The organism is Desulfovibrio sp., assembly GCF_009712225.1.
Lineage (GTDB): Bacteria > Desulfobacterota > Desulfovibrionia > Desulfovibrionales > Desulfovibrionaceae > Desulfovibrio.
Window position 1 is genome coordinate 290,580 of the sequence record NZ_WASP01000003.1, and the last position, 40,462, is coordinate 331,041.

The 40,462-nt window shown below is 59.7% G+C and carries 43 protein-coding genes and 1 pseudogene (1 of these 44 running past the window's edge); 29 read left to right on the top strand and 15 right to left on the bottom strand.

Annotation, left to right across the window (positions count from 1 at the left end; all coding sequences use genetic code 11):
- On the top strand, positions 1–882 hold the 3' portion of the coding sequence (secA, locus tag F8N36_RS02420; RefSeq protein ID WP_291331144.1) for a preprotein translocase subunit SecA. Its footprint begins 1,701 nt before the window's first position; 882 of the gene's 2,583 nt are visible here — the last part of the coding sequence; its start codon lies off the left edge, out of view; it ends in the stop codon at positions 880–882.
- Positions 883–1,089: 207 nt separating this feature from the next.
- On the opposite strand, the gene F8N36_RS02425 is transcribed toward secA, so the two are convergent.
- The 3 genes from F8N36_RS02425 to F8N36_RS02435 form a co-directional block, all read right to left on the bottom strand.
- A complete protein-coding gene (locus tag F8N36_RS02425; RefSeq protein ID WP_291331145.1) occupies positions 1,090–1,413 on the bottom strand; it encodes a multidrug efflux SMR transporter in 324 nt (107 codons plus the stop codon).
- 141 nt (positions 1,414–1,554) lie between these two features.
- Complete coding sequence (locus F8N36_RS02430) at positions 1,555–2,967, bottom strand: GNAT family N-acetyltransferase (protein WP_291331146.1); 1,413 nt, start codon at positions 2,965–2,967, stop codon at positions 1,555–1,557.
- A 102-nt stretch (positions 2,968–3,069) separates the two neighbouring features.
- The gene (locus F8N36_RS02435; RefSeq protein ID WP_291331147.1) at positions 3,070–3,930 is read right to left on the bottom strand and encodes a PHP domain-containing protein; all 861 of its coding nucleotides are present in this window, start codon (positions 3,928–3,930) and stop codon (positions 3,070–3,072) included.
- 113 nt (positions 3,931–4,043) lie between these two features.
- Between F8N36_RS02435 and F8N36_RS02440 the strand changes: the two genes are divergently transcribed.
- The 5 genes from F8N36_RS02440 (at position 4,044) to acs (ending at position 8,224) form a co-directional block, all read left to right on the top strand.
- On the top strand, positions 4,044–4,265 hold the full coding sequence (locus tag F8N36_RS02440; RefSeq protein ID WP_291331148.1) for a Trm112 family protein: 222 nt from the start codon (positions 4,044–4,046) through the stop codon (positions 4,263–4,265).
- Positions 4,265–4,825 carry a phosphodiesterase gene (gene yfcE, locus F8N36_RS02445; protein ID WP_291331149.1) on the top strand — a complete coding sequence of 187 codons (561 nt, stop codon included), beginning with the start codon at positions 4,265–4,267 and terminating at the stop codon, positions 4,823–4,825. The genes F8N36_RS02440 and yfcE overlap by 1 nt, the downstream gene beginning before the upstream one ends.
- A gap of 107 nt (positions 4,826–4,932) precedes the next feature.
- Complete coding sequence (locus F8N36_RS02450; protein ID WP_291331150.1) at positions 4,933–5,628, top strand: Maf family nucleotide pyrophosphatase; 696 nt, start codon at positions 4,933–4,935, stop codon at positions 5,626–5,628.
- Positions 5,629–5,738: 110 nt separating this feature from the next.
- A complete protein-coding gene (locus tag F8N36_RS02455; protein WP_291331151.1) occupies positions 5,739–6,065 on the top strand; it encodes a hypothetical protein in 327 nt (108 codons plus the stop codon).
- 113 nt (positions 6,066–6,178) lie between these two features.
- Entirely contained in the window at positions 6,179–8,224 is a 2,046-nt protein-coding gene (gene acs, locus F8N36_RS02460; protein WP_291331152.1) for an acetate--CoA ligase, read from the top strand.
- Positions 8,225–8,379: 155 nt separating this feature from the next.
- On the opposite strand, the gene F8N36_RS02465 is transcribed toward acs, so the two are convergent.
- Positions 8,380–8,736 (bottom strand): hypothetical protein, encoded by a 357-nt coding sequence (locus tag F8N36_RS02465; protein WP_291331153.1) that lies wholly within the window; start codon positions 8,734–8,736, stop codon positions 8,380–8,382.
- Positions 8,733–9,263, bottom strand: coding sequence for a hypothetical protein (locus F8N36_RS02470; protein WP_291331154.1), 531 nt, complete (start codon positions 9,261–9,263; stop codon positions 8,733–8,735). The genes F8N36_RS02465 and F8N36_RS02470 overlap by 4 nt, the downstream gene beginning before the upstream one ends.
- A gap of 200 nt (positions 9,264–9,463) precedes the next feature.
- Here F8N36_RS02470 and F8N36_RS02475 point away from each other — a divergent pair, with 200 nt between their 5' ends.
- The 4 genes from F8N36_RS02475 to F8N36_RS02490 all read left to right on the top strand — a co-directional run bounded on the left by F8N36_RS02475 (position 9,464) and on the right by F8N36_RS02490 (position 12,672).
- Positions 9,464–9,712, top strand: coding sequence for a FeoA family protein (locus F8N36_RS02475; RefSeq protein WP_022658134.1), 249 nt, complete (start codon positions 9,464–9,466; stop codon positions 9,710–9,712).
- 155 nt (positions 9,713–9,867) lie between these two features.
- On the top strand, positions 9,868–10,122 hold the full coding sequence (locus F8N36_RS02480; RefSeq protein WP_291331155.1) for a hypothetical protein: 255 nt from the start codon (positions 9,868–9,870) through the stop codon (positions 10,120–10,122).
- 149 nt (positions 10,123–10,271) lie between these two features.
- Positions 10,272–12,407, top strand: a complete 2,136-nt coding sequence (locus F8N36_RS02485; RefSeq protein WP_291331156.1) for a heavy metal translocating P-type ATPase — start codon at positions 10,272–10,274, stop codon at positions 12,405–12,407.
- Positions 12,385–12,672, top strand: a complete 288-nt coding sequence (locus F8N36_RS02490) for an HMA2 domain-containing protein (RefSeq protein ID WP_291331157.1) — start codon at positions 12,385–12,387, stop codon at positions 12,670–12,672. Before F8N36_RS02485 ends, F8N36_RS02490 begins: the two co-directional genes overlap by 23 nt.
- An 82-nt stretch (positions 12,673–12,754) precedes the next feature.
- Here F8N36_RS02490 and F8N36_RS02495 read toward each other — a convergent pair whose 3' ends face one another.
- The 9 genes from F8N36_RS02495 to F8N36_RS02535 all read right to left on the bottom strand — a co-directional run bounded on the left by F8N36_RS02495 (position 12,755) and on the right by F8N36_RS02535 (position 26,615).
- The gene (locus F8N36_RS02495; RefSeq protein WP_291331158.1) at positions 12,755–13,900 is read right to left on the bottom strand and encodes an aminotransferase class I/II-fold pyridoxal phosphate-dependent enzyme; all 1,146 of its coding nucleotides are present in this window, start codon (positions 13,898–13,900) and stop codon (positions 12,755–12,757) included.
- A 53-nt stretch (positions 13,901–13,953) separates the two neighbouring features.
- A complete protein-coding gene (locus F8N36_RS02500) occupies positions 13,954–15,606 on the bottom strand; it encodes a diguanylate cyclase (RefSeq protein WP_291331159.1) in 1,653 nt (550 codons plus the stop codon).
- 41 nt (positions 15,607–15,647) lie between these two features.
- On the bottom strand, positions 15,648–18,986 hold the full coding sequence (locus tag F8N36_RS02505; protein ID WP_291331160.1) for an efflux RND transporter permease subunit: 3,339 nt from the start codon (positions 18,984–18,986) through the stop codon (positions 15,648–15,650).
- On the bottom strand, positions 18,983–22,138 hold the full coding sequence (locus F8N36_RS02510) for an MdtB/MuxB family multidrug efflux RND transporter permease subunit (protein WP_291331161.1): 3,156 nt from the start codon (positions 22,136–22,138) through the stop codon (positions 18,983–18,985). The genes F8N36_RS02505 and F8N36_RS02510 overlap by 4 nt, the downstream gene beginning before the upstream one ends.
- 63 nt (positions 22,139–22,201) lie before the next feature.
- Positions 22,202–23,428: an MdtA/MuxA family multidrug efflux RND transporter periplasmic adaptor subunit gene (locus F8N36_RS02515; protein WP_291331162.1), complete on the bottom strand. Its 1,227-nt coding sequence runs from the start codon at positions 23,426–23,428 to the stop codon at positions 22,202–22,204.
- Positions 23,428–24,897, bottom strand: a complete 1,470-nt coding sequence (locus F8N36_RS02520) for a HAMP domain-containing sensor histidine kinase (RefSeq protein ID WP_291331163.1) — start codon at positions 24,895–24,897, stop codon at positions 23,428–23,430. The genes F8N36_RS02515 and F8N36_RS02520 overlap by 1 nt, the downstream gene beginning before the upstream one ends.
- Positions 24,897–25,601: a response regulator transcription factor gene (locus F8N36_RS02525; protein WP_366247027.1), complete on the bottom strand. Its 705-nt coding sequence runs from the start codon at positions 25,599–25,601 to the stop codon at positions 24,897–24,899. The genes F8N36_RS02520 and F8N36_RS02525 overlap by 1 nt, the downstream gene beginning before the upstream one ends.
- Before the next feature lie 9 nt (positions 25,602–25,610).
- Positions 25,611–26,060: a NirD/YgiW/YdeI family stress tolerance protein gene (locus tag F8N36_RS02530; RefSeq protein ID WP_291331165.1), complete on the bottom strand. Its 450-nt coding sequence runs from the start codon at positions 26,058–26,060 to the stop codon at positions 25,611–25,613.
- Positions 26,061–26,222: 162 nt separating this feature from the next.
- On the bottom strand, positions 26,223–26,615 hold the full coding sequence (locus tag F8N36_RS02535) for a NirD/YgiW/YdeI family stress tolerance protein (RefSeq protein ID WP_291331166.1): 393 nt from the start codon (positions 26,613–26,615) through the stop codon (positions 26,223–26,225).
- A 200-nt stretch (positions 26,616–26,815) separates the two neighbouring features.
- Here F8N36_RS02535 and F8N36_RS02540 point away from each other — a divergent pair, with 200 nt between their 5' ends.
- Positions 26,816–27,061, top strand: coding sequence for a hypothetical protein (locus F8N36_RS02540; protein WP_291331167.1), 246 nt, complete (start codon positions 26,816–26,818; stop codon positions 27,059–27,061).
- A 102-nt stretch (positions 27,062–27,163) separates the two neighbouring features.
- Here F8N36_RS02540 and F8N36_RS02545 read toward each other — a convergent pair whose 3' ends face one another.
- Positions 27,164–27,838, bottom strand: coding sequence for a S24 family peptidase (locus F8N36_RS02545; protein ID WP_291331168.1), 675 nt, complete (start codon positions 27,836–27,838; stop codon positions 27,164–27,166).
- A gap of 330 nt (positions 27,839–28,168) precedes the next feature.
- Between F8N36_RS02545 and F8N36_RS02550 the strand changes: the two genes are divergently transcribed.
- From F8N36_RS02550 to F8N36_RS02635, 18 genes and pseudogenes are all read left to right on the top strand, one after another.
- Positions 28,169–28,423 carry a hypothetical protein gene (locus F8N36_RS02550; protein WP_291331169.1) on the top strand — a complete coding sequence of 85 codons (255 nt, stop codon included), beginning with the start codon at positions 28,169–28,171 and terminating at the stop codon, positions 28,421–28,423.
- The gene (locus F8N36_RS02555; protein WP_291331170.1) at positions 28,413–29,045 is read left to right on the top strand and encodes a Mor transcription activator family protein; all 633 of its coding nucleotides are present in this window, start codon (positions 28,413–28,415) and stop codon (positions 29,043–29,045) included. The genes F8N36_RS02550 and F8N36_RS02555 overlap by 11 nt, the downstream gene beginning before the upstream one ends.
- Positions 29,046–29,263: 218 nt before the next feature.
- Positions 29,264–29,947: a glycosyl hydrolase 108 family protein gene (locus F8N36_RS02560; protein ID WP_291331171.1), complete on the top strand. Its 684-nt coding sequence runs from the start codon at positions 29,264–29,266 to the stop codon at positions 29,945–29,947.
- A 1-nt stretch (position 29,948) separates the two neighbouring features.
- Positions 29,949–30,260 carry a hypothetical protein gene (locus F8N36_RS02565; RefSeq protein ID WP_291331172.1) on the top strand — a complete coding sequence of 104 codons (312 nt, stop codon included), beginning with the start codon at positions 29,949–29,951 and terminating at the stop codon, positions 30,258–30,260.
- Positions 30,261–30,302: 42 nt separating this feature from the next.
- On the top strand, positions 30,303–30,713 hold the full coding sequence (locus F8N36_RS02570) for a DUF2730 family protein (protein WP_291331173.1): 411 nt from the start codon (positions 30,303–30,305) through the stop codon (positions 30,711–30,713).
- On the top strand, positions 30,713–31,021 hold the full coding sequence (locus F8N36_RS02575; RefSeq protein WP_291331174.1) for a hypothetical protein: 309 nt from the start codon (positions 30,713–30,715) through the stop codon (positions 31,019–31,021). Before F8N36_RS02570 ends, F8N36_RS02575 begins: the two co-directional genes overlap by 1 nt.
- 43 nt (positions 31,022–31,064) lie before the next feature.
- Positions 31,065–32,426, top strand: coding sequence for a terminase family protein (locus F8N36_RS02580; RefSeq protein ID WP_291331175.1), 1,362 nt, complete (start codon positions 31,065–31,067; stop codon positions 32,424–32,426).
- 17 nt (positions 32,427–32,443) lie between these two features.
- Positions 32,444–32,962: a GNAT family protein gene (locus tag F8N36_RS02585; protein WP_291331176.1), complete on the top strand. Its 519-nt coding sequence runs from the start codon at positions 32,444–32,446 to the stop codon at positions 32,960–32,962.
- A gap of 33 nt (positions 32,963–32,995) precedes the next feature.
- Positions 32,996–33,205, top strand: coding sequence for a hypothetical protein (locus F8N36_RS02590; protein ID WP_291331177.1), 210 nt, complete (start codon positions 32,996–32,998; stop codon positions 33,203–33,205).
- A gap of 1 nt (position 33,206) precedes the next feature.
- Entirely contained in the window at positions 33,207–35,039 is a 1,833-nt protein-coding gene (locus F8N36_RS02595) for a portal protein (RefSeq protein WP_291331178.1), read from the top strand.
- Positions 35,039–35,383: a hypothetical protein gene (locus F8N36_RS02600; protein WP_291331179.1), complete on the top strand. Its 345-nt coding sequence runs from the start codon at positions 35,039–35,041 to the stop codon at positions 35,381–35,383. The genes F8N36_RS02595 and F8N36_RS02600 overlap by 1 nt, the downstream gene beginning before the upstream one ends.
- Complete coding sequence (locus F8N36_RS02605; protein WP_291331180.1) at positions 35,364–35,900, top strand: hypothetical protein; 537 nt, start codon at positions 35,364–35,366, stop codon at positions 35,898–35,900. Before F8N36_RS02600 ends, F8N36_RS02605 begins: the two co-directional genes overlap by 20 nt.
- Before the next feature lie 67 nt (positions 35,901–35,967).
- Complete coding sequence (locus F8N36_RS02610; RefSeq protein WP_291331181.1) at positions 35,968–36,957, top strand: major capsid protein; 990 nt, start codon at positions 35,968–35,970, stop codon at positions 36,955–36,957.
- 103 nt (positions 36,958–37,060) lie between these two features.
- On the top strand, positions 37,061–37,504 hold the full coding sequence (locus tag F8N36_RS02615; protein WP_291331182.1) for a hypothetical protein: 444 nt from the start codon (positions 37,061–37,063) through the stop codon (positions 37,502–37,504).
- A 105-nt stretch (positions 37,505–37,609) separates the two neighbouring features.
- Positions 37,610–38,200 carry a hypothetical protein gene (locus F8N36_RS02620; protein WP_291331183.1) on the top strand — a complete coding sequence of 197 codons (591 nt, stop codon included), beginning with the start codon at positions 37,610–37,612 and terminating at the stop codon, positions 38,198–38,200.
- Between the two features lie 39 nt (positions 38,201–38,239).
- Complete coding sequence (locus F8N36_RS02625; RefSeq protein WP_291331184.1) at positions 38,240–39,505, top strand: hypothetical protein; 1,266 nt, start codon at positions 38,240–38,242, stop codon at positions 39,503–39,505.
- Complete coding sequence (locus F8N36_RS02630) at positions 39,493–39,900, top strand: tail fiber assembly protein (protein ID WP_291331185.1); 408 nt, start codon at positions 39,493–39,495, stop codon at positions 39,898–39,900. The genes F8N36_RS02625 and F8N36_RS02630 overlap by 13 nt, the downstream gene beginning before the upstream one ends.
- Positions 39,891–40,462 (top strand): annotated as a pseudogene (locus tag F8N36_RS02635) (hypothetical protein); the annotation flags it as partial. The gene F8N36_RS02630 and the pseudogene F8N36_RS02635, both read left to right, overlap by 10 nt.

Here is a 40,462-nt window from a genome sequence, read left to right on the forward strand (position 1 = left end):
GGCGAAGCCATTGAAAACGCAATGGTTACCCGCGCGGTCGAAGGCGCCCAAAAGCGCGTTGAAGCCCACCACTTTGAAATACGCAAAACCCTGCTCGACTACGACAACGTCATGAACCAGCAGCGCGAGGTCATCTACACCCTGCGCCGCGAGCTCATGGTGGAAGAGGACCTTGAGCCCGTTTTGCAGGAATTCATGAGTGACGTGCTGGACGATGTGTACGGCCCGCTCGACAATGTTTCAGCCGATGATCTTGAAGCCGCCCAGGCAGCCGCCATGGCCCGCCTGCGCGACGTGTTCAATCTTGACCGCGTGCTTGACGAAGATGCGGCGCTGCCTGAACGTGAAAAAACGCAAAGCATTGTCCGTGACATTCTCGACCAACTCAGGACCGAAACCGGCCCCACCTATGCCGACATTCTGCGCTACTTTTTGCTGGAAGAACTGGACCGCTGCTGGAAGGAACACCTGCGCAACATGGACTCGCTGCGTGACGGCATAGGCCTGCGTGGCTATGGCCAGCGCGATCCCAAGCTGGAATACAAGCGTGAAGGCTTTGAAATGTTCCAGGCCATGCTGTTCCAGATTCGCGAAAGCGTATTTCGCGCGCTCACGCGCGTACGCGTCCGCATTGAGCCCATCGCCGAAGAAGAACAGCAGCCCGTTGAACAGGCCGCCCCGGTTGAAGAACCCAAGGGCACGCCCCTTGCCCGCGAATACCGCCACAAGGAAAGCAACTCCCCCCTGTCATACTCCAGCGGCGGCAGTATCAGTGAAGATGCCCAAAAGCCCGCCAAGGCTGGCCCGCGCATTGGCCGCAACGACCTTTGCCCCTGCGGCAGCGGCAAGAAATACAAAAAATGCTGCGGGCGCGAAAGCTAGCGGCCAACAACAGAGTATAAATGCAGGAGCACCTTTGACGGGCGCTCCTGCTGCATCTGGCGCATGCCGCATGTTCCGCCTTTACAGGATGAATACGGACTCTTCAAACGCAAAAAGGCGGGGGTTAACCCCGCCTTTTTGCGTTTGAAACAGGTGCGGCTTGCCGCACATTGGCCCGCCATTTTTACTGGCGTAGTCTGCGCTGCATTATGCCTGCGATGAAAAAAACTTTGTTCCAACGCTGCCGATAATGATCAGCGCGATAAAAAACAGCTGGGGCAGCGAAACCTTGTCGCCGAAAAACAGCGCCCCTCCCAGAACCACGCCCACAGTGCCAGCGCCCGTCCAGAGGGCATAGGTCATACCCGCCGGAAGCCCGCGCATGGCAAGTGCCAGCAGTCCCATATTGACGAAACTCAGCACGATGGGCACCGCCGCAGCCTGCCAGTTGCCCAGCGAAGAAGCCCACTTGAGGCTGAGCGCCCACAGGATTTCGGTAACTACGGCGAAACACAATGCAAACCATGCCATATCCAATACTCCTTTGTGTGGGCTCGGATAAAAAGGCACGGCCTGCGGAAACCCAAAAGAACAGAACAATGCATCAACGGAAGGGCGTAGAACTGCCATCTGTCCGCAAATGTGTCAACTGGCGAACACCGCCTCCCAAAATCAGAAGTAATCCGAAAAATACGGCTTGTCTGGCGGGATAAGCGTTTCCAGTGTTTTCAGCAGGTGATAGTCCATATCAATGCGATCGTTGTTGTAAAGGTAGGTAGGCCGCTTGTAGCCCATCAGCATGGTGGTGAGCGTCTTGATATCCAGCGAGAGACGGTGACCCGTGCTCCAGATGTTGACCTTTTCGCAGAACGTGCGGCCATCACGCCAGCTTACATGGAAGATGCCGTTGTTCCACGGGGCCATCACGTCGCTTACTTCAATCTCGAGGGTGAGCTTGGGGTCTTCAAACTGAAAGCTGTACTGCTCTATGAAGCGCTGCACGTCTACAATGCGGGCCATGGCATAGGGCTGGATGCTCTCGTCAATTTCGCTATCCTCAAACTGGAAGGCAATGGGCTCGCCTGTGTAGTTGGCGCCTTCCACCTTGGTAATCATGGAAAAATGGGCGCTTATGTAGTTCCAGATGCCGTACTTGGCTTCCTGGTTCAGGTAGACCATTTCTTTGATGCTGAAAACTTCGTTCTCTATGTAATAGATGACGTAGCCAAGGGGCTTGGCGTCGGCGCTGTAATACACCGCCGCCATAACGTCGTCCGAATCCCAGCGCCAGTATTCTTCCCATTCCAGATCGCCGCGAATGAGCGCGCCGTGTTCCTGCAGGGAAAAATACTTGTAAACCCTGTGCAGGTCTTCGCACTCTATGTCTACGCGCTCAATCTGCCCGTCCACGGGGTGACGCTTGGGCAGCTGGGTGTCCTTGATGGTAAAGGTCATCTTGTCCGATACAATTTCCCAGCCGTGCTTGCGGTACAGGGGAATGGAATAGGGACAGAGGTAAGAGATGATCTGCTGCTGCGAACGCATATACTCAAGGCTTTTACCAATGAGCGAATGGATAAGCCCGCGCCCGGTGTATTCGGGATAGGTGGCCACACCGGTAATACCGCCCATTTTGCATATCTCGCCCTGGATGTTCACTTCCATGGGGTAGATGACGATCTGTGAAGCCAGATGCCCCTTGTAGAACCAGCCCATCACGTGAGACGCCTCAAATATGGGCATCTTGGACTGCTTCATCTCCATGTCTGACCAGCCGATGCGGGCCATTTCAGAGGTACTGACCTGAAAGGCGTAGCGCAGCAGGGCCTCGAACTCCTCAAAATCTTCTTCGCCGAGCTGGCGCAGCTCAAAGGCTTCCGTGCCCACATCCTTTCCGGCGGGGGCCTCTCTATGTTGGGCGGCAGCGCCCTGCGCGGCTGACCCGCGCTCGCGTCGAGCTACCGGCACAAGGGGCGCGCCATTGTGCTCATCTGGTGGTACACCTGCGCCGTGAAAAGGACGCGGCTCTTGCAGACGCGGCCCGTCTAGCGGAGGAAGATGCTGCTGTTTATGAAGAATGCGCATGTAATGCCTTCTATATAGGTGTGAAAAACCGCTGTACAACGGGCGAACCGATTGCGCAAGAGGTTTCACTGGCCGCCCCAAAGGCAGCGAAAGAACAGATTTTCAGATATCCAGACCTGCGGACATGCGACGTTGCTTGAGCCCTTCATACACTGACTGGCTTACGCGCAAGCCTCCATAGCCCTGCCCAAGACGGATGGTGGGTTTGTTGGATCCGTGGTAGTCCGAACCGCCGGAAACACCAAGATCAAAGCGCTTGGCCAAAGCAAGGCAGGTGCGTATATCGGCCTCGGAATGTTCGCTGTGATAGGCTTCAATGGCGCTCAGGCCATAATCCTTGAGGCGCGCCACCATGGTGTCCAGCCAGCCGGCAGGGGCCCTCCACAGCAGGGGATGGGCAAGGCACACCGTTGCGCCCGCTGAAGCCAGCAGGCTTACGCTTTCTTCAGGCTCCAGCACGGTTTTGGGCAGATAGGCCTTGCCACGGCTGCCCAGAAATTCCCTGAAGACCTGTCGTACATCCTTGGCGAAACCCTTGCGCAGCAACACTTCGGCAATATGGGGCCTCCCCACGCTCTCGCCTCTGGCGGCGGCCAGCACTTCTTCCATGCTGATGTCGTACCCGAGATCCTGCAGTTTTTGCACAATACCCATGTTGCGCTCGGCGCGCTTCTCGCGCAGCCAGCAAAGCCGATCAAGCAGAGGTTGCGGGTTTTGTGGCAGCCACAGGCCAAGAATATGCAGTTCACCCAGCTCTGTGCCGGTGGATATCTCGCACCCGCGCACGACCTCAATGCCCAGATCCCGTCCGGCCTGCTGGCCTTCGTCCAGCCCAGAAAGCGTGTCATGATCGGTTATGGCCACGGCGGCAAGACCCGCTGCATGGGCTTTGGCCACGAGCTGCGCCGGAGAATCCGTGCCGTCAGAGGCAGAAGAATGCGTGTGCAGATCAATAAATTTCATACTCTCTTTCATGGGATAATTATCATACCGCAAAATGACAATATGGGGCAAGCCTTGAACTGGATGGCTCTTGGAGATAGAATACCTGCTCACGCTGAAAACAAGGATTTTTTATGCCAATGGAAACTACTGAACTGCTAAAGATTCTGGCCTGCCCCAAATGCCTTGGGAACCTTGTTGCGCTTGAAGACAACGGAACAGTGGCCGCCTTTGCCTGCAAGGCCTGTGGCGTTGCCTACCCCGTGCGCGACAACATCCCCATCATGCTGGTGGAAGAGTCCATTCCCCTTGCTGACTGGATCAGGGACCACCCTGCAGCCAAGGAAAAGGCCTGATGCGCCTGCTGGTTGCTTCTGACCTGCACGGCTCTGTGGAAAGCCTGCGCTTTCTGCTGGAGAGAGCGCGTCAGCTTGCTCCGGACGCGCTGGTACTGCTGGGCGATCTGGTGTACCACGGCCCGCGCAATCCCCTGCCTCAAGGCTACGATACACGCTCGGTGCTGCAAACCATGCCAGACCTCACCACCCTGCCCTGCCCGGTCATAGCCGTGCGCGGCAACTGTGATGCAGAGGTGGACCTTGGGTTGTTGCCCTTCGCAGTTACGGAGTCGACGTGGATTGAGGCCGATGGCCTGAACATTTTTGCCAGCCACGGGCATCACCTGCCCGAACGCCCCCCGTGCCCCGGCATCAAACCCGGCACGGTGCTGCTGCGCGGGCACACCCATGTGCCGCGCGGCGAAACCATTGACGGCCTGCACTTCTGGAATCCCGGTTCACTTTCTCTGCCCAAGGGGGGATCGCCCCGCACCTACGGCATGATCGAAAGTGGCGTTTTCACCGTGCTGGACATGCAGGGCGGCGAAATTTTGCGTCATGCACCCGCAGGGCTCTAGCCGGTAACTGTATGACAAATACCCATTCTTGCAGCGCGGCTGCAGATGCTCGCGCAGAGGCTTGTGCAGAGGGCAGCTCAACCACTGGCAAAGACTCCAGCGCGAGCATGCGTCCGCTGTTTCGGCTCTCCGCGGGTTACGAGCTTGTGCTGGCCTCGGGCTCGCCCCGCAGGCGGCAGTTTTTGAACGAATGGGGCATTCCCTTCCGCCTTGCTCTTGCCAGTACGGAAGAACCCCGTCCCATGCCCGGTGAATTGCCCGAGGCCTACACCCGGCGGGCAGCGGTTGCCAAGGCTCTGGCCGTGGGCCGGACCCTGCCGCCAAAAGCTTCCCAAAAGCCGGTTCTGCTTGCTGCGGATACCGTAGTGGCCATTGGCGGCGACATTCTTGGCAAGCCGGAAAACCCCGCCCATGCGCTGACCATGCTTGAACGCCTTAGCGGTGCAAGCCATGAGGTTATCAGCGCAGTATGCCTGCTGCTGCCCGCGCAGAGCGCAGGGCCTTTATCGGCCAGCACCCTGCCGGAGCTGCACGTTGAGGAGACTGTAGCGGGCTCATTTCGCATGCTGAGCTTCAGCGATGTGAGCCGCGTTGTTTTCCACCACTGGCCCCGCCCAGTGCTGCAAGCCTATGTGAACACAGGCGAACCCAGCGACAAGGCTGGCGCATACGCCATTCAGGGTCAGGGAGCCGTGCTGGTCGAGCGGGTGGAAGGCTCGTGGAGCACGGTGGTAGGGCTGCCCGTAACGCCGCTGGCCCAGGTTATGATCAGCCTGGGAATCATGCAGCCCTATGGGGCATAGATTCTGAGACTCGAAACCTTGTGAGGCCTGACCGGCAAAACGGTCAGGCCTCTTTATTTACAACCGCCCCTGTATTCCCCCAGCGCCTGGCATACTGCCTGCTTCCAGCAATGGCTCCGCGAGCCGTTTCCATAACAGGGCTTTCCTCCGTTCCCTTCCACTACCGGCTTGATGGATATCCTCACCTTTGGACATATGAACCGGTGCGAGGCTGCACACTGTTTCTCTCCACACGCTCCGGCAGGCGCAATTTTGCCTTTTGCCCTTTTTTTGCGCCGCTGCAGCCAGCCTCACAAAAAAAATTTGAAAAAATTAAAAAAATTTCAGACAGTCTTGTGATTTATTTCTTCAATTGGTATGGCGTTCCAATCCGCATGAATTGGTATCCTAGGTTGCCATTTGTGTCGTTTCGTGAAAAAATACACAACTATGACTGAAAGCCCAATCAATTTCGGCCCCTTGACGCCTCTCTAGAATCTCTTTATTGCTGTACCATGGAATTACTTCACCTCTAATATTTTATGTAACAAACAGGAGGGAGGATTTTATCATGTCCCAGGAAAGGATCACGACGCTCTTGAATGAGAACCGCAGCTATCTTCCACCTGAGCACGGCAAAACTTCTGCATGGGTATGTGGGCCAGAAGAATATAATGCTCTCTGCAGCCGCGCACTGGAAGACCCCAACGACTTTTGGGGTGCGCGAGCATCGCAGTTGATCCACTGGTTCAAACGCTGGGACAAAGTACTTGAAGCAGATGAGGTAAATCACAAGTACAAGTGGTTTACAGGCGGCGTACTTAACGCCTCCTTTAACTGCATTGACAGGCACCTCATCTCAGGGCGGCGCAACAAGGCCGCTCTCATCTGGCAGGGCGAAAAAGAAACCGACGTTCGCTGCTATACCTACCAGATGCTGTACACAGAAGTGTGTCGTGTGGCTCACGCGTTGAGCTCGCTGCGTATCCGCAAGGGCGACCATGTGGCGTTGTACATGCCCATGATTCCCGAGCTGTTTATTGCCATGCTGGCCTGCGCCCGTATTGGTGCCATCCACACGGCCATTTTCTCCGGCTATGCGGAAGGCGGCGTGCGCAGTCGCATACAGGGCTGCAAGGCGCGCGTTGTCATCACGGCCGATGCAGCCGTGCGCGGTGGCAAGTTCAAACCCCTCAAGGCCAACCTTGATCCCATCCTCGAAAAGTGCCCCTCTGTGGCGCACGTGGTTGTGGTCAAGCATGCCGGTATTGAGGGCGTCAACATGCAACGCAACCGCGACGTGTGGTGGCACGACCTTATCGACGACTTTACCCTGAACCCCGACTTTCCCTGCGAACCCATGGATGCCAATGACACGCTCTTTCTGCTGCACACCAGTGGCAGTACGGGCAAGCCTACGGGCGTCATGCACTCAACGGGCGGCTACCTGACCTACGCGGCGCACTCCACGCAGTGGTGCTTCGACATGCGTGACGACGACGTGTACTGGTGCACGGCTGACGCCGGGTGGATCACCGGCCACACCTATGGCGTATACGGTCCCCTTTCGCTTGGTGCCACAACGCTCATGTTTGAAGGCGTACCCACGTGGCCCTACCCTGACCGCTACTGGCGCATTGTGGAAAACTTCCGGGTCAACATATTCTACACCGCGCCCACGGTCATACGCTCGCTCATGCGCATGAACGAAGCCTGGACAGAACGCTACGACCTGCGCAGCCTGCGTATTCTGGGCAGCGTGGGCGAGCCCATCAACCCCGAGGCCTGGCACTGGTATCACAAAAACATCGGCGGCGGCGAACTGCCCATCGTGGATACATGGTGGCAGACCGAAACCGGCGGTGCCATGATTGCCCCCATGCCATACGCCACCAAGCTCAAGCCAGGTTCGGCCTCCAAGCCGCTGCCCGGCATTGACGCTGCGGTTATCGGCACGGCCTCGCGCGATGGCGACATAGCCGAGGCTGGCAGCAAGGCCGGTCACCTGGTCATCCGCCGCCCCTGGCCCGGCATGATGCAGGGCGTGTACAACGATGAAGAAAAGTACCAGTCCTACTTCTCGCGTTTCGGCTGCTACTCGTCGGGAGACGCGGCAGAAATTGACCAGGACGGATACTTCTGGATTCTGGGCCGCGTGGACGACTCCATCAACGTTTCGGGCCACCGCCTCTCCACGGCAGAAATTGAAGCCGTGCTGGCCGCCTGCCCCGAAGTGGGTGAAGCCGCTGTGGTTCCCATGCCGCATGCCCTCAAGGGCGAAGGCATCTATGCCTACGTTGTCACGCGCGACGAAGTGCCGTGGAGCGCCCAGCTGCGCGTAAAACTGCGCGACGCCGTGCGCCGCGACATTGGCGCGCTCGCCAGCCCGGAATTCATCCAGTTTGTGGACGCCATGCCCAAGACCACCTCGGGCAAGATCATACGCCGCATGCTGCGCAAGATCGCTGGCGACAGCTATGAAGACATCGGCGACACCACTTCGCTGGCCGAACCCGATGTGATTGGCAAGATCATCGAAGGCCACCGCAACCTTGTTGCTGGCAGACACGAAACGGAAGGCGCCCCGCAGGGCGAAGCCGCTGCCGCTAAGGAATAATCCTTCAGGGGTCTGGCTGCCCGGAGCGGCCTTGCCCCCTCACCGGGTCGTTCCCTCAACGACCCGGTAAAACAGCACACCCCCGCATTATTGTGCCAATGCGGGGGTGTGCTGCTGTAAAATGCAAAGTAAACAGTATGAACCATACAGGCTGGTTAAGGTCCTTGTTTTGGGGCGTCGGCAGATTCCGGCCTGCAGGCCTCGGGGCTGTCTGTCTCATCTTTTGCACAGGCCGTGCCTGCTGATTCGGCAGCACCCGTTCCCGCCACAGCACTCCACCTGCAAAGGGTGTCACGCATCCACGCCCACACAGCACGGCTCTCTTCTGGCATGCACACCGTGGCGAGGCACAGGGCAATAATCAACAGGGCAAGGGCAGCCAGAACAAGGGCCAAAGCCTGAACCGCCAGGGCAAAGGCCGCAACCCCGGCAAAAGCAATCAATGCCCACTTGCCAGCAAAAAATCCACCACGCGTGCAGGCAGCCCGCACCTTGGCAACAATATCCATCATACAGCCTTGCGCCGCACCCACACATGGCGGCCAGCCATAACCGCCCAGACAAGGCCCGCCAGTATGTGCAGGGGTTTTGGCCCGGAAAGTCCCGCGGCCAGACACACGCCAGCTGCGCCCATCATGGCCCGTACCTCGAGCTTGCGGCGCGATATGCCCAGCATGTTGCGTTTGTCGCCCTGCCCGCACGCTGCGGGACGTGGAGCGGCAGAGGCACTGGCGGCATCGCCGCTGCGCCATTTTTCGCATCTGCGGGCGCGGGCTGCAACGCGTCTTTCAGCCGCGACCTCGGCCTTGGGCCGGGCCAGCACCGGCACGCTGGCTTCAAGGCGTGCGCATATGCCAGCCACGTCCGCACCCGGCTGCAAAAGCAGCAACAGCGATTCCGCGCCGGCGCGCACTTCGTCTACGGCAGATTCCTTGCCAAGGACACTCTGCGCCGCCGCACGAATGGCAACCTCGCCAAGCGCGGGATGACGCAGGCGTGCCCGTCCTTCCATGGAGTGCACTACATAGGCTGGAAGCATGGTCTCTCCTTGTGGCAAAATCACGTATGTGCAATCAATCAAATTTGAAAATGACTTTCTTTTCTCTTGACACAGAACCGCATTGAAGGCAAGGTGGTTTTACGAAAATTGGCAACAGGCACCAACCTGACCAGATATTTCCAGACGGTTGAAGACCGTTGAACAAATTTCCACCAGCCTTAAACAGAGAGAGTGCACGCATGAGCCAGATTGTCAATCTGCGTCAGATGCAAGTAGGTCAGCAAGGCAAGATTGCCGCAGTGGAAGCATTGGGTGAAATGAACCGTCGTATCCGCGACATGGGCCTTATTCCCGGCACTACGGTTTCCATTGTGGGCCGTGCCCCCCTTAAGGATCCGGTTGCCCTGCGCCTTTCGGGCGTTACCATCTCCCTGCGCAACAGCGAAGCCGACTTCATTAAAGTTGACCTCTCTGGCGCTTCCAGCTAGCGTTTTTTAAGCTTCCCCATTTTCAACAATCTGTCAGTCATTTCGTCCGGCCACCCCTGCGTGGCCGGACGATTCCTGAGCTATTATCCAGATTCGGCCAAGCCGCATCTGCTCGGCTATTTGAATCTGAACACACACGAACAAGGAGATGTAACATGAACGAAGGCATGAAGTGTGGATTGTGGTTTCTGGGTGGGGTTGCCCTGGGCGTGCTTGGCGCCGTGGCCGTGAGCAAGGGCAAGCTTGATTTCAAGCCCCTGGCCACCGATCTGCTGAGCCGTGGCATGGACGTGAAAGACGCACTGCTGAGCAAGGTTGAATCCATCAAGGAAGATGTGGAAGACCTCACTGCCGAAGCCCGTCTTGCCGCCGAAAAACGCAAGACCGCCAGCGAAACCTCCGAGGCCTAATTTTGAAGGTTCTGCGCCGTGCCTGCCACGGCGCACCCTGCTGCGCATGCCGCTCGTCTGCGGGCGGCACGCGCCACCAACTTTTGCAACAGCCGTAAGTACACGTTCGGGACAGTGCGGCCAAGGCCGCTTCGCTTCAAGGAGCACGCATGCGTTTTTTTATTGTTCATGAGTTGCGTGGCATCACAACGCCAGATTCAGGTAGAATGCGCGTCCGCTCGTCCTGCAGCCTTGGCGGCGGACGGGCAGAAGCACTTGCCGGAGCCCTGGCATCTCTTGAAGGCATCACCGACGTGCGCGCCAATACCCTGGTTGGCAGTCTGCTTATTTTTTACGACAGCGAAGAAAGCCGGGTTACAGCTCTCACCCTGTTGCTTGGCGCGGCCGATGCCAACGGCCAGTTTGGGCAGTCAGACCTGCCAGCTGAAACCGGGCATGCGCCCGGCAACGGCCTTATGCCTCTGGTGCGCTATATTTTTGTACGCCCTTTCCTGCCGCTGGCCCTGCGCGTCATAAACAGCGTTGTGGGCGCGCTGCCCTATATTTTCAAAGGTCTTGGGGCGCTGCTGCGCGGCACGCTGAGCGTTGATGTGCTCGACGCCGCAGCCATTGGCGCTTCGCTGCTTATGGGTGATTTCCGCACGGTCAGCATGCTCACCCTGCTGCTGGGCCTGGGCGAAACCCTTGAAGACTGGACTCGTCGCCGCTCAATGGCATCACTCACCGAGAGCCTTGCCCTTAACGTGGAAAACGTATGGCTGCTCGTCGACGGCACGGAAATTTCCGTACCGCTGGCCCAGGTGCGCGAGGGCGACCTTGTGGTTGTGCACGCCGGGGGCTCCATACCCGTGGACGGCCAGGTTGTGGAAGGCTGCGGTCTGGTCAACCAGTCGTCCATGACGGGTGAACCGCTGGGCGTACACCGCGCCGAAGGCGCATCTGTCTATGCTGGCACCGCGCTTGAAGAAGGCAGGCTGGTCATACGCGCCCGCCACGTTGGCGACGGCACTCGGCTGAGACAGGTTGTTAAGTTTATTGAAGAATCAGAATCGCTCAAGGCAGGGGTGCAGGGCAAATTTGAAAAACTGGCCGACATGGCCGTGCCCTTTACCTTTGGCCTTGCCGGGCTTGTGTGGCTGATTACCCGCGACTTTCGCCGGGCATCATCGGTGCTGCTGGTCGATTACTCGTGCGCACTCAAGCTGGCCACCCCGCTTGCGGTGCTGGCATCCATGCGCGAAGGCGCGCGCCACGGTATCGCCATCAAGGGTGGCCGCTATCTTGAGGCCCTCAGCGAGGCCGACACCCTGGTATTTGACAAGACCGGCACACTCACACAGGCCAGTCCCAAGGTGGTCGAGGTTGTACCGGCCCAGGGTTTTGAACGCGACGAAGTGCTGCGCGTCATGGCCTGCCTTGAGGAACACTTTCCCCATCCTGTGGCGCGGGCCGTTGTGCGCAAGGCGGAAGAAGAAGGCCTGCAACATGCCGAAGAACACGCCCATGTGGAATATGTGGTAGCGCACGGCGTGGCCTCGACCCTGCACGGCAAAAAAATGCGAGTGGGCAGCCGCCACTACATCGAACACGATGAAGGCGTTGACCTGTCGCCTTTGGCGGATGTCATTGCCGAACAGGCATCCCTTGGCCGCTCGCTGCTTTTCATGAGCGAAGACGGCGTGGCTGCTGGCCTTGTGGCCATCGAAGACCCCCTGCGCCCCGAGGCCGCCCGCGTGGTTGAAACCATGCGCGCACTCGGTATGCGTCGGGTGCTCATGCTCACCGGCGACGACGAACGCACTGCCCGCGCCGTGGCCGCGCAGGTGGGCATAACGGAATTTCGCGCTCAGGTGCTGCCCACAGACAAGGCCCGCATTGTGCAGGAACTGGCCGCAGAAGGCTGCAAGGTGCTGATGGTGGGCGACGGCATCAACGACGCCCCCGCCCTTTCAGCTGCCCATGTGGGCGTAGCCATGAGCGATGGCACTGATCTCGCCCGTGAGGTCGCCAACGTGCTGCTGACCCACCCAAGCCTTGAGGGCCTCATAAATGCCCGCATGCTGGGCAACCATACACTCAAGCGCATCCACGGCAATTTTGTGGCGACCATGACGCTAAACACCCTCTTTTTGATGGGCGGCCTGTTCATGGTGCTTGGCCCCGGCGTCTCGGCCCTGCTGCACAATGTCACGACACTGGGTGTGGCACTCAATGCCATGCGCCCCCACCTGCCAGCAAGCCTGCCCGGCGAGGAGCTTCATTATGAGCGCCATCCATCTGCTTAAATATGTGCGAAGCTTTGTGGACGGCAGGGTACGTATACGCCACCCCGCCCTGCGGAACGAAGGAGTGTTGCGACTGGCACGCGAAAAAATGGGCGCAATCGAGGGTGTGCAGTCTGTTGAAGGCAACAGCTTGAGCGGCTCCATACTGATCACCTACGACTGCAAGACAATACCACGCGAACGGCTCTTTGCCGTGGGCGAAGCCTGGGCACGCTATCTCGATGCCGTCAACAAGGGCAAAGACAGCCCAGTTCCCCATTTCTGAAAAAAACAATCCCCGTCCGGCATCACCGGGCGGGGATTGTGGCATTCCTGGGGGTAGCAGCCCTCATATGTGATTTGCCCTTCTAGGCAACTCCCTTTTTCACCAGCCATTCCTCAAATTTTGCCAGATGCACGGCAAAGGTTTTACGCCCAAAACCCATACGGAAGTAAGGTTCATTGATACCGTAGACCGATCCGGGCAACAGCAGCACCCCGGCCTCATGGGCCGCCCTTTCGCAAAAATCGCCCATGGATTCGCTCACCCGCATGCGCGGAAAGCCAATGGGTCCGGCCTGAGGCCGGTTGTAAGTAAAGAGGTGCTTGTGGCGCGCAAAAAACGCGTCTGCGGTTTGCAGATTTTCTGCAATGATTCTGCTATTTTTTTCCAGCAGTTCCGGTCCGTGCCGCAGGGCTACGATGGCCAAAGCCTCTGAAGGTGTAGCCCCGCAGATACTCAGGTAATTTTTGTAACGGGCAATGCCCTCCATGAGTTCCGCATCACGGCAGGCCAGCCAGCCCACCCGCAGCCCCGGCAGGCCGTATGCCTTGCTGAGCACTCCAAGCGAAATACCGCGTTCGTAGGTATCGGCAATCCAGGGCGCAACTTCGGCGGTTTCGCCTTTGTCATTCCAGCCCAGCCCCCGGTACACCTCGTCGCAAAAAATCCAAGCGCCGCTTTTGCGGGCCAGGGCGCACAGCGTATCTGTCTGCGCCTTGTCCAGCGTAAAGCCAGTGGGGTTGTGCGGGGTGTTAAGTACAATGGCCCTGGTGTCGGGCCGCACAAGTGCGGCCAGTTCGTCCATGTCGGCCTGCCAGCCCGCTTCTGTCTGCCTGAGATGCCAGAAGTCTACCTGGCAACCCAGGCTGCGGGCCACTTCGTACAGAGACTGGTATGCCGGAAACATGCACACCACATGGTCGCCCGGTTCAAGCAGGGTGTTCATGCAGGCAAAAATGCCTTCTTGCGCGCCCGTGAACATCAGCACGTTTTCTTCCGCCATGCCGGTGTACAGGCTGGCCACGGCACACCGAAGATCTGGCCTGCCGTTGTTTTCTCCGTATCCGAGGCTGGTATTCAAAAAATCGAGCTGCGCTGCGGCGGGGTCGGGCTCGAGACGCAAAAGAGCGTCGATGCTCATGGCCTCGCAATCTGACTGGGCGAGCAGGTAGGGGGTGGAAAATTCGTACCTGCCAAAAAAGACTTCAAGCTCAAATGCCGGAACACGCATGGTCTGCCCCATTTATGCCAGACACGCCTGCCGATGGGGCCGGACCTGCCAGTTTATTCAAGACTTGCGGAATATACACAGTAGCGCCTTTTACCAAGACGTTTTGCCTCATACATGGCCACATCACCTTGTCGCACAAGGTCATCGCGCGCTAGGCCCGGCTGCTCTGCCAGCGTGATGCCAATACTGGCCGAAAGTCCGGCAAAGGCCTCGTGGGTGTCAAATGCTTCGCCCATGGCGACCAGAAGTTCATCGGCGCAGTTGCGCAAAAGAGCCTTGGAGCACGACTCGGGAAAAAAGGCCGCAAATTCATCGCCGCCCAGGCGCGCGATCACCGCGCCGCGCAGGTGTTTCCGCAATATCTGGGCCGCAAGGATCAGGGCCTTGTCGCCAGCATGGTGGCCAAATTTATCGTTAACATGCTTGAAGTTATCCAGATCAATATAGGCCAGCCCCGCGCCAGCAGCCAGAGTGGCCGGAATGTTCTTGAAAAAATAGTGGCGGTTGAAAAGCCCCGTGAGGTCGTCCGTGTTGGCACGCTGCTTCAGGCGTCGCTCAATCTGCCGCTGTCGGGTCACATCACGGTAAATGCAGATCATGCCTATAACATTTTCAAAAATATCAAAAATATCGTTTTCGTACATATCAATGTACTTTTCGTGACCGTCTACGGCAGAGCGCATGACCACATGCCTGCCGTTGCGGGAAAAACCCAGGCGTTCCACAGCGCGCTGACGCAGAACATCGCGCGACTCACCAGCGATGTAGTCTGTGGGGCCAATGCCAAAGAGTTTTTTGAACCGATCGTTGAAATTGACGATATGTTTGTTTGAGTCAAGAATCATGACCGCATACGGAATGCTTTGCAGCACAAGATCAAGCTCTGCCGTCATGTTTGCAAGGTCTGTCACATCATGGGCAATGCCCACGGTTCCCATGATGCTGCCGTCTGCATTGAAGAGCGGCGCCTTGCGGGTTTTGAACTGGCGCATTCCCTGCGGGGCCTTGACCACCTCGTCAAACACGCCCGGCTCGCCAGAATTCATGACAATCTGGTCTGTTTCAAGACAGACAAACTCGCCCTGCGCGTATTCTTCCGGCTCAAGATCCCAGATAAAATAGTGGCCGCGCCCCTCCACAAGCTGACGGCTTTTTCCCACAAGTCGGCAAAAAGCCTCGTTCACCTTGATATGTGAACCCTTGGCGTCCTTGACCCATACAAGGTCGCTGGTAAGGTTTATGATCGTTTCAAAGTGCTGGATGGTGAGTTCGTGCTCTCTGTGCTGCCGCACTGCATCGAGCAGTAGCGCCACGTGGAAGTCGTAACGGCTGGCGCTGGCTGATACAGGCCAGATATGATCAAGCAGAGACAGCAGTTCTGCTGTCGGCTCCCCTGCCCCGTCATCCACAAGAATAAACAGCGCTCCGCTTTTTGCGGCTTTGCGCATGGCAGGCAACTGTGCAAGAGCTGCCCCATCAAGCAGCACGATGTCGGCCTCAGCCGGGTTGGGCAAGGCCGTCGCGTCCTGCCCGCATGTGGATTCGCAGGCGGTGGTTATGGTGTGGGTAAAGCCGGGATGTGCGCTGGCGCGACGCAATGAGGACTCAAGCAATGCATCAGTACAGTGCAGCAAAATGTGCAACGTGTGGTGATACATGACTGACCTCGCGAGTGTTTCATCTAGGGAACGTTTATCCTTCACCATTTATGCACAAAGTGCAATGGGCAAACAAAAAACTTACGACCTTATGAGGCTGTACGCATTCTGTCCCTTGCTACACGCCGCCGGTTCTTGCGCCAAAGATTGAAACGGCGGCTCATACGGTCAAGGCACAGGTAGACAACGGGCGTTGTGTAGAGGGTCAGCAGCTGGCTTACCAACAGTCCGCCCACAATGGTAACGCCAAGGGGCTGGCGGATCTCTGCGCCGTCGCCATGCCCCAGCGCCAGCGGCACCGCGCCCAGAATGGCCGCAGCCGTGGTCATCATGATGGGCCTGAAACGCAGCAGACAGGCTTCATAAATGGCCTTGTCCGGCGGCAGATTGCGGGTGCGCGCGGCCTCCAGGGCAAAATCTATCATCATGATGGCGTTCTTTTTAACAATGCCGCACAAAAGCAGCACACCAATAAGAGCGATGACGCTGAACTCCATGCCGCAGGCCATCAGGGCCAGCAAGGCTCCACCGCCAGCGGAAGGCAGTGTTGAAAGAATCGTAAGCGGATGGATAAGGCTTTCGTAAAGCATGCCCAGCACGATATACAGGGCGGCCAGGGCGGCCAGTACCAGCACCACCTGATTGCCCGCCGTATCACTGAACATCTTGGCCGTGCCCTGAAAGCCGCTCACCACGGTAGAGGGCATGCCCAGCTCGGCCTTGATGGTCGCCAGCGCCTCCTGCGCCTGGGAAAGAGAGGCCCCCTGTGCGAGGTTGAACGAAATGGTCACGGCGGCAAACTGCCCCTGGTGCGCTACCGAAAGGGGCGCAAAGGCGGGCACCACAGTGGCGACGCTGAGCAGTGGCACAAGGCCGTTTTTGCCGGGCAGGCGCACCTTCTCAAGCGCATCGGCCCCGGACAGCCAGTCTGGCCCGTATTCAAGTACCACATGGTACTGGTTTTTATCCTGATAGATGGTCGAGGCCTGGCTTTGCCCAAAGGCATTGCCCAAGGCGGCATCCACGTCCTTCATGGTCAGGCCGTAGCGGGCCAGAGCGTCGCGGTCTACCTTCACCATGGTTTCAAGGCCACGCTCTTCAATATCGCTGTCCACATCCTTGAACAGGTGGTTGGCGGCCACTGCCCTTTGCAGTTTGCGGCCCCACGAGCGCAGATCGTCCAGGTTGTCCGCCTGCAGTGTGTACTGGTACTGCGAGCGAGCGCCGCGCCCGCCCATCATGATATCCTGCGCTGGCTGCAAAAAAATCTGCATGCCCGGTTCCGCGGCCAGCCTGCCGCGCAACCGCGCAATAACACCCATGGCGTCTATTTTGCGTTCTGAAAGGGGCTTAAGGGCGATAAAAACACCGCCGCCACCACCGCGCCCGCTGTTGATATTGCCCGATACGTGCTGCACGGCCGGGTCGGTCTTGATGACATCAATCAGCTTGCGCAGCTTTGCCTGCGAAGCCTGAAACGAGGAGCTCTGGTCGGTGCGGATGCCGCCCATGATGACGCCCGTATCCTGCTGCGGGAAAAATCCTTTTGGCACAACAACATACATCCACACATTGGCGGCAATCACCACCAGCAACGAGCAGATGGTCAGACGCGGGTGGCGTAGCACCACGGGCAAGGTGGCCGCATAACCGCGCTGCATGCCAGAGAGCAGCCGCCCCCAAAAATCTCCCACCCGGGCCAGCGCCCGCCACCACAAGCCAGCAAGCCCACCCGCACCCAAGCGGGCGGCCTGCACTGCGGCGGCATCTTCATGCGCCATGGGGCGCAAGAGCACAGCGCTCATCATGGGGGTGGTTGTGAGCGAAACCACCATGGAAACCAGCACCGCCGTGGTGAGCACTACAGAAAACTCACGGAACAGCCGCCCCACCAGCCCGCCCATGAAAAGAATAGGCGTAAACACTGCCACCAGTGAAATGGAAATGGAAACCACGGTAAAGCCCACTTCGCGTGCGCCGCGCAGGGCGGCACGCATGGGGGTTTCGCCCATTTCAAGGCGACGCACGATATTTTCCAGCACCACGATGGCGTCGTCCACCACAAAACCGGTGGAAACCGTAAGTGCCATGAGCGAAAGGTTATCGAGGCTGTAACCGCACAGATACATGACGCCAAAAGTTGCCAGCAACGACACGGGGGCAGCAACAGCAGGGATGGCCGTGGCCCTGCCGTTGCGCAGAAACAGAAAGGTCACCAGCACCACCAGCGCCATGGAAAGCGCCAAGCTTTTTTCTACCTCACGCAGAGAAGCGCGGATTGTCAGTGAGCGGTCGAGCCTCTGGCCCAGATCAGCGCTTTCGGGCAGCCACGAGCGCAACTGTGGCAGCATTTCCTTAACCTGATCGACCGTTTCAATAATATTGGCCCCCGGCGAGCGAAACACGATCAGCAGCACTGCAGGTTTGCCGTCTGAAACAGCCATGGCGCGCACGTCTTCCGGCCCGTCAATGATCTCTGCCACATCAGAAAGGCGTATGACCTTGTCTGCCCTGCGGGCAACAATAAGCGACCTGTAGTCGTCTGCCTTGCGCAACTGGTCGCTTGCGCCGATCAGCCAGTACTGCCCGCCATTGTCCACCTGCCCCTTGGGCATGAAGGCATTGGCAGCGGCCAGAGCCGTGCGCACGTCGCTCATGGTCAGGCCCGCCCTGTTGAGGGCGTCGGGTATCACGTCCACGCGCACTGCGGGCAGCGCGCCGCCGCCCACAATAACTTCGCCCACGCCCGGCAGCTGCGAAATTTTTTGCGCCAGCACGGTAGAGGCCGCATCGTACAACTGGGTGCGGGTCAGTACGTCTGACGTGATCGCCAGAATCATGATAGGCGCGCCCGCCGGATTTACCTTTCGGTAGGTGGGGTTGGAGGGCATGGTGGGCAGATTTGAGCGGGCAGCGTTGATGGACGACTGCACGTCTCTGGCAGCGCCGTCGATATTGCGGTCAAGATCGAACTGCAGCACCACTTCCGTGCTGGAAAGCGAGCTGGTGGATGTCATCTCCGACACGCCAGCGATGCGCCCAAGCGAGCGCTCCAGCGGCGTTGCAACGGTGGCGGCCATGGTTTCCGGCCCTGCGCCGGGCAGCTTTGCACGCACCACCACCACCGGAAAGTCCACCTGCGGCAAAGGGGCCACGGGCAAAAGTCCAAAAGCCACAATGCCCGCAAGGGCAAGGGCGAGGGTCAGCAAGGTTGTGGCCACGGGCCTGCGGATGAAGGGGGCTGAAAGACTGGCGGGCAAAACCTGTGGCCCAAAGCGGTGCTTTCGGCCAGCCTCTCGCAGCGCCCGAAGGCGGTTGGTCACAGAGGGCTTGCCCCCGGCACCGAGGTTTGGCGCATTCACCTCGCCCTGCGGCCCATTATTCGCAGCCGGAACAGACGCTTCGGCATTTTCCCGGTCGCGGTTCATGGCCGGGCCTCTTCCGCCGGGGCATTGGCCCCATGTTCTTGGGCCTGCGGAGCCTTGCGCCCCTTGAAACGGGTACTCACGCGGTCAAACCACAGATAGATGACTGGCGTGGTGAACAGCGTGAGCGCCTGGCTAAAAATGAGCCCGCCCACCATGGTAACGCCCAGGGGCCGCCGCAGCTCGGCACCCATGCCCCAGCCGATCATAAGGGGCAAGGCGCCAAGCAGGGCTGCCATGGTGGTCATGAGAATGGGCCGCAGCCGCAGCAGACAGGCCTGCCGTATGGCAGCCAGCGGCTCCTTGCCCTCGTTGCGTTCTGCATCCAGCGCAAAGTCGATCATCATGATGGCATTCTTTTTAACAATGCCGATGAGCAGGATAATGCCGATAATGCCCACCACTCCAAGATCCATGTCTGCCAGCATGAGCGCCAGCAGAGCTCCCACACCAGCCGACGGCAGCGTGGAAAGAATGGTCACGGGGTGGATATAACTTTCGTACAGCACGCCCAGCACGATATACATGGTGATGATGGCCGCCAGAATGAGCCATATCTGGTTATCTGTGGATGTGGTAAAAGCCTTGGCCGCACCCTGCAGCTGGGTACGCAGGGCCGCAGGCAGCTTGAGCTCCGCCTCAGTTTCCTTGAGGGCCTTGACCGCAGCGCCCAGTGAGGAACCGCGCGCCACGTTGAAGGATATGGTCGCCACAGGAAACTGCCCCTGCCGCGCAACGGAAAGACGCACGGGACGCTCCTCGAGAGTGGCAAGACTTGTGAGCGGCACAGGCTTGCCATCGCCGCCGGACACATAGATATTTTCCAAGGACTGCGGGCCAAGCCGAAAACGGGGAGCTGTTTCCAGCACAACTTTATATTGGTTGGTCTGGGTAAAAATGGTTGAGATGAGCCGCTGCCCCAGCGCATCATACAGGGCGTTGTCGATGGCCGACATGCTTATGCCAAGGCGACCCGCCGCATCGCGGTTGATGTTGAGCCAGGCCATGCGCCCCGGATTCTGGTAGTCGCTGGTGACCATTTCAAGTTCTGGCCGTTGCGCCAGCCCGTTCACGATACGCGGAACCCACTCATCCAGCTGGTCCCTGTTCAGCGCCTCCACCGTAAACTGGTACTGGGTGCGCGAAATGCGGTCTTCGATGGTCAGATCCTGCACGGGCTGTAAATACAGAATCATGCCCGGCAATGTGCCAGCTTTTTCCATGATGCGGCGGGCAATGGCCGGGGCGCGCGCATCGCGGTCTTCCAGCGGTTTCAGCTCCACAGAAAGACGCGACGTGCCCATGCTCTGATTTATACCGTCCACGCCCACAAAAAACACCACGCTCTCCACTGCCGGATCTTGCAGAATAATATCTGCCAACTGGCGCTGTCGCCCTGCCATTGCCTCAAAGGACGTATCCTGCGGAGCCTCGGCAATCCCCTGAATGACGCCCGTATCCTGCACGGGAAAAAAGCCCTTGGGCACAACAATGTACAGCAGCACCGTCAGCACCAGCGTGCCGGCAGCCACGGCCAGCGTCAGACTCTGGTGGTGCAGCACCCAGTCGAGCTTTTCTTCGTACCAGGCCAGCAGGCGGACAAAAAACCTGCCGTTTTCATGTTGCCCTGAGTGGTTGGCGGCATGCCGGTCGGCCTGATTTTCGGGTCGCAGCATGACAGCGCACAGCATGGGCGTAAGCGTGAGCGAGATAACCGCAGAAATAAGAATGGTCACAGCCAGCGTGACCGCAAATTCGCGGAACAGCCGCCCCACCACATCGCCCATGAACAGCAGCGGAATAAGCACCGCCACCAACGAAATGGTGAGAGAAATAATGGTAAAGCCTATCTGCCCTGCACCTGTCAGCGCCGCCTGCACGGGCTTTTGCCCCTGCTCCAGATAGCGCGATATGTTTTCAATAACCACAATGGCGTCGTCCACCACAAAACCGGTGGCGATGACCAGCGCCATGAGCGTGAGGTTGTTGAGCGAATACCCGGCCAGATGCATGACGCCCAGCGTGCCCACCAGCGAAAGGGGAACCGCCAGCGCGGGAATGATGGTGGCCCTTGCATTGCGCAAAAACAGCCAGATAACCCAGATAACCAGCGCCACGGCCAGCAGCAGCTCAAGCTGCACATCGTGCACTGTGGCGCGGATGGTGGTGGTGCGGTCTGTCACCACCCGTACGTCCACGTTGCCGGGCAGGGTCTGCTTGAGCACAGGCAAAAGCTGCGTAACACGGTCGGCTACGCCAATGACATTGGCCCCGGGCTGTCGCTGCACGGAAAGCACGATGGCAGGCTGAAAGCCCATGCCCTCACCCGCCACATAGGCGGCAAGACGGGCGTTTTCCGCCCCTTCCACCACATCGGCCACATCACGCAACCGCAAAGGACCGCCATCCTTGTAGCCGATAATGGCCTCGGCATAGGCATCGGCAGAGGCCAGCTGGTCGTTGGAATCAATGGTGCTGGCCCGTTCCGGCCCGTCAAAACTGCCCTTGGCATCGTTAACATTGGCCTTGGCAATGGCGGTGCGCACATCGGCCAGGGTAAAGCCCGCGTTGGCCAGAGCCTTGGGGTTCACCTGCACACGCACGGCCGGGCGCTGCCCGCCCGAAAGCGTCACAAGGCCCACGCCGGGCAGCTGCGAAATCTTTTGCGCCATGCGCGTGTCCACCAGGTCTTCCAGCCGCGTGAGGGGCATGGCGTCGCTGGTGACGGCAAGAGTAATGACCGGCGGGTCGGCTGGGTTGACCTTGTTGTAAATAGGAGGTGACGGCAAATCGCTGGGCAGCAGGTTGTTGGCGGCGTTGATGGCTGCCTGCACCTCCTGTTCCGCCACGTCCAGCGCAAGGGCCAGGTCAAACTGCAGGGTCACCACCGAGGCTCCGGCAGATGAAAGCGAACTCATCTGCACAAGGCCGGGCATGAGGCCAAACTGCCGCTCAAGGGGGGCGGTGATAACCGAGGCCATCACGTCTGGTGAAGCGCCGGGGTACAGCGTCTGCACCTGAATGGTGGGATAGTCTATCTGCGGCAGGGCCGCCACCGGCAGGTAGCGATAGCCCAGCAGCCCTGAAAGAAACAGGGCTACCATAAGCAGCGAAGTGGCGATGGGGCGCAGAATAAATATACGGGAAAGATTCATAGGGCAGGTGCTCCCCCTACTGGCAGGGGTGTATGGAACGGATACCCCGCAACGGTCCGGCGGTTATTCAGCAACCTGGGCCCTGGGGGTTTCAGTGGTGGCGGCAATTTTTACGGCAATGCCGTCGCGCAGACGGTCGAGCCCGTCAACAACAACCTGCTCGCCGGGCTCAAGGCCCTTTTCCACAACGGTCAGCGTATTGCTGGTGATGCCGGGGGTAATGGAACGCACGGTTACCGCGTCCTGCCCCTTGTCGTTCTTGGCGGCTACATACACATAAGCCCCGCGTGAGCCCAGCTGTACGGCAGATGTGGGCACGGTGACGACATTCTGGAGCACACGCACCTGCAGACGGGCGTTCACAAACTGGTTGGGATACAGGGTTCCGGCAGTATTGGGAAAACGCGCCTTGAGCTTTACCGTGCCGGTGGAAAGGTCGATCTGGTTGTCCAGCGAAAGCAGACCGCCCACATCAAGCTGGTGCTTCTGCTCACGGTCCCAGGCCTGAACTGGCAGGGGCTGACGGTCCACGTCGTCTTCATGGGCGCGCAGGGCCTGCACCACTAGAGGAACCTGACTTTCCGGCAGGGTAAATACCACGTCACAGGGACTTACCTCGGTAATGCGCACAATGCCCGAAGTGTCCGAGGATTTGATCATGTTGCCTTCATCCACATTACGCAACCCAAGGCGACCAGAAACAGGCGCTGTTATGCGGCTGTAGCTGAGCTGCAGTGCGGCTGAATCCACAGCCGCCTTGTCTGCCTCAACCGTGCCTTCGTACTGCCGCACAAGGGCGCGCTGGGTTTCAAACTGCTGGGTGGCAATGTAGTTTCCCTGCGCCAGCGTGGCGTAACGCGCCAGATCCTTGCGCGCATTGTCCAGCTGGGCCTGATCCTTGGCCAGCGTGCCACGCGCCTGATCAAGGGCAGCCTTGAATGGCCGGGGATCAATCTCTGCCAGCAGGTCGCCAGCCTTGACCCGCTGCCCTTCCTGAAAGTGCAGACGCTGCAACTGGCCGTCCACGCGGCTGGTCACAAGCACATCGCTTGAGGGCAGCACCGTGCCCAACCCACTAAGAAAATGCGGCACATTCTGGGCAAGAGCGGGGGCAACACGCACTGGGGGGGCTTCCATGTTCATGCCCTTGCGGGCCTGACCACCGGCAAAAAACAGCCGCCAGCACACAAAGGCCGCCAGCACAATCAGCAAGGGCAAAAGATAGCGCCGCTTGCCGGAAAAAAATCCAGAGGCAGAGGCCACGCCCTGCCGAAGTTTTAAATCAGACATTATATGTCAACTCCCTGAGATATCGGAGTAAATATCACTCGAAACACGGCTTCGCCGCCTGCCGGCTCTGAAATCAGCTCAAGCTGCCAGCCAAGCCGCTCGCAAGCCCTGAGAGCCAGCGAAAGCCCAAGGCCCGCGCCGCTGCCTGCGCTGTGCGCGCACCGCACCCCCCGGGCAAAAACATCAATACCCGATGGGATATGCCCGCTGTTGCGAACCTGCAGTTCTCCTGCGCAGAGCGTAACAGAGGCGCGCCCATTTTCTGTGTACTGGCATGCATTGTCCAGAAGATTGTTAAAAACAATGCCCACCAGTTCTTTCTGCCCACGGGCCACCACGCCAGCAGCAATGCTGGCATGCAATAATACGGGCTTGCGCTGTTCCGGACCTTTGCCGCGTATGCTGCCCACCCCGCCAGAAGTGGGCTGGCCCAAGTCTGATGTACCAGAATTTGCCTTGTCGGCAAGGCAAAGTACGCCGTCGCCCGACATTTCGGCAACGATACTCCACAGCAGGGCGCTGCAGTCAAGGTCGTGAAACTCGATTTCCTCGGGGCGGCGGGCCAGCATCAGAAGGGTGCGCACTGTATTGGACATACGGCCAGTGGTGCGCATGAGCCGCTGAACCACCGGAGCCAGATTTTCGGTATGGGGCAAATGTTGCAACTGCACTTCCAGAATCTCAAGGCCCCCCTGCATTACCGTGAGCGGCGTGCGCAGTTCGTGGCTCACATCGCCCGTAAAATTGCTCTCGCGCTGCACAAAGCGGCGCAGTGCTTCCTCACGCGCGGCGATGGCCCGCGCCAGCACCCCCACCTCGTCATCGAGACTGGTAAGCGGTATGGGCGGCTCACTCTCGCCCGGCTGCGAACCGCCTTGCAGATACCCCGCTGAGCGGCTTTCCACAGCGGCGGTAAGCTTGCTTAAAGGCCCTGTGAGCCTGCGGCTCAGCACCACGGCAAGTATCACGGCGAGCCCAAGGCCACTGACGGCGCAAAGCAGCAAGATGCGGTTAAGCCGCTGCTTTAGAGCCAGAAAGGCACCTGTGCCCCCGTTGAGCACGTAGATGACTCCATCTCTGCGCTCAATGAGAATAAATTCTTCCATGCGGTTGATGAAGTGCAGACCGTCGGGCATGTTGTGCCATTCTGGCGGAACCTGCTTGCCCACAAGAAAGCGCCAGTGCATGACCACAGCAAGGTCTTCGCCATAATACAGGTTGCCACCGCCGTTGTCTTCGGCCTCCCAGGCGCGCTTTTCGGCTTCTATAAAGGCGTCCATCACTGGTCTGGCGTGCCAGCCCACAAGATATGTTCCCAACGAATCGAAAGACAGCCGCCCCACAATACCCAGGGCTGCGCTCATGAGCAGGGCCAGAAACACAAAAGCCGCCAGCAAACGTCGGCGGATACTGGCCCTGCGGCGCGTGGCGTCATGGGCATATGGTGGGGGCGTGTTGGGCCTTGGCATCAGTCGGCATCTCCTGGCTCGGTGCTCAGGCGATAGCCCACATGCGGAACAGTGTGCAGCAGAGGCAAGGCAAAGGGCTTGTCGAGCTCGCGGCGCAGTTCGTGGATATGCGTGCGCAGGGCGCTGCCTTCCGGCGGGTCTTCACCCCACAGGGAGTGCTCCAGATCTTCGCGTCGCACAAGCCCGGGCGCAACGCGAATCAGCTCGTCAAGAATCCTGAAACCCGTGGGGCTCAACCGCAGGCGGCGGCCCTGACGCTCGGCCCAGTGCTCGCTGGCGTTGAATGTCAGATCCGCATACGTCCATACCGCTCCGCTTGAGGCAGCGTTGGTTGACGACATGCGCCCACGGCGCAGCAGTGCGCGTACTCTGGCCTCCAGTTCCTTGAGCGCAAAAGGCTTGATCAGGTAATCGTCTGCCCCTGCTTCCAGCCCCTGAACCCTGTCGGCCACGGCATCTCTCGCTGTAAGCATTATGACGGGCGTATGGCGCTGATGTTCATCGCGCAATTTGCGGCACAGGCTTATGCCGTCAAGACCGGGAAGCATCACATCAAGAACAATACAGTCAAAGTGCTGCTCAAGGGCCATAGCCAGCCCGGTTTTACCGTTTCTGGCACAGTCGAGCTCGTAGCCCAGCGGCTCAAGAAAGCCGTAGAGGTTGGCGAGGATGTCCTCGTTGTCCTCTACCAGCAAGAGGGCGATGGGCATTGGCTAGCGCCTCACCGGGGCTGGCTTTTGCGGGGTGTTGGCAATCTCGGGCATGTCCTTGGCTGTGATGGGTCCAATAATGGTGATGGAATCTACCTCAACCTCATTGGGCCGCTTGCGGTTCCAGTCTACGTGCCCTTGCAAGCGCACCTTATCCTTGGGGGTGACAGTAAGCTGATCAAAAATCTTGTTGTCGATCTCCACCACCACCTGACCGCTGTGGTCCTCGAACTGGTAGCGGTGTTTACGCCTTGGCAGTTTTTCTACCAGATGCCCCTCAAGCACGCAGGGGGCATCGTCCTGGGCACCCAGCACGTCCACGGCCCTAGTCACGGTGGCCGCAACCCCGGGGCCCTCAAAGCCCGCAGCCCTAGCAGGCTGCGCTGTCAAAAAGGCCAGGCTGAGGGCCAGGCACAAAAACAAGGTGTATAGAGTGGGGCGCACTGTATGCATGCTGTTCTCCAAAAGGACGGGCTGCGCCGCCGGGTGGGGGAATATGGTGTGGCGGGAATGGGGCTGGCGGTTGGGTGAGGAACAAAAAACTTTCCGGTGTCCGCGCACTGTGGCGCAGCCTGCGGACACCGGAAATAGTGGCAATATGTGCAACCGGAGCGGCTACTGCTGCATTTCAGCCTTGCGCACGGCCATCACGCCTTCCTTGCCAGCCTTGACCACCATAACGCCGGTCAGGTGAACCTTGCTCTGCGCTTCGATGTGGGCGGCGGCAGCAGCTTTTTTGCTCAGGGCCACGGTCATGCGGCCGGTGCCGTCTTCAAAGACGTAGCGGTTCTTCTTGCCCTGCACGGGTTCGACGATGGTGCCGGTGACGGACACGGGGGTCTTGTTGGCAGAAGCCAGAGCCTTGGCTACCGTATCCACAGGGGCGACTTTTGTCACGCTCTTGGCCTTGCGGGTGGTGGTGGGGGTAGCGGGGGCATCGGCGGTGCCAGCGGCGTAAGCAGGAGCGGCAAGCATCAGGGACATGAGCATGATAAGCAGATAACGCATATTTCCTCCAGAAACGTGCTTTAAAAATTGCAGCGCGTCACATGTCGCGTGCGGACTTACATTGCAAACACTGGTGTCAACGAAGCGTTAAGAACTGCCCAACCGATAAAATTTATTTCCTGGCTGTCTGCGGATGCGGTTTCACTCTTGTGCAGAGGCAGTCCTTGTTATGCCAAGGCAAAGCTGCTATACTATACAATATGAAAGAACTTGATCCACATACAATCCGCCCCTGCCTTGCCTGCGGTGGAACAAATGTTCATCTGGAGTCCATGCTTCCACCTGGCCGCAAACAGGAAGTGTGGCGCGTTGTCTGCTCTTGCGGGCAAACCTCACAGCAGTGGTCTGTTTCGCAGGGTGCAGCCATCCGCGCCTGGAACCGCAACCTTGCCAGCGAGCATGATCTGGACAAGACCATCGCACCCAGCGCCATTTCCAAGGGCTAAACACCCCAAAGCCGCGCAACGCCCAGTCCGCGCACCCAGAAGCGTATTCATTTGAGCAGGTTTGCCCAGTAGGCACATTATTGCCGTTAGGGCAAACGCAGCTCAATCCAGCTCTCTGCCCACCCACACGGCCCTGCCGATAATGCGCACCATACCCGCCAGATGTTCGCTGGTGTCTGCCTCTATGGGCGCAAAATCGGGATTGATGCTGGTAAGAATGAGCTTGCCCGGCATGGCGTCCAGTACCTTCAGGTACACCATGTCTTCCACGCCCACAGCATAAATTCTGCCCGGCACAGGTTCGCGCTGACTCTGGTCAATAAGCACCACGTCGTTGTTCACTATGCGCGGCTGCATGCTGTCGCCCGAAACGCGCAACAGCACCATCTGCGTCGGGTTGCCCTTGCGCCGCAAAAAATCCCACCTGAAGGCATAGTGGCGCAACACGTCCCCGTCTGTCTCAAAGCTGCCCGCCCCCGCAGACAGCCGCGCCTCGGCCATGGGAACCATCATGAGCCGCGCCTCGGATGTGTGCACTATCCCCCCGCCACAGTCACCGCGCCCTGCCAATAGCCAGTCAAGAGAACATTCCAGCGCTTCTGCAAGACGTACAGCATGGCTGCCCTTGGGCATCTGGCCATTCTCATACTGTTGGATGGTCGTCAAACTCAGCCCCACCGCCTCTGCAAGAACCTGTTTGTGCAAACCCAGCATTTCCCTCCGCTGACGCATGCGCGTACCAAATGCTGATATCAGGGGCGATTGTGCTGTCTTCATAATTTTCCCTTGTTTTTTATTGCCCAAAGACCAACAACATAGCATTGCCTGGTCGAACACGAAACGTTTCTTTCATATGACAATGCTTCCTTTTGTGCATATCTATATTTGTTTTCAATTAATTTCAAGTTTTCCTCAAAACACAAAGAAAACCTTTAATTCTATACGATTCCGGCGCATATCGAGACGCAAAAATCAAAAAGTTAATTAACAATAACAGCAAGTTAAAACTTTTCTGTTTCGTGAAACTTTTCCTTGACTATCCCCTCGAATAGTGATTTTTCTATTTTACGGCCCCGCAAATTTAATTTTCTATTTTTGGAGCATAGCATGTCCGCATTTCACGACGATATCCAAAACCTTACCGCTGTGCTGGATTCCCTACATTCTGGCGTATGTGCATTCCAGCAACCGGTTTTGCGTTTGGTAATAGACCATCTGCGCCTTCTGGCCAGCCTGAAGGAACAGGATCCCCACGCCCAGACTTGCCCGCTTTCACAAACACCTCCCAGCACACCGGCAATGCCGACACACCACATACTGGCGCGCACCTGCCCCATTGTGGAGACGCGTCATGACCAATAGGCATTCAGAGACCGCAACGCCCGACAATGACCAGTCGGCGGCGGCCCAGGCTGACAAGATTGACCCCGCTGCAGCAGATACCGCGCGCACCAGCCGCAAAAATGCGGCCAGCTGGGGTACCCCCCGCAACAATGATGACAATGAAAAACAGTGGATCGAGCTGATCGAGCACCTGCCCGACAATGCCCAACTCTTATGGAGAGCAGTTGACGATCTGCGCCTGTTCTGGCGGCTGCTGCATGCCTTTGGAGGCCAGAGCATCCGCGTGCCGCGCACCCTTCCAAAAGACAAGGCGCACACATTGCGCAAAACCCTTGGGGTGACTTGTCTGCGCAGGCTTATGGCGGTTTTTGGCGGCACAAACATATATGTGCCGCGTTGTGCCGCGCTTATGAACCGCCTGCGCCAGCGCGACATCATCAAGGATTTTTCGCACCGCACCCGGCGCGGCTCAAGCAGCACGGCTGCGGTTGCGAGTCTGGCGCGCCGTCACGGCATATCAGATCGCCGGGTGTGGCAGATTCTGAAAAAAGAAAGTTCCGTTCCCCCACACGCCCATCTTATTCTCAGACTGGGCGATTCTGCCCGGCAGTCCAGCTGCTCCCCCCGCAGTAACAGCTGACGGACCATAAAACTCACGTCCTCAAAAAATTTTAAGCCAGCGTACTAGCTGGCTTTTTTTCTTCATCCAAAATCATTCCCGTTAATAATTCTCGCCAAACAGGCTTGAACCAAGGGTTTCAGCTTACTGAAACCCTTCAGTCTTACGCGCGCCACTCTTTTTGGCATGTTGTGCACACGCCGCCCCCGTACGGCCACATAAAAAGCAAGGAGTGCGCCATGCCCAGCCAGTTTGAAACAGCCCATGCCTTTACCGCCCAGTGGGAGGGCGGCCTAACCGACCACCCTGCCGATCCCGGCGGCCTGACCAACTACGGGGTGTCCCTGCGCTGGGTGCAGGATCTTGCCCAGCAGGCCCGCCAAAAGTGCCTGCGCCAGCACAAAAACTGCGATGCCTGCCCCGATGCGCGTACCCTCGGCTGCACCTGCTGCGACATTGACCTGGACATGGACGGCGACGTGGACGCCGACGATATCCGCGCCTGCACCCGTGAACAGGCGGCAGTGCTGTTCAAGAAACACTTTTGGGATGCTCTTGGTTGCGCTGCCTTGCCCCTGCCGCTGGCCGTCACCCTGTACGACGGCGCGGTAAACATGGGCCCAGGGCGGGCAGTACGCCAGTTGCAGCAGGGCATGAACGCCGTGGGTGAAGCACAGCTCGACCACTACACCCCCATTGCCGAAGACGGCATTCCCGGCCCCCGCACCGCCGAGCTGGCCGAAGCACTTGAGGCAACCAACCTGCACTGGTTTGCCGCACGACAGATACTGCGGCTACGCGATGCATTTTACCGCGATCTGGCCGCCAGACGGCCATCGCTCAAGGTCTTTCTCGAGGGCTGGCGCAACAGGGTCAAGGCTCTCGGTCAGCATCTGGCCGAGCTTGAGCGGGAGGAAAACTAACATGTGGGCACTGCTCGGTTCTCTTCTCGGCGGGCTTACTGGAGCGGTGGGCAAGATACTGCCAGACCGCGGCAAGCAAAACGAATCCCAAAGCCGCGTCAACGAGGCAGAGGTCAACGGCGCCCCCGCCAGCGTCCTGCGACTGTGGCGATCATTCCTGGGCTGGATGCTCACCCTGCTCTTCGGCTGGGAGGTAGCGGGTCGGCTCATCATTGTTCCCCTGTTCTTTCCCGGCTGGTGCGAACACCTGCCCCCCTCGGCCCTCAACCAAATCATGACCCTGCTGCTCGGCATGCTGGGGCTGGGCTTCTAGCCACATCGCAGACCACGCAACTAGCCTTAAGGAAACGCAATCATGGACATTTTTTCTTCACATGGGGCAAGCCTGCTTGTGCTGTTGGTGCAGGTCCTGTTTGCCTGGGCGCTGTGGAGCCTGCGGCGCGCCTTTGTACGAGCTGAAGACTACGCGCTGCATGTGCAGCGCGATGCCCGGCGCGAGGCCGCTACGGCACGCAGACTAGGATCGCTTGAGGAGCACCTGCGGCTCACTCCCGATACGGCAGACATGGCGGGCCTGCACAGCGAGCTGGCCGCCCTGCGCGGCGAGATACAGGCGCTTAACGCCCGGATCTCCGGGCTGGACAGACTGCTTGAACGTCTGGAGCACAGCTTTGACCGACACGAAGACCACCAGCGCCATGCAGTGCAGCCTTCTGCATCTTTTGGTTGCCGCGCAGCCTCGGACCAGACAGGAGGTTGCAACTGATGCCCCCCGCCAAACGCCGTTCAGCCACGCGCAGCGCCCCCCTGCTGGACAGCCTTGAGCAGCGCCTCGACCTGCTTACCCGCACACTCAGCGCCGCAGACATTGCGGAAAAAAGTATAGATATAGTTAAGGAAATCAAAGAACTGCATGCGATATTACGCTCTCTGCGCGACGACGTCTCGCCCGACACCCCACCCCGCATGGTGGTCGTGTGGGGCGGCCCGCCCAGCGCCGCGTCCGGCAGGCTGCCGCATGCTCCCGGCAAGGATGGTTCTGCCGCCAGTCATTCACACACGCAAACCGGGTAGAAACCCATCTTTCAAACCTGTTAACAACAAAGGGTTTTAGTTCATGTCTCAGCCAGAGCCGCACGTCATCCCGTACACGCCTCGCCCCTTGCAGTGGCGCTTTCACGAGGAACGCTCGCGCTTTTGCGTACTGCTCTGCCACAGGCGCTTTGGCAAAACCGTGGCTGCCGTCAACGACCTTGTGCGTCAGGCCCTGCGAGTGGGGCGCGATGACTGGCGTGCGGCCTATGCGGCTCCCTTTCTGGGGCAGGCCAAAGCCGTGGCCTGGGATTACTGCAAGCGCTTTGCCGGGGCGGTACCCGGTACGCGTTTTCTCGAGAGCGAGCTTGTCTGCATATTGCCCACCGGCGGGCGCATCCGCCTGCTGGGCACGGAAAACGCGCAGGCCCTGCGCGGGCTATACCTGGACGATCTGGTGCTGGACGAACCCGCTGACATGCCCCGTCAGGTATGGACCCAGGTACTGCGACCAATGCTGGCCGACAGACAGGGGCGGGCGCTCTTTTGCGGCACGCCTCAGGGCACGGACAACCTGCTCTACGATGTGTGGCAGCAGGCGGGCGCAGACACGCAGGGTTTATGGTCGCGCTTCCGCTTTCCGGCATCCGAAACCGGCTACCTGCCGCAGGAAGAACTGGCGGCTGCCCGCCGGGGCATGGACGAGGCCGAGTACCTGCAGGAATTTGAATGTTCCTTTGCTGCCGCCGTTCGCGGGGCGTATTACGCGCCTCTGCTCGATGCGGCAGAACGCGAGGGGCGCATCCATCCTCTGCCTCATGCCCCGGAGCTTCCCGTGCATACGGCGTGGGATCTGGGCATGGATGACGCCACGGCTATCTGGTTTTTTCAGGTGGAACCTTCGGGCTGCTGGCGCATCATTGATTATTACGAAGCCTCCGGCGAAGGGTTGGCCCACTATGCGCAGGTGCTGGCGGCCAAAGCCCGGCCAGCAGGGGTGGCTGACGGTTCCATGCCAGATGGCAGCCTTGAGGGACGCGGCTTTGTCTACGGCACGCACATTGCCCCGCACGACATCCGCGTACGCGAGCTCGGCACCGGCCAAAGCCGGTGGGAAAGCGCCGCCCAGCTGGGCATACGCTTTACCATGGCCCCGGCCCTGCCGCTGGCAGATGGCATAGACGCCCTGCGCCGCCAGCTGCCCCGATTCTGGTTTGATGCGGGGGCCTGCGCCCACGGCCTCAAGGCCTTGCGGGCATACAGGCGACGCTGGCGGGCTGGCGCAGGTCAGGAAGCACAGGCTGGTTCTGGCCCGCTGCACGACTGGGCAAGCCATGCGGCAGATGCCCTGCGCTATGCCGTTACGGGATTTCGTCCGCAGCAGGAAATTGCGCCCGCCGCGCGCCGCGCACGCACCAGTTACGATTTTTTTGGAGGCAGCCAGTGAGCTTTTTCTTTGCTCCCATGCACGCACAACCTGACCGCGACGCTGTGTTCCACCGCATGCAGGCCGAAGGGCTTACCGCCTGTGCCATGAGCGCGCTGGCAAACCCCACGCTCGAACAGTGGCGGCACATCACGGCCCCTGAGCGGGCCGTTCTGCTGGGCTGCCATGGCGCTGAGGCGGGGCACGCCGCAACAGGCCCAGCCCCATCTGCCCGGCTACTTGCCTGCGCCATGTTCAGCCCCCGGCGCGGGCGCGTGTGGGAGTTTGATTTCACCACCTTTCGTAACGCGGCGGCACTGGCTGTGCCTATGGCACGCGGCGGTCTTGGCTGGGCCTTTGACAACCTCGACTGCGCCGCGGTCATGGGTCTGTGCCCCTCCCCAAATCGCCATGCGTGGCGGCTGGCCGAGAGCTGCGGATTCCGAGTGCTTGGGCATTTGCCAGATGCGTGTCTGCATGCCCGCAAGAATGCCTGGGTTGACGGAGTACTGGTGCTCTGCACCCCGCAGAGTCTGGCGGATATTGAAAAATTGTAAATTTCGGCAATCCCCAACCACAAGGAGCTCATCATGGGATTTGGAGGAGGCGGCACGCCCGATGTGCCTGCGGTCGCGCCCGTACCCAAGCAGGAAGTGGAGAAACCCGTAACCGAAGCCGCCACAGCAGCCCGGCAAAGCCAGAAGGACAAGGCTGCAAAAGCTGCTGGCATCAACGGTTCGGTGTTCACAAGCCCGCTCAGCCGCAATGACACAACCCGTAAAACCATGCTGGGGCAGTAGCATGACGGTATCTTCATTCACGGCCACTGCGCAGGAAGACTCTGGTATTGCCTCCGGGCTGGAGGACGTACAGGCACTCTCGCGCCGCTACGATTCCCTGCTTCGCCGCCGGGCCCCCTGGGACAGCGCGTGGCAAAGCCTCGCAGACCATTTTTTGCCCACGCGCTGCCGTCTCAACCCGCAGGCAGATGTGGCAGAGGAAGGCCCCATGCTCAACCGGGGCCTTGTGGACGCCACCGGCATTCTGGCCATGCGCACCCTTGCGGCAGGCCTGCAGGGCGGGCTTACCAGCCCCGCGCGCCCGTGGTTTCGCCTGAGCCTTGACGATACGGAACTGGCCCGCAGCCGCGCAGGTCAGGCATGGCTCGACGAAGTGGCCACGCGCATGCGCTCGGTCTTTCAGCGCTCCAACTTCTACAACGCCATGCACACCCTGTATGGCGAACTGGGAACCTTTGGCACTGCCTTTGTTTTTGAACTGGCCGACCCGCAGAACGGCTTCCGCTTTGTGCCCCTCTGCGCGGGAGAATACGCACTGGACTGCGACGCCACGCGCAAGGTGGACACGGTGTTTCGCCGCAGCGCCATGACCCTGCGCCAGATTATGCAGGCCTTTGGCCCTGCCGCCCTGCCAGAGACCCTGCGCGAAGCGGCACGGCGCAACCCAGACGAACGGCGCAATGTCATTCAGGCCGTTTACCAGCGCGAAAACGCCCTGCAAGGGCAGTGGGACCCGACGCGTATGCCTGTGGCCTCCGTGTACTGGCTGGAAGGGCGCGACGGCAACCGCCATGCCCTGAAGATTTCGGGGTTTCGGTCATTCCCCGGCTTTGGCCCGCGCTGGGATGTGGCGGGCAACGATGTGTATGGGCGCTCGCCAGCCATGGATGCCCTGCCCGACTGCCGCATGCTGCAGCAGATGGGCGTCACCACGCTCAAGGCCATCCACAAGGCAGTGGACCCGCCCATGAGCGTGGCGGCGGGGCTGCGCTCTGTGGGGCTTGATCTCACACCCGGCGGCGTCAACTACGTGGACAGCGCACCGGGGCAGAGCCCGCAGGCAGCCACGCCCCTGCTCCAGATCAATCCCGATCTCGGCACGGCGCGCAAGGCAATGGAATCGGTGCAGGACCAGATACGCAAGGGGCTCTACAACGACCTGTTCAAGCTCATTCTTGAGGGACGCAGCGGCGTGACCGCCAGCGAAATTGCCGCAAGGGAAGAAGAAAAGCTCATTCTGGTTGGCCCTGTGCTGGAGCGCCTGCACGACGAACTGTTTATTCCGCTCATGGACCGCACCTTTGAATGCATGCGCGACCTCGACATGCTGCCCCCCTGCCCGCCCGAACTGGCGGGCCGACGCCTGCGAGTTGAATTTGTATCGCTGCTGGCGCAGGCGCAAAAGTTGGTGGGCATCAATGCGGCAGACCAGTACCTGGCCCTGACCCTCAAGGCTTCGGCTGCCTGGCCCGAAGCCCTCGATATCCTCAATGTCGATCATCTGCTCGACAATTATGCAGAAAGCCTGGGCCTGCCAGTAAACCTCACGCGCTCGTCTGAAGAACGCAAACAGATGCGTACCGCAAGGGCCGAGGCCGCACAGGCGCAGACCGTCACCGAAGCGGTGCAGAAAGGCGTGGACATGGTGCGCGAGCTGGCGCAAAGCCCCCTCGAAAACCCCGACGGCAAACAGGGCAGTGTACTCGACAGCCTTGTGCGGATGCTACGCCACGCCCTGCCCGGAGGCCTGGACCGAGATCAGGTTGAGCTAACACCAAAGCCCAACCCGATGCCAGAGGCAGGACATGAACCCAAACCAGCGGGGACCCCCTGATGGATGTTTTCGCCCTCTACGAACAGGAGCAGCAAAACACAGCCCACAATACCAGCCGGGCTGACGCCCTCGATGCCGCCATGCGGCAGGCAGTGGACGGGCTGATGGCAAACCCGCAGGGACGCCTGCTGCTGCGCTGGCTGCTGCACCTGTGCCGCAACTTTAGCGTCGAAGAGGTGGGCATCGTACCCCAACCAGCTGAAAGCGCACGGCTTTTCTTTACCGAAGGCCGCCGCATGGTGGGCATGCGCCTCATGCAACTGCTGCAACAAGCCAACCCCAGCCATCTTCCTGCTCTGCTGCAAACAAAGGAGAACGACGCTCATGACCTCAGCACCCTCTGATCTTTCCACCGGTACAGTGGGCGATTTAGCTCCAGCGGACGACATGTCCAATGCCTTTGCCAGTGGTATGCCCAATGGCGGTAATTCCGCACCTGCTTCTGCATCTGCCCCGGCCCCAGCGGCTGCAGAGGGCTCACCCGACCAGCAGGGGCAGCAGGTCGACCCTTTTGCCCAGCGCCTGCACGAGCACGAAACAAGCCAGCGGCAGCAATGGCAGGAGCAGGTAAACCAGTGGCGCAGAGAAGTCACGGAAGACCCCCACATCGGCGGGGCCAACCTGCCCGCCACCGTGGCCCGTGCCCAGCTTGCCCTTGACCGTTTTGACGATGGCAAGCGCATTGGCCAGCTGCTGGAACAGACCGGCTATGGCAATAATCCTGATGTATTGCGGTTCTTTAACCGCCTTGCAGACGCCCTCATGGAGGACGGGCTGGTGCAGGGGCAGGCAGGCGGAGCCATGCCGCCGCTTGAGGAACGCATGTACGCGGGCTGGAGCTCGCGCAACGGCAGGGCCTGATTCTCTGCCCGCAGATTTTGCAACCGCACTGATTCAGTAAGCACAAAACAAAAAATACGAGGGTATTATGGCTAATTCCATGGGTTTGGTGGTGTCCCTGGCTGAAATGGAACAGTTCTACCGTGGCGACAAGGCCGGGCAGATCATTGAGCTGATGAACAAAACCAACGACATCATGGACGATGTGCTCTGGATGGAATCAAACCAGAGCGACGGACACCTCACCCGCATCCGCACCGGTCTGCCCGAAGTATACTGGCGCAGGCTCTATCAGGGCACACCGCCTTCCAAGTCGCAGTGGAGCCAGGTCAAGGAAGGCTGCGGCATTCTCGAGGCCATCATGGAACTGGACGTGGAAGAGCTGCGCCTCTACGGCAGCCGTGACAAGGCCTTTCGCATGAGCGAGGGCGTGGCCTTTGCCGAGGCCATGCGCCAGAAGGTCGCCACCACCCTGTTCTACGGCAACAGCAACATCAACCCCGACGAATTCAACGGTCTTTCCATGCGCTACCCCGCGCAGGACGCCAAAAACGTGCTGGACGCCGGGGGCCGCGATGCGGACGGCTGCACCTCGCTGTGGCTCATTTCGTGGGGTGCGCAGTCTGTTCACGGCATCTACCCCAAGGAGAGCAACGGCGGTCTCTCGCACGAAGACCTCAAAACCTATATGGCGCAGGACCCCGATGGCCGCAAATACCAGGTGGTGGGCGACAAGTACAACTGGCGCTGCGGCCTTGCCGTGCGAGACTGGCGTGGCATCGTGCGCATTGCCAACCTGCCCGTGGCGGCGCTGGGCAAGCGCAAGGGGCAGAGCGGCTTTGTGGATCTGCAGAAGCTGACCATCGAAGCCAAAAACCTCATGCCCCAGCATCTGCGCCAAAAGGCCGTGTGGTACGCCAATGCCGATGTGCTTACTGCCCTTGAACTGCAGAATTCGGATGCGGGCAACGTGCAGCTTCAGTACGGCGAATTTTTCGATTCCAAGGCCGTGCCCGTACTTCATGGCCGCCCCGTGCGCCAGTGCGACGCCATCCTTTCCAGCGAGGCCGTGCTGTAACGCACATCTGTAAGCGGCGGCTAAGGTTCCTGTAGGAGCCTTAGCCCCGCAACCAGACGCTGTTTCAACCCAATTTTGCATACACGCCCGCCAAAGGAGCCCCATGTCCATCATCGACCGCAACTGCTTTTTTTTTGAAGGCCCCCTTACCTCCAACGCCACAGGCAATGCCGTGGGCCTCACCGGCCTGAAAATTCCGGGCCGTATGGAGCCCATGCCCCTGCGCCTTTCAGTGACGGAGGCCTTTTTGCCCGCCGAAACGCAGAGCCTGACCATTACCATGGAAGAATCCGACAGCGCCGACGGCCCCTGGTCCACGGTTACCGGGGCAACGGTCAGCGTTGACAACAGGGAAGAAGCCCCGGCTCTTGCCCTTGGTGCCCGCCCCTACCTGCGCTTTTTGCCGCAGGGTGCCCGCCGCAGCTGGCTACGCCTTTCTTTTGCTGTCACTCCCGTGGCTGGCAAAACCGTAAGCCAGGGGCGCATCTTTGCGGCCCTCACCCGCGAGGAAGACCTGCCCTACGAACCCGCAATCATGGCTGGCTAACGCCTGCTGTCAGGCCCTGAGCCTGCCCCCTCCAGCATTGGCCGAACTTCCGGGGGGCTCTGCTCTCCGGAAGTTTGCGGCACCCCCTTCATCACAGGAATTGCCATGACCATCAGCCAGATAAGCGTTTGGAATCGCGCGCTTGGTTTTCTGGGTACGCGCAGCGTCGCCTCTGAACAGGAGAACACGCCCGAAGCCCTCCAGTGCCGCCTGTACTGGGATTCCGCCCGGCGGCAGGTGCTGCGCGACTTTCCGTGGAGCTTTGCCCAACGCAGGGCTTGGATGGCCCTTGTGCCCCTGCCCGATGGCTTTGCGCCAGAATTTCGTTTTGCCTACGCCCTGCCCGACGATTGCCTCAAGGTGCACGAGGTGCGCCACGAGGGCATTACCGCCCGCCCATTTTGCCTTGCCCAGAACGCGGCGGGCGACGGTTCGCTGCTGCTGACCGACGCTGCGCGCGCCCTGGCACTGTACACCGAAGACGTACGCAACAGTCGCCTGTTTGACGATCTTTTTGCGCACATGCTGGCCCGCAAGCTGGCTGCCCTTATCGCCGCTCCGCTGCTGAAGGGCAGCAGCCAGAAAGCCGCTGAGCTGGAGCAGCTCTATGCCGACAGCCTTCCCCCGGCCCGTAGTGCCGCTGCCTCCGAGCGCAGCGACCGTCCGGTGGAAGATCCCTGGCTTGCCGTGCGCTGAGCCAGCCCCACAGACACCCCAAACCAGTAAGGAGCCGGCATGACCCTGCCCTACAGCCCAAGCCGCGCAGTATACCATGGCAACGGCGCTGCTACGGCCTTTCCCTTTGCCTTCAAGGTCTGGAATACGGACCAGCTCAGTGTCAGCCTCACCTCGCCCGATGGGCGCACGACCCCGGCGCAGGGCTGGTCGGCCAGCCTTGGCGAAAGCGGTGGAACAGTCACCTATCAGCACAATGGCACACCGCTGCCAGCCGGGTGGCGGCTTGCCATTGTGCGCGACATGCCCTTTGCCCAGGGTATAGACCTTGTTTCAGCCTCGCGCTTTGACCCGCAGGTGATAGAGGACGGGCTGGATCAGGCCACCGCAGAGTTGCAGCAGCTCGGTGAAAAAATCGCCCGCGCGGTAATTATGCCCGCCACCAGCGACCAGTCACCGGAAGAGGTCGTAGCGACCATCTACGCCAGCCGGGATGCGGCAGCAGCAAGCGCAGATGCCGCAAGTGCACAGGCAGTGGTGGCACAGGCCAGCGCAGACGCAGCAGCCAGCAGTGCCGCCACTGCGGCGCAAACAGTGCAAACCGCGACCACAGATGTTGTAAGTGCCGCCACTGCACAGGCCAATGATGCCCACACCAGCGCGCTGCTGGCGGCGCAGGCTGCTGCAAGTGCCGCTGCCGCATCTGGCGGTCTGGCACCCCGCATGGACGCCACGGAACAAAAAATCGCCCAGCAAGGCACTCGACTGGACGCTGCGGAGGCAAAAAATTCGCAGCAGGATACGCGGCTGACAAACGCTGAAACAGCCTTGGCCAGCAAGGCCAATACCGACCTGAGCAATGCTACCGGCAACGCAATTGCAAAGTACTTTTACGCGCGCGACGAAAAGCCCTCTGGCACCAGTGGAGGAGCAACATCATCAGGCACCTGGAACACGCGGGACATAAACACCATAAAAAACAATTATATCGGCGCATCGTTAGCCAGCAACAAAATATCACTGCCTGCGGGCAGATATCACATTCGGGCAAATGCGCCCAGCTTTGCGGCAGAAACAACCCGGCTGGCAATATACAATGCCACATCGTCGGCCTACATGCTGCACGGCCCCACAGGCCGCACCAATCCTGGCTCGGCCCACATTGTTCAAACCAGCGTCGAGGGGGAGGTTGTTCTCGATACTCCCTCACAGATCGAGCTTCGCATGTGGACGCAGTCTGCCAACTCATATGGCATGGGTTACCCCGTGGCGGGCGTACCTGGCGTTGCTGAAATATACTCGGAGTTGCGCGTATGGAGAATGTAATCAACATCCGCATGGCACTTGAACAGCTTGGCACGGGCTGGCGGTTTGGCGGCTCGGTGACCGATGGCAACGCATCCGCATGGCAGGCAGTAACGTGGGAAGACGAGCGCGCAAAACCCACATGGGCAGACCTGTGCGCAGCGCATGCCGAGGGCCTGCACACGGGCATATTTGTGGCCCTGCGCGCCGCCCGCGATGCGCGCCTCATGGCCACAGACAAATACCTGCTGCCAGACTACCCCATAAACGAGGCTGACCTTGCGGCAATCAGGGCTTGCCGCGCAGCCCTGCGCGACCTGCCAGAGCAGCCAGGTGCTCCATGGGACGGCGGCGGCGAGAACACCCCCTGGCCCGTCGCTGCCTGCGCCGCACAAGTGGAGCAGCCATGCGCGTAGCCCTGCAAAACTTTACGGGCGGCGAAATTTCGCCCACGCTCTCGGCACGGTACGATCTTTCGCGCTACCGCAATTGTGTTGCCTGCATGGAAAACATGCTCCCCGGCCTGCATGGTGATGTGGCAAGACGGCCAGGCACCCGTTTTCTAGCCGGGCTTGATGCCAGTTCTGTGCTGTTGCCTTTCAGCTTCAGCTCACTGCCCGCGCAGAATTTCATCCTTGTACTGGGCGAAAAATCCCTGCGCATAGCTACGGTTGATGGCTTTACCACAGCACCAACCATTGCCACACCCTATGCGGCGCAAGACCTGCTCTCCATCTGCCACGCGCAGGTGGGCGACGTGGTCTATCTGGCTCACCCGGCCTACCCCCTGCACAAGATCGTGCGGCGTGACGCCGATGGCGGCTCGTATGCCTGGAGCCTCGAAGAGGTGAAACTCAACACATCCCTGCCCGCTCCGGTGACGCCAGACGTATCATTCACCGGCAGCGGCGGCAGCTACACCCTGCGTTACAAGGTGGCTGCGGTGGATGCCAGCGGCAGACAGTCGCTGGCATCCAC

Excerpts from the sequence above, each read along its gene's own strand:
- F8N36_RS02425 (WP_291331145.1), bottom strand. The coding sequence starts at position 1,413 with ATGGCATGGTTTGCATTGTGTTTCGCCGTAGTTACCGAAATCCTGTGG.
- F8N36_RS02430 (WP_291331146.1), bottom strand. The coding sequence starts at position 2,967 with ATGCGCATTCTTCATAAACAGCAGCATCTTCCTCCGCTAGACGGGCCG.
- F8N36_RS02435 (WP_291331147.1), bottom strand. The coding sequence starts at position 3,930 with ATGAAATTTATTGATCTGCACACGCATTCTTCTGCCTCTGACGGCACG.
- F8N36_RS02440 (WP_291331148.1), top strand. The coding sequence starts at position 4,044 with ATGCCAATGGAAACTACTGAACTGCTAAAGATTCTGGCCTGCCCCAAA.
- yfcE (WP_291331149.1), top strand. The coding sequence starts at position 4,265 with ATGCGCCTGCTGGTTGCTTCTGACCTGCACGGCTCTGTGGAAAGCCTG.
- F8N36_RS02450 (WP_291331150.1), top strand. The coding sequence starts at position 4,933 with ATGCGTCCGCTGTTTCGGCTCTCCGCGGGTTACGAGCTTGTGCTGGCC.
- F8N36_RS02455 (WP_291331151.1), top strand. The coding sequence starts at position 5,739 with ATGGCTCCGCGAGCCGTTTCCATAACAGGGCTTTCCTCCGTTCCCTTC.
- acs (WP_291331152.1), top strand. The coding sequence starts at position 6,179 with ATGTCCCAGGAAAGGATCACGACGCTCTTGAATGAGAACCGCAGCTAT.
- F8N36_RS02465 (WP_291331153.1), bottom strand. The coding sequence starts at position 8,736 with ATGATGGATATTGTTGCCAAGGTGCGGGCTGCCTGCACGCGTGGTGGA.
- F8N36_RS02470 (WP_291331154.1), bottom strand. The coding sequence starts at position 9,263 with ATGCTTCCAGCCTATGTAGTGCACTCCATGGAAGGACGGGCACGCCTG.
- F8N36_RS02475 (WP_022658134.1), top strand. The coding sequence starts at position 9,464 with ATGAGCCAGATTGTCAATCTGCGTCAGATGCAAGTAGGTCAGCAAGGC.
- F8N36_RS02480 (WP_291331155.1), top strand. The coding sequence starts at position 9,868 with ATGAACGAAGGCATGAAGTGTGGATTGTGGTTTCTGGGTGGGGTTGCC.
- F8N36_RS02485 (WP_291331156.1), top strand. The coding sequence starts at position 10,272 with ATGCGTTTTTTTATTGTTCATGAGTTGCGTGGCATCACAACGCCAGAT.
- F8N36_RS02490 (WP_291331157.1), top strand. The coding sequence starts at position 12,385 with ATGAGCGCCATCCATCTGCTTAAATATGTGCGAAGCTTTGTGGACGGC.
- F8N36_RS02495 (WP_291331158.1), bottom strand. The coding sequence starts at position 13,900 with ATGCGTGTTCCGGCATTTGAGCTTGAAGTCTTTTTTGGCAGGTACGAA.
- F8N36_RS02500 (WP_291331159.1), bottom strand. The coding sequence starts at position 15,606 with ATGGTGAAGGATAAACGTTCCCTAGATGAAACACTCGCGAGGTCAGTC.
- F8N36_RS02505 (WP_291331160.1), bottom strand. The coding sequence starts at position 18,986 with ATGAACCGCGACCGGGAAAATGCCGAAGCGTCTGTTCCGGCTGCGAAT.
- F8N36_RS02510 (WP_291331161.1), bottom strand. The coding sequence starts at position 22,138 with ATGAATCTTTCCCGTATATTTATTCTGCGCCCCATCGCCACTTCGCTG.
- F8N36_RS02515 (WP_291331162.1), bottom strand. The coding sequence starts at position 23,428 with ATGTCTGATTTAAAACTTCGGCAGGGCGTGGCCTCTGCCTCTGGATTT.
- F8N36_RS02520 (WP_291331163.1), bottom strand. The coding sequence starts at position 24,897 with ATGCCAAGGCCCAACACGCCCCCACCATATGCCCATGACGCCACGCGC.
- F8N36_RS02530 (WP_291331165.1), bottom strand. The coding sequence starts at position 26,060 with ATGCATACAGTGCGCCCCACTCTATACACCTTGTTTTTGTGCCTGGCC.
- F8N36_RS02535 (WP_291331166.1), bottom strand. The coding sequence starts at position 26,615 with ATGCGTTATCTGCTTATCATGCTCATGTCCCTGATGCTTGCCGCTCCT.
- F8N36_RS02540 (WP_291331167.1), top strand. The coding sequence starts at position 26,816 with ATGAAAGAACTTGATCCACATACAATCCGCCCCTGCCTTGCCTGCGGT.
- F8N36_RS02545 (WP_291331168.1), bottom strand. The coding sequence starts at position 27,838 with ATGAAGACAGCACAATCGCCCCTGATATCAGCATTTGGTACGCGCATG.
- F8N36_RS02550 (WP_291331169.1), top strand. The coding sequence starts at position 28,169 with ATGTCCGCATTTCACGACGATATCCAAAACCTTACCGCTGTGCTGGAT.
- F8N36_RS02555 (WP_291331170.1), top strand. The coding sequence starts at position 28,413 with ATGACCAATAGGCATTCAGAGACCGCAACGCCCGACAATGACCAGTCG.
- F8N36_RS02560 (WP_291331171.1), top strand. The coding sequence starts at position 29,264 with ATGCCCAGCCAGTTTGAAACAGCCCATGCCTTTACCGCCCAGTGGGAG.
- F8N36_RS02565 (WP_291331172.1), top strand. The coding sequence starts at position 29,949 with ATGTGGGCACTGCTCGGTTCTCTTCTCGGCGGGCTTACTGGAGCGGTG.
- F8N36_RS02570 (WP_291331173.1), top strand. The coding sequence starts at position 30,303 with ATGGACATTTTTTCTTCACATGGGGCAAGCCTGCTTGTGCTGTTGGTG.
- F8N36_RS02575 (WP_291331174.1), top strand. The coding sequence starts at position 30,713 with ATGCCCCCCGCCAAACGCCGTTCAGCCACGCGCAGCGCCCCCCTGCTG.
- F8N36_RS02580 (WP_291331175.1), top strand. The coding sequence starts at position 31,065 with ATGTCTCAGCCAGAGCCGCACGTCATCCCGTACACGCCTCGCCCCTTG.
- F8N36_RS02585 (WP_291331176.1), top strand. The coding sequence starts at position 32,444 with ATGCACGCACAACCTGACCGCGACGCTGTGTTCCACCGCATGCAGGCC.
- F8N36_RS02590 (WP_291331177.1), top strand. The coding sequence starts at position 32,996 with ATGGGATTTGGAGGAGGCGGCACGCCCGATGTGCCTGCGGTCGCGCCC.
- F8N36_RS02595 (WP_291331178.1), top strand. The coding sequence starts at position 33,207 with ATGACGGTATCTTCATTCACGGCCACTGCGCAGGAAGACTCTGGTATT.
- F8N36_RS02600 (WP_291331179.1), top strand. The coding sequence starts at position 35,039 with ATGGATGTTTTCGCCCTCTACGAACAGGAGCAGCAAAACACAGCCCAC.
- F8N36_RS02605 (WP_291331180.1), top strand. The coding sequence starts at position 35,364 with ATGACCTCAGCACCCTCTGATCTTTCCACCGGTACAGTGGGCGATTTA.
- F8N36_RS02610 (WP_291331181.1), top strand. The coding sequence starts at position 35,968 with ATGGCTAATTCCATGGGTTTGGTGGTGTCCCTGGCTGAAATGGAACAG.
- F8N36_RS02615 (WP_291331182.1), top strand. The coding sequence starts at position 37,061 with ATGTCCATCATCGACCGCAACTGCTTTTTTTTTGAAGGCCCCCTTACC.
- F8N36_RS02620 (WP_291331183.1), top strand. The coding sequence starts at position 37,610 with ATGACCATCAGCCAGATAAGCGTTTGGAATCGCGCGCTTGGTTTTCTG.
- F8N36_RS02625 (WP_291331184.1), top strand. The coding sequence starts at position 38,240 with ATGACCCTGCCCTACAGCCCAAGCCGCGCAGTATACCATGGCAACGGC.
- F8N36_RS02630 (WP_291331185.1), top strand. The coding sequence starts at position 39,493 with ATGGAGAATGTAATCAACATCCGCATGGCACTTGAACAGCTTGGCACG.